Raw genomic sequence first — 55958 nt, forward strand, 5'->3', positions numbered from 1 at the left:
GAGCGCATACAAGGTCTCCAGATCCGACGGCTGCTCGACCTCAACGCGTTCGCACAGCCGCAGCAGGATCGCCTTCCCCTGATCGACCACGTGATCAGGGAAGTACGAGTCGTCGTACATCTGCTGCAGGAACGTGTGTCCCGCTACCTGCTGGTTTGTGATCGGCATGGTGCTTCGCTACCTCCGCGAAAAGTTGACGCGCCGATCATGCACAGCACCACTGACAACGACGCCCCATCGATGCCAGACCTCACGCGACCAGGACTTCCACAACAGGCCCTAGTCCTGGGTGCCTCGCCAATCCAGGCAGACCACGGTGGCGTCGTCGTGCAGGACATCTTGTTGGGCATGTAGGACGGCCTGGGTGAGCGCGTGAACGGTCTGGCGAGGATGCAGATCGCGGGTGGCCTTGATCAGGGCGGGAAGGTCTTCGGCGGCGGCGTTGCGCTCAAGCATGCCATCGGTGACCAGGATGAGGCGGTCACCTGGTTGCAGCTGGAGGGACTGGACGCGGTGCGGGTGCGGCAGGGGGGCGCCGAAGGGCGGATCGATGTCGGGAGTGATGTGATCGAGGCGTCCCCCGCGCAGGCGCCAGGGCCAGGGGTGGCCGGCGTTGACGAAATCGGCGCTTCCCGTCTGCAGGTCGATGCGCAAGAGCTGGCCGGTGACCAATGGGCCGAGGACGCCGTGGTCGAGCAGGGCCTGATGGGCCTGCCGGGCCTGTTCGGCAAGGCCGGCTCCACTGCGCCGGGCACTGCGCAGAGCGCCGACAAGCAGGGTGGCCATGAGAGCGGCACGGACGTTGTGGCCCATGGCGTCGGTGATGGACACATGAAGGGTGTGCCGGTCGAGGGAGTGATCGAAGGTGTCGCCGGCGATCGTCTCGGCCGGGATCAGCTCGCCGGAGACCGTGAACTGCGGTGCTTCGCAGGTGAGGCTGTCGGGAAGGAGAGTGTTCTGGATCTCGGCGGCCAGGTTCACCGGGAGGGTGCGGCGACCCCACTGGTACAGGTCGGTGAAGCGGCGGTTGGCGATGAGGATGTAGGCCAGAGCATGGGCCGCTTCGGAGATTGTCTGCACAGTTGCGGGTTCGGGGGCTTGAGGGAGGAGGACTTCAAGAAGCCCGATGGCATCCCCGCGGTTGGTCACTGGGGCCACGATCTGGACCTGCCTGTCGTTCTCCGGGGCTGGGCGGAGGGCCACCATCTGGTCGCGCAGTACCTGTTCGTAGATGGTGCCGGGCAATTTGATGTGCTCCCGTTCCTCGGCGGCGTCGGTGTTGCTCAGACGCACGACGGCGTTGCCGGTGAAGTCAGTGATCAGGAAGGTCACGGATTGCGCGTCCAGGCTCCTTGCCAACGCGAAAGCGACCGCCTCGGCCGACTCAACAGGCATCCTTGCCTCTGCCACAGCAAGCAGTCCGGCCAGCCCTGCAGAACCCTCGACCATGTCCGGCTCCCTTCGGTGGATCCGCTCAGAGGCCACTCGCGCGATGTGTGCACCCCGGGCTGCACCCGTCATGCGACGCAACACAGCGTTATCCCGCCAGACGGGCCAAACCCCCATTACGCCGCCAGCGGCATGTCACACACCGTCCGCCGCACAGCGCGGGGGTGACGCTCGGGTAGCAGCAGGTCGGTGGAGCGGATTTGGGCGGGAGCTGCCATGGGGCGAGAGATCGGGGCCCGTAAGCTTCCCGCGACTCGGGCAGCCTCTGGATCTGCCCGCAACAGCCCGGCTCCGATCTTCGAGGCTCGCCCATGGTGGCTGCCCAAAGTCGTGGAGCCGACCGCCCCAGCCCCCGCCGGCCCTTCTCTGACTTTTCGTGTCCGCGCCGCGCTTGCGCGGCGCCTTGATCAAGTAGAGACACGCTTACCGCAAGGTCTGCGCCGAGTCTCCGTGCCGCTCCACAAGGAACTCGTCCAGGAGCTCTGGTGCGAATCTGGTGCGCGACGCCTGATCCGGTCTGGACAACAACAAAGCCCCGGGCCGATGGCCCGGGGCTTTCTCGTGGAGCGGGTGACGTGAATCGAACCCGCGCTCTGAGCTTGGGAATCACCGAACGCATCCGTGCCACTAAGCCGTTGAGCAGGGCGGAGGCCTTGGTCGACCACTGCGGCGACGCACTCTGTCGTCACGCGGTTGACCGTGGCTGACCGCCCGTTCTGGCACGCATCTGGCACGGGCGCCGCGGCTGACACCTGCCTTGTAAGTTCGATCCGGGACCGGTCCGGCTGCTGCTGCCGACTGATGCGGCGGCCGGACGAAGACGCTAGTGTGCGCCTCCGTCCGGCTCCGTGTCAGCCGTGGATGTCAGGAGCCTTCCGATGCGTAGCTCTAGCCGGATCGGCCAGCGAGGGGCCATTGCGTCCGCTCCAGGCCCCTAAGGGGCGGTAGCGGACGCACCGCCGTCACCAGTCGCTCCGGCGGGCCCGTGCGGTGTGTTCTGTCACTTGGGGACTTGGATGCTGGCGATCCACCGGACATTGTCGGTGGTCTCGATGTGGAAGCGTCCTTTGCGGCCCTCAGCGAGGTCGAGTTGGTTGACGTTGATGCGGGCCTCGGTGCTCGGGCAGTCGACCGTGAACTCTCCGACTGTGTCGACAACTAGCGTGATCCTGCCGGCATCGGTGTCCGCAACGCAGTTGACGTTCACCCAGGAGATGCCCTTGGTGAGCTGAACCGGGCCGAGGTCCCACGCGCCGTGCCGGGGCCCTCCGGAAGCAATCTGGCGATAGCCGGGTCGGATCTCCGGCGGCGACAGCACCACGGCCGAAGCTGGCGCCGAGGGCGTGCCTGTGCGGGGTGTGGGCTGACCCGAACTTGTACACGCTGTTGCCGTCACCACGGCGGCAGCGACGATGGCCGCGGACGCGGCAGCGCGGGAAAGATTCATCAGGATCGGGTCTCCCAGTAGCGGAATCCGACGGCCTTGTTCACGACCTTAACCCCTCCCGACGTCCGCTGGGACTTCCTGCAATTGGGGAGCTCGTAGTACTTCTCCCACGTGGCGGAGTGTCCCCAGGAGCCGTACTGCGTGTTCCCGTACCTTCCGCTTGTTATGTTCCGCCTGTACTGGTGATCGGTGCCCCAGCTGACCTCCTTGACGGATTCCCTGCTGACTTCCGCCTTCGCCTGGGAGACGGCGAAATCCACCGTCACCCCTGCCGTCCCGGAGATCGACGACCCCACCTTCTCTGCGGTGGTCCTGGTGATCACCATCGTCCCACCGGGACCGTCCTTGTAGACCGGGCCCTTGCCGATGTGGGTGGCCTTGTAGCCGTACACATTGCTGCGCCACCCACCTGAGCAGACGTCGGGGGCGGGGGCGGGGCTGTCGTCCGCGGCGACCGCGGTGACGGGAGTTAAAACGGAAGCTGCGATCGCAGCCGAAGCCATTACAACGGAGATTTTTCGAATGCGTGCCATATCGAGTGCTTTCCCCCTGTTTCGATGCGGAACATTCTGTTCTATCCGTGGTCGCGGACTGGGAGAGTCAAGCAGCGCAGCAGCGCCTTGAGGCCAAACCATCGGGAGTATTTACCCGACCGTGACGACTTGATCTTTATTTGAGGTTTCATGTGGCCTGATCGCGCCACTCTTCCGTAATCGTGACGCGAAGGTATCTTGCGTGGGGTGCCAGAGTCGCTTCACCAATGAGAAATTTGAATAAGGTCCACGCTCATGTCAGCTCTAGCCTAGGTCGTGCCAGGACTGCGGGGTCCTCTCCCACGAGGGCGGTGGAGCGGCTTTGGGCGGGAGCTGCCATGGGGCGAGAGATCATGGCCCCGTAAGCTTCCGGCGCGTCGGGCAGTTTGTGGACTGCCGGGCCGGAGCGGGGCGAAGACAAGCGGTCAACTTCGAGGAGTACGCGACCCTCTGGGTCAAGGAACGGGGGGCGAGAGATCGGGGCCCGTAAGCTTCCCGCGAATCGGGCAGTCTGTGGACCTGCCCGATGTGGGCCCCGATCTTCGAGGCTCGCCCCATGGTGGCTGCGTAAAGCCGTGGAGCCGACCGCCCCGGCCACGGTCCTGTTCTCACCTGTGGTGTCGCACCATCCCCTTGCCCCGGCCTGGTCTTTCGCCCCTTTGTGGGCGCGGGCGGGCGACGACGCGCGGTCCCGGTGGCGGAGACATGGAGGGAGCCGGGCGGCGGCGTCCGGCCGGCGCCGCCGCGCTGTGCGCGGCACCTCTGATCTACGCATGAGACTGCTTGCAGTTCCAGGAGGCAGGGATCATCGGCGAGCGAAGCGAGCGCTTGATCAAGTTGAGAAACTCTTACCGCGCTGCGCCTCAGAGGGCGATCGGACTGTATGCGACGGCTCTATCGACGATGTTCGCCGCGTTCGGCTCCGGGGCGGTGTCCCAGTAGATGTAGTCGCTGATGTGAGGGCACATTAGCCCGCGCCTCAGGGCGTTCAGGATCTCGGAGTGCTCGGCCTCGTCGGCTGTGTCGGCGTCCAGAAGTCGCTGCACGAGCGGGATCGCTTCGTCGCGGCTCATCCTGCGGTAGGGCTTCGTCATCACTGCGCCGCCAGCAGCTGGCGCCCGTCGTGGCTCCGGACGTGGGGCCCGTCTCCGTCCAGTGCATCGAGCAGGCGCACCGCGTAGACCTCGGACATGCGCTCGGCGACTTCCTCTGGAGTGAGCCATGCGACTGCCATCGACTCGTCGGAGGTGCGCTCGGTGCCCCCGGAGGGCTTGCAGCGGAAGACCAGGGCGACGATGCCGCGCGTCGTGTTCTTGTAGACGCCGCTGAGCTGGTCGACTTCGACGTGGATGCCGGTCTCTTCCCAGACTTCGCGGGCCACACCGGCTTCCGGCGTTTCGGGGAGCTCCAGGACTCCGCCCGGCAGCTCCCAAGTCCCGTTGTCTGCCCGGCGGATCGCGAGTAGCCGGCCGTCCTCGCGCATGACCGCCCCCGCCACGGACACGGAGTGCAGTGGCGTTGACTTGTGCTGCTGGGAGCCCGTACTCATGTACAGGAGCATAGGAGGAAGAGAAGGACTATGGGAACCGCGGTAGGAGGTGGCAGGGCCGTACCTCGGTACGTTCAGATCGCCGACGAGATCGTTCAGCAGATCCGGGCTGGTGTCCTGAAGCCTGGTGACATGGTGCCGAGTGAGTCCGAGCTGGTCGAGCGCTACGGCGTCTCCGGCGGGACGATTCGCCAGGCCATGGTGGAGGTCCGGGCCAGCGGCCTGGTGGAGACTCGGCACGGCAAGGGCTCGATCGTGACGGATCGGCCGCCGGTGCGGCTGCGGTCCTCGGACCGGTTCCGGGCCTCGCATCGCCGGGGTGGAAAGGCGGCGTATCTGGCCGAGTCCGAGCAGTCCGGCGCGACTGCCAAGGTGAGCGTCCTCTACATCGGCCCGATGGAGGCTCCCGAGGAGATCGCCGAGCGGCTCGGCGTCGAGGCCGGCGCCCAGGTGCTCGCGCGGCGGCGTCTCTATTTTCGGAACGGCACGCCCGTCGAGACGGCTACCTCGTACCTGCCGTGGGACGTGGTCAAGGACATCCCCGAGCTGTTCGGCGAGAACCCCGGCCCTGGCGGCATCTACGCCCGCCTCGAGGGCGACGGCCACGTCTTCGCTGAGTTCGTCGAGACCCTTCAAGCTCGGTCGGCAAGCAAGGCCGAGTCGTCCGAACTCGCTTTGAGCCCCGGTGCTCCGGTCGTTCACCTCGTGCGCGAGGCCGTGACCGAAGAGGGTCGGGTGGTCGAGGTGTGCGACACCCTCATGGCTGCTGACCAGTTCGTTTTCCAGTACAGGATCCCCGCGGCCGACTGACGCCCGCTCAACTCCCTTCAACCCGCCGCGACTTCTTCGTCTCGGCGGGTTGACTCATGTATAGGAGTCGTGCACTCTTCTTCATGTCACTTATATACATGAGTGACGGAGTCCAACACCTCTAGAGGAGTGATCTCTGTGCGTGTGATCCCCGTGGACATGAGCGGCGTGACCGCGATGGTGGCCCAGCCCCCGCAGCCGAAGATGAAGGACAGGAAGAACGGCGTGATTGCCGTGCGGGCGGCACTGATCTACCAGCACTCCAACCTGGAGCGGCAGAGGGAAGTAGCCGGCGGTATCGACGCCCGCGTTCGCGCCGAGCGGGAGAAGGCCGCTGACGTGCCCGACGAGCACGCATCGGGCACGGAACGGGCACGCGACGTTTGATCCGGCCTGGACAACAACAAAGCCCCGGGCCGATGGCCTGGGGCTTCTGTCTGGAGCGGGTGACGGGAATCGAACCCGCGCTCTGAGCTTGGGAAGCTCATGTTCTACCATTAAACTACACCCGCGAAGCGGCTCGGTTGATCAGTGCCGCAGCGTTGCACACTGTACCTCATGCACGGCCCTCGGTGTATTGCACCAAGGGCCTTTCGTGCATCTCCGGCAGTTCGGGCGTCGGGTGCGGTCGCCGATCGCCGTTCGCGGTCCCCGATTGCCGTTCGCCGTGAGTCGCCAAGAGCCGCCGTGTCGCCGCGGCCCCATGGCTCGTCATGGTCCCCGGTTGCCGTTTGCGTGGCAGCCCCTCCGAGCATCGTCCGGAGCCGGTCCCCGGTGTCCGTGGCGTGCCCGATGCGGCTGCGTCGTGGAGGCGTTGGGGCGTACCTTTGGTGGCGGAGTGCCGCGTGGAGCGCTGTCCTGTTGATCCCCTAATGTGGCTGTCTCGTCCATGCTTGTTGGGGAAGGGACTTGATGCTGCCGATGGACTCGAAGGACTCGATGGATCAAGGCGATTCACTCGCGCGCACCGTCGTCCGCTGTGCCGAAGGGCACGTCTTCACCACCTCGTCGTTCCCGATGCAGCAGCTCGGTACCGGCAGGATCGGACCCGGGCGGCTCATCCGCTGTCCCCGGTGCGCGCGCTTGCGGCAGGCCGTCCCCGTGGTGCTGCAGAACCGCTGAGCTGACCGGCGGGCGACCGGCGTCGCGGAGCGGCGCGAGTGAGTGAGGCGCGCGGGCTCCGCCCGATTGGGGCGGGCCCGCGCGCTCTGCGTATCCTCGGGGCGTGCTTCTCTCAGACAAGGACATCCGGGCCGAGATCGACGCGGGACGGGTGCGCATCGACCCGTTCGACGATTCGATGGTGCAGCCCTCGAGCATCGACGTGCGGCTCGACCGCTACTTCCGGGTGTTCGAGAACCACCGCTACCCCCACATCGACCCCGCCGTCGAGCAGGCCGACCTGACGCGTCTGGTCGAGCCCGAGGGCGACGAGGCGTTCATCCTGCATCCCGGCGAGTTCGTGCTGGCATCGACGTACGAGGTCATCACGCTGCCCGACGACATCGCCTCCCGGTTGGAGGGCAAGAGCTCGCTCGGCAGGCTCGGCCTGGTCACCCACTCCACGGCCGGGTTCATCGATCCCGGTTTCTCCGGCCATGTCACGCTGGAACTGTCGAACCTGGCCACCCTGCCCATCAAGCTGTGGCCGGGCATGAAGATCGGACAGCTGTGCATGTTCCGGCTGAGCACGCCGGCGGAGCACTCGTACGGCTCCGAGAAGTACGGGTCCCGGTACCAGGGGCAGCGAGGGCCGACGGCCTCGCGGTCGTTCATGAATTTCCATCGGACGCAGGTGTGAGGGCCGGAACGCAATGAGTGAGGTACGCGAGAACCTGACGTACGAGAAGTTCGGCGTCGCGGTCCGCGAGCTTGCGCAGACGATCGCGAACGACGGCTTCGAGCCCGACATAGTGCTGTCGATCGCGCGTGGCGGTGTCTTCGTCGCCGGCGGGCTGGCCTACGCGTTGGACTGCAAGAACATCCACCTCGTCAACGTGGAGTTCTACACCGGCGTCGGCACGACGCTCGAGATGCCGGTCATGCTCGCGCCGGTCCCCAACGCGATCGACTTCTCCGACAAGAAGGTCCTGATCGCCGACGACGTCGCGGACACCGGCAAGACCCTGAAGCTCGTCCACGACTTCTGCGTCGACCACGTCGCCGAGGTGCGGTCCGCCGTCATCTACGAGAAGTCGCAGTCGCTGGTGAAGTGCGAGTACGTGTGGAAGCGCACGGACGACTGGATCAACTTCCCCTGGAGCGTGGAGAAGCCCGTCGTGCGACGCAGCGGCCAGGTCTTGGACGCCTGACCCTCCGCGCGGTCGCGCGAAGGGTGAGGACGCGCCGCGCGGGCGCACGGGAGCAAACGAGGGACTGGTCCCGACCGCTGGGGCGTCGAGAAGGCCCCTGCCGAGTACGGCAGAGGCCTTCTTCGTGGTCCGTCCCGTGGGCGGGACCCCGGTCAGATGGTGCCGAGCTTGATGATCGCGAGCAGCGCGATCAGCTGGAGCGCCGAGGCGCCCAGCGCCTTCGGCCACGGCAGATCGTGCGACTTGCTCACCATGGAGGTGAAGAGCGCGGCCGCCGCGAGCCAGGTCGCCCAGCCCACCACCTGCACCAGCATGTTCTCGCCGCCCAGGAAGAGGGCGACGAGCAGCCTCGGGGCGTCCGTGAGCGACATGATCAGCATGGAGAGGCCCACGGTCGGCTGCCACGCCCCGTCGCCGCCGAGTTGCCGGGCCAGGGTGTGGGTGACCGCGCCGAGGATCAGACCGCCGAGGACGAAGCCCACGCCGGTGACGATCACGGACGTGAGCGCGCTGGCGAACGGCGCGTTGATCGCCTCGTCGCGCGTCTGGTCGAATCCGAAGATGGCGAGCAGGCCGTAGAGGAACGTGACGCTCAGCGCCGGGCCCCAGACCGGGTAGTCCCGCATCTGCAGGAAGGTCGGGCCGGGGCGCAGGACGATGCCGCTCAGCAGTTCCTTCCAGTGCAGGCGCGGTCCGGACGGGACGGGTGCGGCGCCGGCGTGGTAGGTCGAGCCGTCGTTGTACGGGTCCTCGCCGACGCTGAATGCCCGGGTGTGGCCGGGGTTGTCGGCGTACGGGTCGGCGCCGTGTCCGCCGCCCTGGTAGCCGCCCTGCTGCTGGTACGGGTCGCCGAAGTACTCGGGCTCGCCGTGCGGAGCCTGGTGCCCGTGCCCGTGCCCGTGCCCGTGTCCATGGCCCTGCCCGCCGTGTCCGCCGCCTCTGCGGGGCCACTGCTGCTGCGGGGGGTACGAGGGCGCCGCCTGGCCTCCTCCGGGGCCGTACGACTGTCCGTACGGCGACGGGGGCGCCTGCTGCGGTTGTTGTTGCGGGGTGCGGTTGTTGTCCCGGCCGCGTCCGATCCTGAATCCAGCCACGCATTCGAACGTACCCGGTCCTGCTGTGTCCGGTGTCCGGGGCCGGGTAACCGGGGGACCTTTGCGGCCGAGCTGTGACATCCCCTAGGGGGACCACGGGGGTTGCCCGACCTGCCGGCCCCTGAGGGATCCCGGGGTCTGCCGGATCCGTCGGAGGTCCTTCGCGGGCTCGGGGGCCATCGGCCGGTGAGGGCCGGGGCGCGGCGGCTCGGCCGCTGACGCCGTGCCGGGTGGCGTCACCGGGTTCCGCCCGGCCAGCGGCAGCGGACGGGTCACGCCACCGCCCCGGGGCCGCGGTGCCGGGTCACGCTCCGGCCCGATCGCGTCTCAGCCGAGGAAGACCGAGGTGCTGAAGGTGATCAGGGGCCGGTCCCGGTCCCCGGCGCCCGGGTGGATCGCGATGACGTCCGCGCTCTCGCCCCGGTGCGTGCGGGTCACGACGTCCGCGCGTCCGTCCCCGTCGAAGTCCGCGCGGCGGAGCAGCTCGGTGACGGGCGAGGTCTCGCCGGCCGGGAGTGGCGGCGCCGGCGGCAGCGGTACGGCCTTGAACGTGTACGGGCCGCCGGGTCGGCCGGGCCCGTCGGGTCCGCCCCGCAGGAGCCTGCCCTTGGCCGCGGTGCCGGGGACGAGAGGGCCGGTGGAGTGGACGAGGTCGTCGTAGCCGTCGCCGTCCGCGTCCGCCCGGGGCGAGGGGGCGGCGAGCACGGGGCCCGACCCGGGGACCGCGGGTCCGGCGGCGCGCGGTGCGCCGGTGCGGCCGAAGGGGCCGCGCAGGAAGCTCACCCGGCCCTCGCTCGCGGTCACCGCGAGGTCCTGGGCGCCGTCGCCGTCGAAGTCGCCGCAGACGGGGTGGTCGGGCCATTCGTTGCCGTGGCGGGCGCGCTCGGGGATCCGCAGGACGACCGCCCTGCCGGTGAGTCCGGACGGGCCGCCGAAGAGCAGTTGCAGCGGGACGGGCGGGCGGCCGGTGCCGTCGTACGGGGGGTCCGTGGCGACGACCAGGTCGCTGAAGCCGTCCTCGTCCAGGTTACACGCGGCGGCGGCGTCGAAGGCGGAGGGCGGGGTGCCGGCGACGGCTGCGCCGTTGGCTCGAGGGGTCAGAAGCTGCCGTACGGCCGGCGAGACGGGGCCCTGGGCGCCGGAGGCGGCCCCGGTACCGGCGGCGGTGCCGTACACGATGCCGATGCCCGCGTCGTCGTCGTGGCCCGCGCCGGGCGCCTTGACCAGGTCGTCGAGGACGAGGTCGCGGTGGCCGTCGCCGTTGAAGTCCTCCGGTACGCGGCTGCCGTCGCCGTGCGGCACCGCAACCGCCCGGGGTGCGGCCTTGCCCGCGAGGGCCTGCGGCGAGGCGGAGCGGGGGGCGGCGGGGCGGTCGGGTGCGGGCCGGGGAGGGGCGGTGGGCCCGCAGCCGGTCAGTGGCGCCAGCAGCAGCGCGGCCGCGCCCGTCAGCGCGGCGTTGCGCAGTAGACGCACCACGACGGCACCACTCCCGTTCGTCCATCCGGTTTCGCCGGGCCGGGTCCGGAACCCGGGCCGCATCATCATGCCCCTGTCAGGTGCATCGGCCAATGGTCAGGCGGCGGGCAGTTCGCCGGACCCGGGAGCGGACCTGCGGCACGACACCCCGAAACGGCAGGAGCGTCACGACATCGGAAGCGGCAGGAGCGCCACGGCGCCCGAAACGGCAGGACGTCACAACGCCCGAAACGGCAGGACGTCACAACGCCCGAAACGGCAGGAGCGCCACCGCACCGTAAGCGGTAGGAGCGTCACGACACCGGAAGCGGCAGGAGCGCCTCGGCACCCGAAACCGCAGAAGCGTCACGCACCCGAACCGACGCGAGCGCCACGGCACCGGAAACGACAGAAGCGGCCGGTCCTGCCCCCGAGGCAGGTCCGGCCGCTTTCTGCTCGTCCTTGCAGACGACTACTTCACGGGTTCCGGTTCCGGGTCCGGCGAGTCCGCCGGCGCCTTGTCGTCCGTGTCGCCGTCGCCGTTGTCACCCGGCTCCGCCGGGGTCTTCACCGAGTCCAGCAGGAGCTGGGCCACGTCCACGACCTGGAGGGACTCCTTGGCCTTGCCCTCGCCCTTCTTGCCGTTGACCGAGTCGGAGAGCATGACCAGGCAGAACGGGCAGGCGGTGGAGACGATGTCCGGGTTGAGGGACAGGGCCTCGTCGACGCGCTCGGTGTTGATGCGCTTGCCGATCCGCTCCTCCATCCACATGCGCGCGCCGCCGGCGCCGCAGCAGAAGCCGCGCTCCTTGTGGCGGTGCATCTCCTGCTGGCGCAGGCCGGGCACCTTGTCCATGATCTCGCGCGGGGGCGTGTAGACCTTGTTGTGGCGGCCCAGATAGCAGGGGTCGTGGTAGGTGATGAGGCCCTCGACCGGGGTCACCGGGATCAGCTTGCCCTCGTCGATGAGGTGCTGGAGCAGCTGGGTGTGGTGGATGACCTCGAACTCGCCGCCGAGCTGCGGGTACTCGTTGGCGATGGTGTTGAAGCAGTGCGGGCAGGTGGCCACGATCTTCTTGGCGGCCTTCGGCTTCTTCGTGGACTCGTCCACCTCCCCGTCCTCGTCGAGGGACTCGCCGAAGGCCATGTTCAGCATGGCCACGTTCTCCTGGCCGAGCTGCTGGAACAGGGGCTCGTTGCCGAGGCGGCGGGCGGAGTCACCGGTGCACTTCTCGTCCCCGCCCATGATCGCGAACTTGACGCCCGCCATGTGCAGCAGCTCCGCGAAGGCCTTGGTGGTCTTCTTGGCCCGGTCCTCCAGGGCGCCGGCGCAGCCGACCCAGTACAGGTAGTCGACCTCGGTGAGGTCCTCGACGTCCTTGCCGACGATCGGGACCTCGAAGTCGACCTCCTTGGTCCACTCGACCCGCTGCTTCTTGGCCAGGCCCCAGGGGTTGCCCTTCTTCTCCAGGTTCTTGAGCATCGTGCCCGCCTCGGACGGGAACGAGGACTCGATCATCACCTGGTAGCGGCGCATGTCGACGATGTGGTCGATGTGCTCGATGTCGACCGGGCACTGCTCGACGCACGCGCCGCAGGTGGTGCAGGACCACAGGACGTCCGGGTCGATGACGCCGTTCTCCTCGGCGGTGCCGATGAGCGGGCGCTCGGCCTCGGCCAGCGCGGCGGCCGGGACGTCCTTCAGCTGCTCCTCGGACGCCTTCTCCTCGCCCTCCATGGTCTTGCCGCCGCCGGCCAGCAGGTAGGGGGCCTTGGCGTGCGCGTGGTCGCGCAGCGACATGATCAGCAGCTTCGGGGAGAGCGGCTTGCCGGTGTTCCAGGCGGGGCACTGCGACTGGCAGCGGCCGCACTCGGTGCAGGTGGAGAAGTCGAGGATGCCCTTCCAGGAGAACTGCTCGACCTGGGAGACGCCGAAGACGTCGTCCTCGCCCGGGTCCTCGAAGTCGATCTCCTTGCCGCCGCTCGTCATCGGCAGCAGGGCGCCCAGCGCGGTCTCGCCGGTGGCGTTGCGCTTGAACCAGATGTTCGGGAAGCCCAGGAAGCGGTGCCAGGCCACACCCATGTTGGTGTTCAGCGACACCGTGATCATCCAGATCAGCGAGGTGCCGATCTTGATCATGGCGGTGAAGTAGATCAGCGTCTGGAGGGTGGGGACGCTCAGTCCGTCGAAGGCCAGGACCAGCGGGTACGAGACGAAGTACGCGGCCTCGTAGTGGTCCACGTGGTGGATCGCGCCCTCCAGTCCGCGCAGGACGAGGATCGCGAGGCCGATCGTCAGGATGATGTACTCGACGAAGTACGCCTGCCAGGCCTTGGAGCCGGCGAAGCGCGATTTGCGGCCCGCGCGGGACGGCAGGTTGAGCAGCCGGATCGCGATCAGCACGAGGATGCCCACGACGGTCATCAGGCCGATGAACTCGATGTACATCTCGAAGGGCAGGAAGCCGCCCAGGATCGGCAGGGTCCAGTCCGCCTTGAACAGCTGGCCGTACGCCTGTGCGAGCGTCGGCGGCAGTGTCAGGAAGCCGATCGCGACGAACCAGTGGGCGAAGCCCACGATCCCCCAGCGGTTCATCCGGGTATGGCCGAGGAACTCCTTGACCAGGGTGACCGTGCGGGCCTTGGGGTCGTCGGTGCGGCTGCCCGCAGGCACGGGCTGACCGAGCTTCACGAACCGGTAGATCTGCGCGACGGCTCGGGCGATGAGCGCAACGCCGACCACGGTCAGGACCAGCGACACGATGATCGCGGCGAGTTGCATTTCGGGGCTCCTCGGGCCTGCGAGGGTGGGGAATCGGCACTTACTAAGCGGTAACTTATCCAGTCCGTGCCGAGCGTACCCACTTATTCCGTCGCACTGTAGCCAGGTAGGCGGTGATCTGCGTCGCTCAGGTGACCCTGAGTGCGAGGCGGGAACAGGGCCGGGAGCGTGCGCACCAGGACGGCCAGATCCAGCCCGATCCAATGGTGCTCCACGTAGTGCTGGTCGAGCAGCTCGGGTTCGTCCCAGGGGAGCGTCGAGTGCCTGCTCAGCTGGGCGGGGCCGGTGAGGCCGGGCCGGACGGTCTGCCGCCAGGGAGCGGCGGCCCGGGGGTCCTCCGGGGCCAGCGCCGCCGGGCCGACCAGGGACATCTCGCCCGTGACGACATGGGGCAGCCTGGAGAGCAGGTCCAGCCGCCAGCGGCGCGTGCGCAGCGAGCGGACGGTGAAGGGGTGGCCGTCCAGTCCCGTCTTCAGCTCGCGCACGACGATCCCGCCGGGTGGGCGTCGCAGGGCGAGGGAGCAGGCCGCGGCGGCCAGCAGCGGGGCGGCGAGGACCAGCAGCAGGGTGCCGAGGGCCATGTCGAGCAGGCGCTTGGGTTCCGCGGGTCGCTCCGAGCGCATCCCCGGTGCCGGCTTCGCCGATCGCACCGGTCCCGCCGACCCCACCGATCGCACCGACTGTACGGGGCGCAAGGCACTCACCTGACCGTTCTGTCGTTTCTCAGTCGATACCTGGTGGTTTCTGTCCAGTCGGACGCGTCTATGAACCTTTCGCGTGCTTTGCAGAACGATGGCACGGTGGGCACGGGGGTGTGTGCAGGCCGCGCCGGGCGGGCAGGCGAAGGGGGGCGCACCATAGTTGAGTCGGGTAGGCTCAGCTCTGTTGACGCCTTGGTGCGGGTGAGGCATCCTTGAGCGAGTTCCACTCAAGTCCACTGGAGGAATCGAAATGGCACGTGCGGTCGGCATCGACCTGGGCACGACTAACTCCGTCGTCAGCGTTCTGGAGGGCGGTGAGCCCACCGTCATCACCAACGCCGAGGGCGCCAGGACCACGCCGTCCGTCGTCGCCTTCGCCAAGAACGGTGAGGTGCTCGTCGGCGAGGTCGCGAAGCGTCAGGCAGTGACCAACGTGGACCGGACGATCCGCTCGGTGAAGCGCCACATGGGCACCGACTGGGCGATCGAGCTGGACGGGAAGAACTTCAACCCGCAGCAGATCTCCGCGTTCATCCTGCAGAAGCTGAAGCGGGACGCCGAGTCGTACCTGGGCGAGAAGGTCACGGACGCGGTCATCACCGTCCCCGCCTACTTCAACGACTCCGAGCGCCAGGCGACCAAGGAGGCCGGCGAGATCGCGGGTCTGAACGTCCTGCGCATCGTCAACGAGCCGACCGCCGCCGCGCTGGCGTACGGCCTCGACAAGGACGACCAGACGATCCTCGTCTTCGACCTCGGTGGCGGCACCTTCGACGTCTCGCTGCTGGAGATCGGCGACGGCGTCGTCGAGGTGAAGGCCACCAACGGTGACAACCACCTCGGTGGTGACGACTGGGACCAGCGCGTCGTCGACTACCTGGTGAAGCAGTTCGCCAACGGTCACGGCGTGGACCTGTCCAAGGACAAGATGGCTCTCCAGCGTCTCCGCGAGGCCGCGGAGAAGGCGAAGATCGAGCTGTCGTCCTCCACCGAGACGACCATCAACCTGCCCTACATCACGGCGTCCGCCGAGGGCCCGCTGCACCTGGACGAGAAGCTCACGCGCGCCCAGTTCCAGCAGCTGACCGCGGACCTGCTGGAGCGCTGCAAGACGCCGTTCCACAACGTGATCAAGGACGCGGGCATCCAGCTCTCCGAGATCGACCACGTGGTCCTCGTCGGCGGCTCGACCCGTATGCCGGCCGTCGCTGAGCTCGTCAAGGAGCTGACCGGTGGCAAGGAGGCCAACAAGGGCGTGAACCCGGACGAGGTCGTGGCGATCGGCGCCACCCTCCAGGCCGGTGTCCTCAAGGGTGAGGTCAAGGACGTCCTGCTCCTCGACGTGACCCCGCTGTCCCTCGGCATCGAGACCAAGGGCGGCATCATGACCAAGCTCATCGAGCGCAACACCACGATCCCGACGAAGCGCTCGGAGATCTTCACGACGGCCGAGGACAACCAGCCGTCGGTGCAGATCCAGGTCTACCAGGGCGAGCGCGAGATCGCGGCGTACAACAAGAAGCTCGGCATGTTCGAGCTGACCGGCCTTCCGCCGGCCCCGCGCGGCGTCCCGCAGATCGAGGTCTCCTTCGACATCGACGCCAACGGCATCATGCACGTGACCGCCAAGGACCTGGGCACGGGCAAGGAGCAGAAGATGACCGTCACCGGCGGCTCCTCGCTGCCGAAGGACGAGGTCGACCGGATGCGCCAGGAGGCCGAGCAGTACGCGGAGGAGGACCACCGCCGCCGCGAGGCCGCCGAGACCCGCAACCAGGCCGAGCAGCTCGTCTACCAGACCGAGAAGTTCCTCAAGGACAACGAGGACAAGGTCCCCGGTGAGATCAAGACCGAGGTCGAGACGGCGGTGACCGAGCTCAAGGAGAAGCTGAAGGGCGAGGACACCGCGGAGATCCGCACCGCCACCGAGAAGGTCGCGGCGGTCTCCCAGAAGCTCGGCCAGGCCATGTACGCCGACGCCCAGGGCCAGCAGGCCGCGGGCGGCGGGGACGCCGGGGCCTCCCAGGCGAAGGCCGACGACGACGTCGTCGACGCCGAGATCGTCGACGACGAGAAGGACCAGAAGGGTGGCGCTGCCTGATGACGGAGGAGACCCCGGGTTTCGAGGAGAAGCCCGACGTCCCCTCCGGCGCCACTCCCGATGACGCGGCGCAGGCCGCCGCCCCCTCCGCGGAGGAGGGGGCGGCCCAGGCCGGGGACGCAGCACAGACGGCCCGTACGGCTGCCGACGCGGGGCTGACGGCCCAGCTGGACCAGGTCCGGACCGCGCTCAACGAGCGCACGCTGGACCTGCAGCGACTGCAGGCCGAGTACCAGAACTACCGCCGTCGGGTGGAGCGGGACCGGATCACGGTCAAGGAGATCGCCGTCGCGCAGCTCCTGACCGAGCTCCTGCCCGTCCTCGACGACATCGGCCGGGCCCGTGAGCACGGCGAACTGGTCGGCGGCTTCAAGTCGGTGGCGGAATCGCTGGAGACCGTCGCCGCCAAGATGGGGCTGCAGCAGTTCGGCAAGGAGGGCGAGCCCTTCGACCCGACGGTCCACGAGGCCCTGATGCACAGCTACGCGCCGGACGTCACCGAGACGACCTGCGTGGCGATCCTGCAGCCGGGCTACCGGATCGGCGAGCGGACCATCCGGCCCGCGCGTGTCGCGGTGGCCGAGCCGCAGCCCGGGGCCCAGCCCAAGGAGCAGGCGGCCGAGACGGACGAGGAGAGCGGTGGCCCGGACGAGGGCTGACGCAGACGGCAGGCACCGGAAGGAGGGACGTCGATGAGCACGAAGGACTTCGTCGAGAAGGACTACTACAAGGTTCTCGGCGTCCCCAAGGACGCCACCGACGCGGAGATCAAGAAGGCGTACCGGAAGCTCGCACGCGAGAACCACCCGGACGCCAACAAGGGCGACGCGAAGGCCGAGGAGCGCTTCAAGGAGATCTCCGAGGCCAACGACGTGCTCGGCGACCCCAAGCGGCGCAAGGAGTACGACGAGGCGCGGGCCCTCTTCGGCAACGGTGGCTTCCGGGCCGGTCCCGGAGCCGGCGGAACGTTCAACTTCGACCTGGGCGACCTCTTCGGGGGCCCCCAGGCCGGGGGCGGCGGCGCCGGCGGTTTCGGCGGCGGACTCGGGGACGTCTTCGGCGGCCTGTTCAACCGCGGGGCCGGCACGGGCCCCCGCACCCAGCCGCGCCGCGGCCAGGACATCGAGTCCGAGGTGACGCTCAGCTTCACCGAGGCGGTGGACGGGGCCACGGTCCCGCTGCGGATGTCCAGCCAGCAGCCCTGCAAGGCCTGTTCGGGCACCGGCGACAAGAACGGCACGCCCCGGGTGTGCCCGACCTGCGTCGGCACCGGGCAGGTCTCGCGCGGCGGCAGCGGGTCCTTCTCGCTGACCGACCCGTGCGTCGACTGCAAGGGCCGCGGGCTGATCGCCGAGAACCCCTGCGAGGTCTGCCACGGCAGCGGCCGCGCCAAGTCGTCCCGGACCATGCAGGTCCGCATCCCCGCCGGGGTGAGCGACGGCCAGCGGATCCGGCTGCGGGGCAAGGGCGCACCGGGCGAGCGCGGTGGACCGGCCGGCGATCTGTACGTGGTGGTCCACGTCGGTGAGCACCCGGTCTTCGGGCGCAAGGGCGACAACCTCACCGTCACGGTGCCGGTCTCCTTCACGGAGGCCGCGCTCGGCGGCGAGGTGAAGGTCCCGACGCTCGGCGGGCCCCCGGTCACCCTGAAACTGCCCGCGGGTACGCCGAACGGCCGTACGATGCGGGCCCGCGGCAAGGGCGCCGTCCGCAAGGACGGCACTCGTGGCGACCTGCTGGTCACCGTGGAGGTCGCGGTGCCCACGGAGCTCGGCGACGAGGCCCGTGAGGCACTGGAGACGTACCGCAAGGCGACTGAGGACGACGACCCGCGGGCAGAACTGTTCCAGGCTGCGAAGGGAGCATGACGCGATGGACGGCCGACGTCGACAGCCCGGATTCGGTGGCAGGGCCTATGAACTGACCGAAGAGACGCCGGTGTACGTCATCTCCGTGGCGGCCCAGCTGTCCGGACTGCACCCGCAGACCCTTCGGCAGTACGACCGCCTCGGTCTCGTCTCCCCGGACCGCACCGCCGGTCGCGGCCGACGTTATTCGGCCCGGGACATCGAACTGCTCCGCCAGGTCCAGTCCCTGTCCCAGGACGAGGGCATCAACCTGGCCGGCATCAAGCGCATCATCGAGCTGGAGAACCAGGTCGCGGCGCTTCAGGCCAAGGTCGCGGAGCTGTCCGCGGCGGTCGAGGGCGCGGCACTGGCGATGCAGCAGCGCGAGGCCCAGGTGCACGCGTCGTACCGGCGCGACCTGGTGCCCTATCAGGACGTCCAGCAGACCAGCGCGTTGGTGGTGTGGCGGCCGAAGCGGGACGGCTGAGCGCTCCCGCCGGACCGCGGCGCGCGGAAGACGCAGAGGGCCGGGAGGTGTGAACCTCCCGGCCTTCGTCATGACCGGACCACGGCCCGCGGCCCGGAGGTGTGCCCCTGCCGTGGGCCCGTCGGCCCGGGCGCCGGCCCCCGGTGCCCGGGGCGTGGTCCGCCGGTCCGTGGCGAACGGGTCAGGGAATCAGTTCGGCCACCGCGTCGAGCGCGGTCGCCCACCAGGGCTGCCCTCCCGTTCCGAAGGCCGCGGCCAGTGCCGTGCCGACGGCGATGTCCCGGGGCTGCGCGCCTGCGTCCGTGAGCCCGTCGGACCCGACGTGCCCGTCGCCCTCGGACGTGAACGTCCCGAGCGGCACGCCGTCCCTGAGGAATCTGCTGGAGTCCAGTGAGCAGGGCACCAGGCGGTAGCGGGTGCTCCCGGCGAAGGCGTCGACCCGGTACGACCCGCGCAGCAGCCGGCCCCTGCCGGGCGCGATCCGTGCGGGTGCGCCGTCGACGGTGAGCGTCAGGAGGGCCCTGTCACGGGTGCCCACGGGGATGTGCGGATGCGGTTCCGTGCCCGGGGAGCGGACGATGCGCACCGGCGGAAGGCCGGATCCGGACACTTCGACGATGCCCATGGGATGGTCGAGGCGGACGACGGGGCCGGAAACTGTCTGATCCATGATCAATGATCATGCTCCAGAATCCCGGACTGGGCGATGAGATAGCCGAGTTGGGCGCGCGAGCCGCTGCCGAGGGCGGAGGCGAGCTTGGCTATGTGGGCGCGGCAGGTGCGGACGTTCATCCCGAGGCGGCGGGCGATCGCCTCGTCCACGTGCCCCTCGACGAGGAGCTTGGCGATGGAGCGCTGGACGCCGCTTATGCCGTCCAGTTCGGGGGCGTAGGCGACGACCTGGTCGTCCCAGGGGACGCCGTGGAGCCAGAACTGCTCGAACACCCCGACGAGATACTGCACCAGACCCTCGTGGCGCAGTTCCAGGGCGACCCTGCGGTCGCTGCGGGCGGGGATGAAGGCCACCTTCCGGTCGACGATGATGAGCCGGTCGATGATCTCCTCGAGGGTGCGGACCTCCGAGCCGTAGGGGGCGACGCGCTCCACGTAGGCCAGGGTGGCCGGATGGTGACGTGCCGTGTGCTGGTAGAGCGTGCGCATCGACACGCCCCGGTCGACGAGCATCGCCACGCGCCGCAGGCCCTCCTGGAGGGTCGCCGGCCGGCGGCCGCTGCCGGGCTGCACCGTCAGCAGTTCCTCCCGGCACTCGGCGATGACCCGGTCCAGCGTCGCGTTGATCAGGTTCAGGCCCTCGAGGACGGTGATCGCATGTGTCGTGGACGGATCGTGTGCGTTCAGCGTCATGAATGGCTCGAACGACTCCGCCAGTGAGATGGTGAGTCGTCTTCGCTCCTGGATCTCCCGCTCTATGGGGTGCATCAACTGGTGCAGGGCGACGGACGGCGGAACCGGACGGAGCCACTCGGTGTCGTCCGGGTCCGGGCGCAGCATTCCCAGATCCATGAGGCACGGGGCGTCGGTCACCTCCGACCGCGCTATGCGGCCACTGCGCAGAGCGGACGCATACAGGTTTTTCCCGGCCTCGCACAGCTCGTCGTGACTGTGCTTATCTCCCCGATCGCCCTGTTTCGTCTCCATTTGCACCCCCCTCAGGGTCCTGAATTACAGGAACATGATGCCTGGCCGCGCTGGTGAAGGCGTTCGGAGTGAGCCATCGTCTTAAACGCGGGGGAGGAGGTAGTGATTAAAGAGGTGGAGATCGGCCATGACCAGGATGGTTCGTGCACTGTGCGCTATAGCCGTTGCGGCTGCTCTCGGCGGTCTCGCGGCGAGCGGTGAGCCGACGTGGGAGTCGGCGCCCACGACGGTGACCGCGACTCCGGGTGAACCCACATGGGAGAGCGCGCCGGCGGACGCGGACGCATGAGCATGCCCCCGGACGATCGCGTCTTCCGGCGGGAGATGGCGACCGCTTACCGATCCGGGTGGCACTTCATCGATCTCGTCACGGCAATCCCCCACCGTGGCGACTCGCTGATGGTCACTCTCTTCGGGGAACCGATCGTCGTCGCCCGGGAGGACGACGAGGACGTCCGCGCGTACCGCTGCCTTCGCCGGCCCCGCGGGGCCCCGCGTCCCGTCCGCTGTGCCATCCGGTACGGCATGATCTTCGTCAATCTCGACCAGCGCGACCACCAGCTGGTCGAACCCGAGACCACCACCGCCACCCCCCGCAGTGCCTGAGCGATTCCCCCGTCGTTCAAGATCGCTCAGGCGCTTCCCCCACACAGCGGCGCCATCGTGGACCTGAAACACGATGGCGCCGCTGTGCTGTGCGCGGACGGCGCGCGTCCGGCTACGCCCGGCCCATCGCGCGGGTCAGGGCGATCTCGATGACCACGCGGTCCGGGTTCGGCGACGGCGTGCGGCCGTAGCGCTCCGCGTAGCGGGCGACCGCGTCGGCGACGGCATCCGGATCCGTGCGGACCGTGGCGCGACCCTCGAGCGTCGCCCAGCGCCCCTTGTCCACCTGGCATACCGCGACCGGAGCCCCCTCGGGCCCGGCGGCCAGGACGTTGGCGACCTTGCGGCTGTTCTTGTTGGTGATCACCCGGGCGACGCCGTTCCCACCGCCCTCGGGGTCGTACGTGACACCGACCGCGACGACGTGCGGAGTGCCGTCGGGGCGGGGTGTGGTGAGCGTGCACATGTGGTACTCGCGCCAGAAGCCGAGATAGGACTCGTGCGGGTGTCCGGGGTCGATGGCCATGCCCCGGAACCTACCCGGGCGAGTGCACGTCGACGAATCCGGGGAAGACGGAGACCGAGATACTTGAGCGGAACCGGCTCAACTTTGTGTACCTTGGATGAGTCATGGTGAATGGAGTCGAGGCGAGGAGGAGAAGCCGCACGTGGACGCCGAGCTGACCAACAGGAGCCGGGACGCGCTGAGCGCCGCGACCACCCGGGCCGTGTCCGAGGGGCACGCCGACCTGACCCCCGCGCATCTGCTGCTGGCGCTGCTCGCGGGCCAGGACAACGAGAACATCACCGATCTGCTGGCGGCCGCCGACGCCGACCAGGTCGCGGTACGGTCGGGAGCGGAGCGGGTCCTCGCGGACCTGCCCAGCGTGACGGGTTCGACGGTCGCGCCGCCGCAGCCCAACCGTGAGCTGCTCGCCGTCATCGCCGACGCCTCGCAGCGCGCCAAGGAGCTCGGGGACGACTACCTCTCCACCGAGCACCTGCTCATCGGCGTCGCCGCCAAGGGCGGGCGGGCCGCCGAGGTGCTCTCCGGGCAGGGCGCCACGGCCCGGAAACTGCAGGAAGCGTTCGAGAAGGCACGAGGAGGGCGCCGGGTGACCACGCCCGACCCCGAGGGTCAGTACAAGGCCCTGGAGAAGTTCGGCACCGACTTCACGGCCGCGGCCAGGGAGGGCAAGCTCGACCCCGTCATCGGCCGCGACCAGGAGATCCGCCGCGTCGTCCAGGTGCTGTCCCGCCGCACCAAGAACAACCCCGTGCTGATCGGCGAGCCCGGCGTCGGCAAGACCGCCGTCGTCGAGGGCCTCGCCCAGCGCATCGTGAAGGGCGACGTCCCGGAGTCCCTCCGCGACAAGCGGCTGGTCGCCCTCGACCTCGGCGCGATGGTCGCCGGGGCCAAGTACCGCGGCGAGTTCGAGGAGCGCCTCAAGACCGTCCTCTCCGAGATCAAGGAGAGCGAGGGCCGGATCATCACCTTCATCGACGAGCTGCACACCGTCGTGGGCGCGGGCGCCGGCGGCGACTCCGCCATGGACGCGGGCAACATGCTGAAGCCGATGCTCGCCCGCGGCGAGCTGCGCATGGTCGGCGCCACGACCCTCGACGAGTACCGCGAGCGGATCGAGAAGGACCCGGCGCTGGAGCGCCGCTTCCAGCAGGTGCTGGTCGCCGAGCCCACCGTCGAGGACACCATCGCCATCCTCCGCGGCCTCAAGGGCCGCTACGAGGCCCACCACAAGGTGCAGATCGCGGACAGCGCCCTGGTGGCCGCAGCGACGCTCTCCGACCGCTACATCACCTCCCGCTTCCTGCCCGACAAGGCCATCGACCTCGTCGACGAGTCCGCCTCCCGGCTGCGGATGGAGATCGACTCCTCCCCGGTCGAGATCGACGAGCTCCAGCGCTCGGTCGACCGGCTGCGCATGGAGGAGCTCGCGCTCTCCAAGGAGACCGACGAGGCGAGCATCCAGCGGCTGGAGAAGCTCCGCCGCGACCTCGCCGACAAGGAGGAGGAGCTGCGCGGGCTGACCGCGCGCTGGGAGAAGGAGAAGGAATCCCTCAACCGCGTGGGTGAGCTCAAGGAGAAGCTCGACGAACTCCGCGGCCAGGCCGAGCGGGCCCAGCGGGACGGCGACTTCGACACCGCGTCCAAGCTGCTGTACGGGGAGATCCCGGCGCTGGAGCGGGAGCTGGAGGCCGCCAGCGAGGCCGAGGCCCGGCAGGAGGCCGCCAGGGACACCATGGTCAAGGAGGAGGTCGGCCCGGACGACATCGCCGACGTCGTCGCCTCCTGGACGGGCATCCCGGCCGGTCGGCTGCTGGAGGGCGAGACGCAGAAGCTGCTGCGGATGGAGCAGGAACTGGGCAGGCGGCTGATCGGCCAGACCGAGGCCGTGCAGGCCGTCTCCGACGCCGTACGCCGCTCACGCGCCGGAGTCGCCGACCCCGACCGGCCCACGGGCTCGTTCCTCTTCCTCGGCCCGACCGGTGTCGGCAAGACCGAGCTGGCGAAAGCCCTCGCGGACTTCCTGTTCGACGACGAGCGGGCCATGGTCCGCATCGACATGTCGGAGTACGGCGAGAAGCACAGCGTGGCGCGGCTCGTCGGGGCCCCGCCCGGGTACGTCGGCTACGAGGAGGGCGGACAGCTCACCGAGGCGGTCCGCCGCCGCCCGTACAGCGTGGTGCTGCTCGACGAGGTGGAGAAGGCCCACCCCGAGGTCTTCGACGTCCTGCTGCAGGTCCTGGACGACGGCCGGCTGACCGACGGACAGGGCCGGACCGTCGACTTCCGCAACACCATCCTGATCCTGACCTCCAACCTCGGCAGCCAGTACCTGGTGGAGCCGCTGACCGGTGCGGAGGAGAAGAAGCAGCAGGTCCTGGAGGTCGTACGGGCCTCGTTCAAGCCGGAGTTCCTGAACCGGCTCGACGACCTCGTCGTCTTCTCGGCCCTGGACAAGGAGGAACTGGCGCACATCGCCGAACTCCAGATCGCCCGGCTCGACCGGCGGCTCGCCGAACGCCGGCTCACTCTCGACGTCACCCCCCAGGCCCTGGAGTGGCTGGCCGACGAGGGCAACGACCCCGCCTACGGCGCCCGGCCGCTGCGCAGGCTGGTCCAGACGGCGATCGGCGACCGGCTCGCCAAGGAGATCCTCGCCGGCGAGGTGAAGGACGGCGACACGGTCCGCGTCGACCGCGTCGACGGCGGCCTGATCGTGGGTCCGGCGCGGTGAGCCACGCCCGGGTGGGGGTTGCCAGCCCCCGCCCGGGATGGGGGAGGATGGCCGCATCCGTACGAAGGGAAACACCCGGTGAGCATCGACCCGTCCTCGATTCCGAATTTCGGGGGCCAGCCCCAGCCTCAGGCTGCGTCAGGACCGGCGGGCCCGGTCGTCCCCGACCAGGACCTGGTCAAGCAACTCCTCGACCAGATGGAGCTGAAGTACGTCGTCGACGACGAGGGTGACCTCGCGGCGCCGTGGGAGGAGTTCCGCACGTACTTCATGTTCCGCGGCGAGAACGAGCAGCAGGTCTTCTCGGTGCGGACGTTCTACGACCGCCCCCACGCGCTCGAGGACAAGGCACAGGTCCTCGACGCCATCGACGACTGGAACCGCCGCACGCTGTGGCCGAAGGTCTACACGCACACCCACGAGGAGGAGGGACAGCCCACGACGGTCCGCCTCATCGGCGAGGCCCAGATGCTGATCGGCACGGGCGTCAGCCTCGAGCACTTCGTCTCGTCGACGGTCAGCTGGGTGCGCGCGGCCATCGAGTTCGACAAGTGGCTGGTGGAGCAGCTCGGCCTCACCCCGGCGGACGAGAAGCCCGCCGACGACGCCTGAGCCGCCCCGCGGTCCGAGCGCCCGGGCGGCCTGCGCACCACCGCGGTGAACGCCGCCGCGCGGCTCACAGCGCCGTCGGGGCGACGGTCAGGTACGTCCCGTAGCAGAACGACAGCCCGGCCAGGGCGGCGATCACCGTGATCGCCGCCCTCGGCCGGGCCCTTGTCAGTGCGGCCGCCAGCGGCAGGAGCAGCGGGAACGCCGGCAGCAGAAAGCGCGGCTTTGACTCGAAGAAGCCGGAGCCGCCGACGGTGATCAGCACCAGCACCCCCGTGTACACCAGCAGCGCGAGCGGCGGCCGGTCCAGCACGAAGAGGGCGAAGAGCAGGACTCCCACGCCCGCGATCACCAGCGCCATCGGGAACCCGAAGAACGTCGGCGCGGTCACCATGCTGCGGATCACCTTCAGCGACCCGAGACCCAGGTCGAACCGCGAGGTCCAGCCGCTCTGCACGGCGAAGTAGCCGCCGAGCACGTCGCCCTTGCGCGCCCCGACCCACAGCACGTAGCCCAGCCAGCCGGCGGGCGCCAGCGCGGCGGCGGCCCAGACGGCCGCCCGGCCGCCCTTGGTGCCCCGCCGCCTCCACAGCTCGCAGCCCGCCACCGCACAGACGGCCGCTGCGACCGCGATCCCGTTGGGGCGGGTCAGCCCGGCGAGGCCGGCCAGCGCCCCGGCCCACAGCCAGCGGCCGGTCACCAGCGCGTACAGCGACCAGGCGGCGAAGGCGGTCAGCAGGGGCTCGGTGTACGCCATGGACAGGACGACCGCGTGCGGCAGCAGCCCCCACAGCAGCACCGTGAGGGTCGCGAGCCGGCGCCCGTGGAGCCGCTCCACGACCGCGTAGACCCCCCATGCCGCGGCGCCCGCCGCGACCCACGACAACACCAGTCCCGCGGTGCCCCCCGTGACCGGCACCACGGACGTGACGGCCCGGATCAGCCCCGGGTAGAGCGGGAAGAAGGCGAGATCGGACTGGACGGCCCCGTCCGGCCAGTACACCGTGCGGCCGTAACCGTTGGCGGCGATGCCGACGTACCACTTGGAGTCCCACGAGGTGGCGAGCAGCGCCCGTGGCGAGCGGCCGATGTGCCAGGCCCAGAGGGCCACCACGACCATGCCGGTGAGCCGGGCGGCGGCGAACAGGGCCAGGGCGGGAGCTGCCCGGTGGAGCGCCGCGCGCGGGCGGGAGACGGACCGGTCGTCGGTGGACGCTGCCTTGTCGAAGGTCTCGGCGAACAGGGGGCACCTCCGTGCACGCGCGTGTGCGGTCACCCCGACCTTCGGCGGTGCGCGCGCTGGGCGCGACCGCTGGGCATCCGCCCGGGTGGATCGCCCGCACCGGCGGGCGGGACACGCGTGTCGCCGTGACAGCCCTGGGCCCGCCCGCTGACGACCGGCGCCGACGGCGCCCGCGGAGCGGTGGGCGCGACGCCGGGGACGGCGCGGGGTCAGGACGCGGCGAGACCCTTCAGCCGTGAGACGGCCTCCTCCAGGACGTCGACGCGCTTGCAGAACGCGAACCGGACGAACGGCGCCCCGGCATCCCGGTGGTCGTAGAAGACGGCGTTGGGGATCGCGACGACGCCGCAGCGCTCCGGCAGGGCGCGGCAGAAGGCGAAGCCGTCCGACTCCCCGAGCGGGCGGATGTCGGTGGTGACGAAGTACGTCCCGGCGGGCCGGTACACCTCGAAGCCGGCCGCCGCGAGCCCGGACCCCAGCAGATCGCGCTTGGCCCTGAGGTCCTCGCGCAGCCCGTCGAAGTAGGAGGGCGGGAGCGCCAGCGCCTCGGCGACCGCGTACTGGAACGGGCCGGACGAGACGTACGTGAGGAACTGCTTGGCCGAGCGCACGGCCGTGACCAGCGGCGCCGCGGCGGTCACCCAGCCGACCTTCCAGCCGGTGAACGAGAACGTCTTGCCCGCCGAGCCGATGGTCACGGTGCGCTCGCGCATCCCCGGGAAGGTCGCGATCGGCGTGTGCTCGCCGTCGAAGACCAGGTGCTCGTACACCTCGTCGGTGACGACCAGCAGATCCCGCTCGACCGCCAGCTCCGCGACGGCCGCGAGCTCCGCGCGGGTGAGGACGGTGCCGGTCGGGTTGTGCGGCGTGTTCAGCAGGATGACGCGGGTGCGGTCGGTGACCGCGTCGCGCAGCTCGTCCAGGTCCAGCACGTAGGCGCCGTCCCGGGGCCGGAGCGTGACGGGGACGCGGGTGCCGCCCGCCATGGCGATGCAGGCCGCGTACGAGTCGTAGTACGGCTCCAGGGCGATCACCTCGTCGCCGGGCTCGACGAGCGCGAGCAGCGAGGCCGCGATCGCCTCGGTGGCCCCCGCCGTGACCAGCACCTCGGTGTCGGGGTCGTGGTCGAGGCCGTACCGGTCCCGCTGGTGGGCGGCGATGGCGGTGCGCAGCTCGGGGACGCCGGGGCCGGGCGGGTACTGGTTGCCGCGGCCGTCGCGCAGCGCGCGCACCGCCGCCTCCCGTACCTCCTCGGGGCCGTCCGTGTCCGGGAAACCCTGGCCGAGGTTGATGGAGCCGGTGCGCACGGCCAGCGCGGACATCTCGGCGAAGATCGTCGTCCCGAACTCGGCGAGGCGGCGGTTGAGCAGCGGCCGGGGGCCCGGTGAACGTCCTGGAGCTGTCATGCGGGCCATCCTGCGCGGAACCTCTGGACTAGCTCAAGTCTGCTTTGGGCCGCGAGGGCCGGGGGCATCCCCCAGGCAGCCGGAAGCAGCCTCGCTTCGGGGGACGAAGGACGGTGAGGTCAATGATCGGAATCGTGATCGGCATCGGGGTGATCGTGGTCATCGGGCTCGCGGTGGCCGCGGCGAGCGGCAGGCGCGGGGGGCGTTCGCGCCGCGGCGGTGGCAACAGCTGGTGGGCCGGCGGAAGCGGCGGTTCCTCCTGCGGCGGGGGCTCGTCCTGCGGCGGAGGGTCCTCGTGCGGCGGCGGCGGCGGTGGCTGCGGAGGCGGCAGCTGACCACCCGTGCGACGGCGGGGCGGCTGACACGGGGCAGCCGGCCCGCCGGGACCGGGGGCGCTCGGACGGAACGAACTTCCGCCGGGCGCCTTCCTGTTGACGGGCGATGCACTTATCCGCCGGTGTTGTGCACTTCCTCCATGGGTTTCTGTTGAACAGTTGAACCGTAAGGCCCCCCAGGGGATGTAATGCACGTCAAGTTGGGTAAAAGCGCTGTGGACGTCGCGCACTTCATGGTTCCCTCGCTGTTGAGAACATCCAGCCCTCGGACCGTCTGTGGACCCGAGTCGGCAGATCCCCCACCCTCCCTGTGCTGCCTCCGGGGCGCCCCGGTCCACCTGTCACGCGTGTTTGCGGAGCCGACCCATGCTCACGACCCTGAAGACCTCCTATACCGACACCCGCGCGGCCGACCTGGCCTGGGCACTGGGTCGGGAGCCGCTGCCCGCGCTCGCCGAGCTCGATCTCGAACTGGCAGGCACAAAACTGCAGTTGAGACTTCTGGGCGCCTCGCACCAGGTGCTGCTCGAAGGGGAGCACGGCACCTGCTCGGAGACGGTCGCGTGCATGCCCGGCCGCAGCACCCCGCTGCCGCTGGGAGTGGCGCGGCGGCTCGGGGACTGGGAGTACGAGTTCGCCGCGCGTGTCGAGACGCTGTCCGAGGGCTCGTTCGCGGGGCGCGCGCAGGAGTTGCTGGCGCTGGTGGCCGACCATCCGCACGGGCTGGCCGGCACGTTCCCCGGCTCGCCGCACGCGTTCACGGCGATGGTGGCGCAGCAGGTGGACGGCCAGATGCGATGGCGCACGTGGCACGCGTACCCGCAGGAGGGCCAGTTGGTCGTGACCCGCACGCACGTCGGCGCGCGCGTGCCCGTCCCGCGCTGATCCCAACCGTCGCCACGGCATTTCGGGGCAGTTGCACCCGTGTGGGTGACGCTTCGGGATGGATGAGTGACGTAGCGTTACGGCATGATCGACCAGCCTGTGTCAGCACCGGTACGGGGCGGGGTGCGGCCGCCGCCCGTCCGTCCGGGCGCGGGCCGGTTCCTCGTCCTCCTCGTGGTGTTCGTCTGCGCCGCCTGCGGTCTGGTGTACGAGCTCGAACTCGTCGCCCTCGCCTCGTACTTGATCGGCGACTCCGTCACCCAGGCGTCCGTCGTGCTCTCCGTCATGGTGTTCGCGATGGGCGTCGGCTCGCTGCTCGCCAAGCGCCTGCGCTGCCACGCCGCCGTCGGCTTCGGCCTGGTGGAGGCGGCGCTCGCGCTGATCGGCGGCTGCTCGGCCCTCGTGCTGTACGCGGCGTTCGCCTGGCTGGGCGAGGCCCGGTACGCGCTGGTGGCCTTCTCGCTCGCGATCGGCGTGCTGATCGGCGCCGAGATCCCGCTGCTGATGAGCCTGATCCAGCGGGCGTCACGGCGCGGCGGCCGCGGCGAGGAGGACGCCGCGGGGACGGTCGCCGACCTCTTCGCCGCGGACTACGTGGGGGCGCTCGTCGGCGGCCTCGCGTTCCCGTTCCTGCTGCTGCCGTGGCTCGGCCAGCTGACCGGTGCCCTGCTCACGGGCGCGGTGAACGCGGTGGCGGGCGGGGCGCTGGTGCTGTGGCTGTTCCGGCGGGACATCTCGCCGCGGGCGCGGTGGTGGCTGCTCGGCGCGAATCTGGCCGTGCTGGCCGTGCTGGCCACCGCGACGGCGCTGGTCGCCGACTTCGAGGCGGCGGCGCGGCGGGCCGTGTACGGCGAGCCGGTGCGGGTGGCCGTGCACACCGGGGTGCAGGAGGTCGTCCTGACCGGCGCGGAGGACGGGCCGGTCGACCTGTTCCTGGACGGCCGGCTGCAGATGAGCGGCGGGGACGGGGACCGTCATCACAGGGCGCTGGTGCACCCCGCGATGCGTCAGGGCCCGCACGCGCGCGTGCTGGTCCTCGGCGGCGGTGACGGGCTGGCGGCGCGCGAGGCGCTCCGCCACCCGGCGGTGCGCTCGGTCACCGTGGTCGAACTCGACCCGGGGATGGTCCGGCTGGCGCGCACGGATCCGGCGCTGTCCGCGCTGAACGGCCATGTGTACCGGGATCCGCGGGTGAAGGTCGTGTACGCGGACGCGTTCCGCTGGCTGCGGGGCGCGACGGCGCCCCGCCACGCGTACGACGTGGTGGTCTCGGACCTGCCCGACCCGGGCGTCACACCCAGCACCAAGCTGTACTCGCAGGAGTTCTACGGGCTCACGGCCGGGGTCCTCGCGGACGGCGGACGGCTCGCCGTGCACGCCGGACCGGTCGGGGCGCGCCCGCACGCGTACTGGACGGTCGAGTCCACGATCCGTGCGGCGGGCTTCGCGACCCGGCCCTACCGCGCGCCCGGACGCCCCGATCGCGGTTTCGTCCTCGCCGTCCCGGAGGCCCGTGGCGTCCCGCCGGCGCCCGGTCCCGGCGTGCTCGGCGTCGAGGAGGAGCGGCCGGGGGACGTGCCGCCGTCGACGCTGCTGCGGCCGCGGTACGCCGACTGAGCGCCGTGGACTGTGCCGGTTCTGCACAGAACGACTCACGTCGGCCCGGGGCTGAGTAGGCTCGGCTTCCATGGAGCATGAGGTGTTCGTTCCGGTACCGGCAGACAGTCTCCGGCGGACGCTGGCCGACCCCGCGCGGGTCGCCCGGTGCGTCCCGGGGCTCCAGCGGGACGCCGACGCGTCGGCGGGCCCGCTCGGGGGGCGCCTGAAGGTCCGCGTGGGCGGTCACACCATCACCTACCGGGGTGCGCTCCGGATCACCGAGACGGACGGCGGCTTCTCGGTCGAGGGCGAGGGCACGGAGGCCCGCGGCCACGGCTCGGCCAAGCTGGCCCTGACCGTCCGGATCACCGAGGCCGAGGGCGGCGCCACGCTCGGCTTCACCGGAACGGCCCACGCGGACGGGCGTCTCGCGGACGCCGCCCCGGGCACTGCGGAACAGGCCGCGAGGCGCCTGCTCGACCGGTTCGCCTCGTCCCTGGAGGCCGCGGCGGGGGAGGAGGGGCGCGCGGCGGCCGGGGACACGGGCTCGGGCGCCGGCCCCGAGGATCCGGGCAGTGGGTCCGCGGCCGGAGCCGCACCCGCGCAGGACTCGGGAGTGGCCGAGCCGACGGACGCGGACACCGGCACGGACAGCGCCAAGGGCGCCGACGCCGACGCGGCGGCGACCGGGGCCGGGACGGCGTCCCGAACCCCGGGCGGTGACGCCTCGGCGGCACCGGCCGACGGGAGCGGCGCGCGGGAGGACGCGGTGGAGGACGACGAGGACGCGTCCCTGTTCGACGTCGACGTGCCGCCGCCGTCGCTGGACCCGCTGGCCGACGAGGTGTTCGGGGAGGACGACGAGCCGCCCGCGGAGGCCGCCCACGCCCGCCGGACGATGATCGGCCGCAGCGCGGAGGAGGTGGACCACGCGCCACCGCGAGGCCGGTACGCCCCCGTCCCCGCACCCCAGCCCGCCACCGCCGGGAGCACCCTGCGCTGGGCCGCCCCCGCCGCCGCGCTCGCCATCGCCTCCGCCGTCGTCGTCGGACGCGCGCTGCGCCGCCGGAGGTAGCGGGCGGGGCCTCGAGCGGCCCACGCGGCAGGGGCATGCCCGGCCGTCCGCCAGTAGGGTCGGGGTGTGAGTAGCGAAGAGAACGTCCGGCTCACCGCCGGCGACGTCGAGTTGACCGTCACTCCGGACAACGGCTGCCGGATCAGCAGCTTCCGCATCGCGGGTACCGAGCTGCTTCGGCAGGGCGAGCGATACGGCTGCTTCCCGATGGTTCCCTGGTGCGGCCGCACCGAGAACGGCCGCTTCCGCAACGGCGGCGTGGAACACCAGCTGCCCGTCAACGATCCGCCGCACGCCATCCACGGCACCGGACGGGACACCGCCTGGCGGACCGCCCGCACCGGCCCCGCCCAGGCCGTCTTCACCTACGAACTCGGCGAACCCTGGCCGTACACGGGGCTCGTCACCCAGACGTTCGAGCTGAGCGAGGACTCGCTGACCCTCCAGCTCGGCATCGAGACGTACGGCGACTCGTTCCCCGCCCAGGCGGGCTGGCACCCGTGGTTCCAGCGTCATGCCTTCCCCGACGGCAAGGGGGCCCGGCTCGACTTCATCCCCGACTGGCAGGAGGAGCGGGGCTCCGACCATCTGCCCACCGGCCGGCGGATCGGGCCCATGCCCGGCCCGTGGGACGACTGCTTCGGCATGGAGGACGGTGTCGATGTCACCCTCACCTGGCCGGAGCAGCTGGAGCTGACCGTGAAGAGCCGGACCGAGTGGGTGGTCGTCTACGACGAGCAGGAGGAGGCGGTCTGCGTCGAGCCGCAGTCAGGGCCCCCGAACGGCCTGAACACGCACCCGCGTCTGGTCACGCCCATCGACCCTCTCGAGATCGCGACGACCTGGTCGTGGCGACGGCTCGCCTAGGCGCTGTCGCACTGCGGTACCGGGCCGGGGCCGGAGGCGGTCCCGGCCCGGGCCGGAGAGCAGGGCATAAGCTCATGGCCATGACTGACGTACGTGCTGAGCTGCTCCAGCAGATCAAGGACAAGGCCGTGGTGCACGGCAAGGTGACCCTCTCCTCGGGTCGTGAGGCCGACTACTACATCGACCTTCGCCGGATCACGCTGGACGGCGAGGCCGCGCCGATGGTCGGCCGGGTCATGCTCGATCTGACCAAGGAGCTGGACTTCGACTGCGTCGGCGGTCTGACGCTCGGCGCCGACCCCGTCGCATCGGCGATGCTGCATGCCTCCGCCGCCCGCGGTGAGCGTCTGGACGCCTTCGTCGTACGGAAGGCCCAGAAGACGCACGGGATGCAGCGCCGGATCGAGGGCGCGGACGTCAAGGGCCGCCGCTGCCTCGTCGTCGAGGACACCTCCACGACCGGCGGTTCGCCGCTGACCGCCGTCGAGGCCGTCCGCGAGGCAGGCGGCGAGGTCGTCGCCGTGGCCACGATCGTGGACCGTGGCGCCGCCGGGGCGATCGCCGAGGCCGGGCTGCCCTATCTGACCGGATTCGAACTGTCGGACCTCGGTCTCGACTGATCCGGACCACCGGATCTGACCTGCGCTTTCCGCAAGGGGCGGGCGTTTCACGTGAAACGTCCCGCCCCTTGTTCTCTGAGCCCCCATGGGCGTCTGGAAAGATAGGTGCGACGATGACGTCGCCCCCAGGTCAGGGTGCCAAGCAACGCAAACCGCACATCACAAGGAGCGGACAGATGCCCATCGCAACCCCCGAGGTCTACAACGAGATGCTCGACCGGGCGAAGGCAGGCAAGTTCGCCTACCCGGCCATCAACGTCACCTCGTCCCAGACCCTGCACGCTGCGCTGCGCGGTTTCGCGGAGGCCGAGAGCGACGGCATCGTCCAGATCTCCACCGGTGGTGCGGAGTTCCTGGGTGGCCAGTACAGCAAGGACATGGTGACGGGCGCCGTCGCCCTCGCCGAGTTCGCGCACGTCGTGGCCGACAAGTACCCGGTCAACATCGCCCTGCACACCGACCACTGCCCGAAGGACAAGCTGGACGGCTACGTCCGCCCGCTGCTGGCCATCTCCGAGCAGCGTGTCGCCCAGGGCCAGAACCCGCTCTTCCAGTCGCACATGTGGGACGGCTCCGCCGAGACCCTCGCCGACAACCTGGCGATCGCCCAGGAGCTGCTGGCCCGCGCAGCCGCCGCCAAGATCATCCTCGAGGTCGAGATCACCCCGACCGGCGGCGAGGAGGACGGCGTCACGCACGAGATCAACGACGAGCTGTACACCACCGTCGAGGACGCCATCCGCACCGCCGAGGCGCTCGGCCTGGGTGAGAAGGGCCGCTACCTGCTGGCCGCGTCCTTCGGCAACGTCCACGGCGTCTACAAGCCGGGCAACGTCGTGCTCCGTCCCGAGCTGCTCAAGGAGCTCCAGGAGGGCGTCGCGGCCAAGTACGGCAAGTCCGAGCCGTTCGACTTCGTCTTCCACGGCGGCTCCGGCTCCACGGCCGAGGAGATCGCGGTCGCGCTGGAGAACGGCGTCGTCAAGATGAACCTCGACACCGACACCCAGTACGCCTTCAGCCGCCCCGTCGCGGACCACATGTTCAAGAACTACGACGGTGTCCTGAAGGTCGACGGCGAGGTCGGCTCCAAGAAGACCTACGACCCGCGCACCTGGGGCAAGGCCGCCGAGGCCGGCATGTCGAAGCGTGTCCTCGAGGCCTGCCAGGTGCTGCGCGCCGCGGGCAACAAGATGAAGTAAGGGCAAGCGGGACGAGACCCAGTCCGACGTGAGGCCCGGTACCGGCGAGCGGTGCCGGGCCTTCGTCCTGTCCGGAGGGATCCGACGTTGACGCACCAGGGCACGTACGACTTCGACACCCCCGTCGACCGGCGCGGCACCGCCAGCGTGCAGTGGGACGGTGTCGCCGACCGGTTCGGCGTGGACGGACTGCTGCCGTTCACCATCTCCGACATGGACTTCGCGTCTCCGCCGGAGGTGCTGGACGCACTGCGCGAGCGTCTCGCCCACGGGGTCTTCGGGTACACCGACTGGCGGCTGGGCGAGTTCCGCGAGGCGATATCCGGCTGGTACGCCGGCAGGCACGACACCGTGCTCGATCCGGAACGGATCGTCTACGGGCCGTCGGTGCTCAACCAGCTGTCCCAACTGCTGCGGATGTGGACGGAACCGGGCGACGGCGTGGTCGTCCACACCCCCACGTACGACGGCTTCCGCAAGGCGGTCACGGGACTCGGGAGGCGGCTCAGGGGGGTCGTGGTGGGCGATGCGGCCGGGCTGGAGCAGGAGCTCGCCCGGCCGGACGCGAAGGTGCTGATCCTCTGTTCGCCCCACAACCCCACCGGGCGGGTGTGGACCGAGGACGAGCTGAAGGGGTTCTCCCTGCTGGCGGAGACGCACCGCGTCGCCGTGATCTCCGACGAGATCCACGCGGACTTCGTGCACGACGGTCACCGGCATCTGCCGTGGACGCGGTTCGCGGACGACCGGGGACGGTGGGCCGTGGTCACATCGGCGTCGAAGGCGTTCAACTTCCCGGCGCTGACCGGCTCGTACGGGATCATCGGCGACCCGGAGGAGCGTGCCGCGTTCATCCGGCGGATGGAGACGGGTGAGGGCCTCGCGTCGCCCGCGGTGCTCTCGCTGACCGCGCACATCGCGGCGTACCGGGACGGCGCCGGATGGCTGGACGCCGCCCGCGCCTACGCGGCGGGGAATCTGGCGATGTTGGAGGAGCGGCTGCGGTCGGCCTTCCCCGTCCTGGGCTGGGAGCCGCCGCAGGCGGGGTATCTGGCGTGGATCGACCTCCGGGCGCTGGGTGTGGACGACGAGGCGCTCCAGCGGGAGTTGGTCGAGCGGGAACGCGTCGCGATCATGCCCGGCGCGGTGTACGGGGCCGAGGGCTTCGTCCGCCTCAATCTGGGCTGCCCGCGTGCCAAGGCGGAGGTGGGCGCGGATGCGCTGGTGCGGGCACTGACCCGGCTGGTCTGACCGTGTCGTCCTGGCCGGGGGCCCGCCCGTGACCGGAGCGGACCGGGCCCCACACCCGTCCCCGTAGCGGCCCGGTCCCACGCCCGTCGCCCGCCCCCCGGCCGCGGGTCCGTGACCCGCGGCCGGGTCGCCGGGAGGCCCGGCGGACGGAATGATTCGCCCTATGGACATCAGGCTCGCGTCGGCCACCGGGCGCTGGATCGTCCTGACGACCGTCCTCGGGTCCGGCATGGCCATGCTCGACTCCACCGTCGTCAACGTCGCCCTGCCCCACATCGGTGAGGACCTCGACGCCGACCTCGCCGAACTCCAGTGGACCGTGAACGCCTACATGCTCACCCTCGCGGGGCTGATCCTGCTCGGCGGGGCGCTGGGGGACCGGTACGGGCGCCGGCGGGTGTTCGTCGTCGGGGTGGTGTGGTTCGCGCTCGCCTCGCTGGCCTGCGGACTCGCGCCGAACGCCCCTGTGCTGATCGTCGCCCGAGCGCTGCAGGGCGTCGGCGGGGCGCTGCTCACCCCGGGGTCGCTCGCGCTGATCCAGGCCAGCTTCCACCCGGACGACCGGGCCAAGGCCGTGGGGCTGTGGTCCGGGTTCGGCGGGGTCGGCGCGGCGATCGGGCCGTTCGTCGGCGGGTGGCTCGTGGACGGCCCGGGCTGGCGGTGGGTGTTCCTGCTGAACGTGCCGCTGGCCGTGCTGTGCGTGCCCGTCGCGCTGCGCCATGTGCCCGAGTCGCGGGACCCCGCGGCGCACGGCCGGTTCGACGTGCTGGGCGCGGTGCTGGGGGCGCTGAGCCTGGCGCTGGTGACGTACGCGCTGATCGACGGCTCGTGGTGGACCGGCGTCGTGGGCGTGCTGACGGGCGCCGCGTTCCTCCGGCTGGAGCGGCGCCGGAAGGATCCGATGCTGCCGGTCTCGATCTTCCGCTCCCGGCTGTTCACCGCGGTCAATCTGGTGACCGTGTGCGTGTACGCGGGGTTCAGCGGCTTCTTCTTCCTCACCGCGCTGCAACTCCAGGTCGTCTCCGGCTACTCGGCCCTCGGCGCGGGGACCGCCCTGCTGCCCACCACCGTGCTGATGCTGCTGCTCTCCGCACAGGCCGGGCAGCTCGGCGAGCGGATCGGCCCGCGCATTCCGCTCACCGTCGGGCCGCTGCTGTGCGCGGCGGGGATGCTGCTGATGCTGCGAGTCGGCCCTGACGCCTCCTACCGCGCAGACGTGCTGCCGGCGCTGCTGGTGCTGGGCCTCGGGATGGTGACGCTGGTGGCCCCGCTGACCGCGACCGTCCTGGCGTCCGTGGACACCGCGCGGGCCGGGATCGCCAGCGGCGTCAACAACGCGGCGGCGCGTGCGGCGGGACTGCTCGCGGTGGCCGCGCTGCCGATGCTGGCCGGGATGGGGCCGGAGACGTACCGGATCCCGGAGCAGTTCGCGGCCGCCTTCGCCCGGGCGATGCCCCTGTGCGCGGCGATCCTCGTGGTGGGCTCGGTGCTCGCCTTCGCCCTGGTGCGGCGGCCGACGGAGGCTCCCTGCCACGCCGCGTGCAGGGTGCACTGCGGTGTCGGAGCCCCACCGCTGGAGCCGATGCCGGAGCCCGAGCCAGGGGACGCCGGGAGCGGCCGGTCCGGCTGAGGAGCAGGATGGCCCGGTCGCCCCCCGCCCGGATGCGGAGCACCGGCTCCGGCCGCCGCCCACGTCACCGCCGGGCCGCCGCTTCGTCGCACGTCAGAGCCTGCGTCCCGCCCCGGCCCGCACCAGGGCGTCGACGCGGCACCCGGCCCCGGTGCGACCGGCACCGGCTCCACGGATTCGCCGGCGACCTGTGACACTGAACCCATGGCCATCCACGAGAACCTGCTGGGGGGACCGCCCCCCACCCACCTGCCCGACGACCCCGAGCCGCGGGAGATGCTCGCGAACGGCACGGCCTCCGCCGACGTCGCCGCGAAGTACCCGACATCCTCGCTCGCCTGGGCCCAGCTCGCCGACGAGGCGTTCGAGGCCGGGCGGGTCGTCGAGTCGTACGCCTACGCGCGTACGGGATACCACCGGGGCCTGGACGCGCTGCGCCGCAGCGGCTGGAAGGGGCACGGCCCGGTGCCGTGGGAGCACGAGCCGAACCGCGGCTTCCTGCGTGCCCTGCACGCCCTCGCCCGCGCCGCGCAGGCGATCGGCGAGCAGGACGAGTACGAGCGCTGCAGCACGTTCCTGCGCGACTCGTCGGAGACGGCGGCCGACACCCTCGGCTGATCCCGCCGAACCGTTCCGCACGAGGGGCGGGTGCCCTGACCGGGCACCCGCCCCTCGCGTCACCGGTGGGAGCCGTGTTTATGATGCGCGCAGGGGACCGGGGCTCCGAGACCACGAACGGAAGGAGCGGACCGCTACCCGGACACATGTGTCAGGAGACGGCGAATGTCGCAATTTCCCGATGCCTCCGGAGCGGGTTCGGTCACCCCGAACCTCGACTTCGCGGGCACTACCCCGTACGAGGACTACGTCCAGGCGGACGTCCTCACCCACCTCCAGCACCCCCTCTCCGACGATCCCGGCGAGATGGTGTTCCTGGTGACCACCCAGGTCATGGAGCTCTGGTTCACCGTCATCGTCCACGAGTGGGAGACCGCCTCCCGGGCCCTGCGCCGCGACGAGGTGCCCGTCGCGATGGACGCGCTGAAGCGCTCCGTGCGGGAGCTGGACGCGCTCAACGCCTCCTGGCGGCCGCTCGCGCAGCTCACCCCCGTGCAGTTCAACGCGTACCGCAGCGCCCTCGGCGAGGGCTCCGGCTTCCAGTCCGCGATGTACCGGCGGATGGAGTTCCTGCTCGGCGAGAAGTCCGCGTCCATGCTGGTGCCGCACCGCGGCGCGCCGCGCGTCCACGCCGAGCTGGAGAAGGCCCTGCACGAGCCGAGCCTCTACGACGAGGTGCTCCGGCTGCTCGCCCGCCGCGGCCTGCCCGTTCCGCAGTCCGTCCTCGACCGCGACCTGTCACAGCGCTACGAGCCGTCGCCCGAGGTCGAGGGCGTGTGGGCGGAGGTGTACGGGAACGAGGACCAGGACGCCGAGCTCGTCCGCCTCGGCGAGGCGCTGACCGACGTCGGTGAGCTGGTGTGGCGCTGGCGCAACGACCACCTCGTCGCCACCCGGCGCGCCATGGGCGCCAAGGCCGGCACGGGCGGCTCCGCCGGTGTCGCCTGGCTGGAGAAGCGGGCGGCCAAGAACGTGTTCCCGGAGCTGTGGACGGCGCGCAGCCATGTCTGAGACGCGACTCACCGAGCGGGCCGCGGAGCTGGACGCGGCGGACGAACTGGCCAAGCGGCGGGAGCTGTTCGCGCTCGACGACGGCACGGTCTACCTGGACGGGAACTCGCTCGGCGCCCTGCCGCGCCACGTCCAGGAGCGGATGGCCGACGTCATCGGCAGGCAGTGGGGCGAACTGCGCATCCGCTCCTGGGGCGAGAGCGGCTGGTGGACGGCGCCCGAGCGGATCGGCGAGCGGATAGCCCCGCTCCTCGGCGCGGCGCCCGGTCAGATCGTCGTCGGCGACTCCACGAGCGTGAACGTCTTCAAGGCCGTGGTCGCGGCGGTGCGGATGGCCCCGGCCGACCGGGACGAGATCGTCGTCGACGCCACGACCTTCCCCACCGACGGGTACATCGCCGAGTCGGCCGCCCGGCTGACCGGCCACCGCACGGTCGTCGTCGACCCCGCCGACGTACCGGACGCGGTGGGCCCGCGCACGGCCGCCGCGCTCGTCAACCACGTCGACTACCGCACCGGCCGCCTCCACGACCTGCCCGGGATCACGGCCGCGCTGCACGCGCGGGGCGCCCTCGCGGTCTGGGACCTGTGCCACAGCGCGGGCGCGCTGCCCGTCGGGCTCGACGAGCACGGGGTGGACCTCGCGGTCGGCTGCACCTACAAGTACCTCAACGGCGGGCCCGGTTCGCCTGCGTACCTGTACGTCGCCGAGCGCCACCAGGGCCGCTTCGACTCGCCGCTGCCGGGCTGGAACTCGCACGCCGACCCGTTCGGAATGACCCCCGGGTACACGCCGGCCGAGGGCGCGGTGCGCGGCCGGGTCGGCACGCCCGACATCCTCTCGATGCTGGCGCTGGAGGCGGCGCTCGACGTGTGGGACGGGGTCACGGTGGAGGCGGTGCGGGCCAAGAGTCTCGCCCTCACCGACTTCTTCCTCGAGTGCGTCGACGCGTACGTGCCGGCCGGCAGGGTCACCTCGCTCACCCCGGCCGCACACGCGGAGCGGGGCAGCCAGGTGGCGCTGGCCTGCCCCGACGCGCCCACGGTCATGGAGGCCCTGATCGCGCGCGGTGTGGTCGGCGATCTGCGCCGCCCCGACGTGCTGCGGTTCGGCTTCACCCCGCTGTACGTCGGCTTCGCGGACGCCGAGCACGCGGCGAGGGTCCTCGCCGAGGTGCTGGCCGGGGTGAACTCCCCGCCGAGCGGCTGATCACGGGGGGCCGGCGGCCTGGTACCGTCCCGGCTGGCCAGGCCGATTCGGCCCCCTCACCGAAAGGTTGGAGCAGCATGCCGGACCCCGCCGCCGCTCGCGACGCCGCCGAGGAGGCTTCGGCCCTGTCGCATCCGGCCGTCGCCCCGGACGCCTCGGCGGCCTACGGCGAACACCCGGACCAGGTCGTCGACTTCTACGCCCCGCGTGACGGCCGGGATTCGGCGCCGCTCGTGGTGCTGTTGCACGGCGGGGCATGGCGGGCGCCGTACGACCGGCAGCACGTGACCCCGTTCGCGGACTTCCTGGCCCGGCGCGGTTTCGCCGTGGCCAACGTGGAGTACCGCAGGGGTGCGTCGCTGCCCCAGCAGCGCGGCGGGGAGGGCGCCGGGCCGGTCGCCGGGCGCTGGCCGGAGACGTTCGACGACGTCGCCGCGGCGATGGACGCACTGCCCGAACTGGCCCGCACGGCGCTGCCGCAGGCCGACCCGAGGCGCACGGTCCTCACCGGCCATTCGGCGGGCGGGCATCTGGCGCTGTGGGCGGCCGCCCGGCACGTACTGCCGGCGGGCTCGCCCTGGCGACTCCCGGCCGAGCCGCAGCTGCGCGGGGTCGTCGCACTGGCGCCGATAGCCGACCTGGCCCGGGCGGCCGAGCTGGACGTCTGCGGCGGCGCGGTGCACCAGCTCCTGGGCGGGGAGCCGGAGTTCGAGGCGCGTGCCGGCTGCGCGGACCCGGCCGTGCTGCTGCCCACCGGGATCGCCACGACCGTCGTCCAGGGCCGCGAGGACACCGTCGTGCCACAGGCCGTCGCCGAGTCGTTCGTCGACGCGGCCGCGAAGGCGGGCGAGACGGTCGGCTTCACCCTGCTCGCGGACATCGGCCACTTCCCGCTGATCGACCCGGCGGCGGACGCCTGTGCGGTGGTGGCAGAGGAGATCGCGCAGCTCGCCTGGTGACGGTTGCGGCCCGGAGGATCCCCCCCCGGGCGCCACCGACGGTGAGATGCGGGTGCGACGGGGAGATGCGGCGCCACCGACGGTGAGATGCGGACAGAAGGTGTCCGCAACGCTTCCTACGGTGAGTCCATGACGAACCCCACCCATCCCCAGAAGATCCTCGTCGCCGGTGCCACCGGGACGGTCGGCCGCCAGGTCGTCGCCGAACTGCTGGAGCGCGGGCACTCGGTCCGCGCCCTGACCCGCGACCCCGGCCGCGCCCGGGCGTCGCTGCCGGCGGGCGCCGAGGCGGTCCGCGGCGACCTCACCGATCCGGTGAGCCTGGCACCGGCTCTGGAAGGCGTCACCGCACTGCACCTCATCACCTTCGGCGGGGAGTACATGGCTCCGCTGGAGACCGGACCGGAGATCGTCGCGCTCGCCCGGGAGGCCGGGGTGCGGCGGATCACCGTGCTGAACGGCGGCGGCGACACCCCGCTCCAGGACGCCGTGCAGAAGAGCGGCCTCGCCTGGACCGTGCTGATGCCGGTCGAGTTCATGGCGAACGCGCTGGAGTGGGCCGAGGGGATCCGCACCGAGGACGCGGTCGGCGAGCCGTTCACGGACCGGCTGAGCGCCATGGTCCACGAGGCCGACATCGGCGCGGTCGGCGCGGTCGCCCTCACCGAGGACGGCCACGACGGGCAGACGTACCTGATCACCGGGCCTGAGGTGCTGAGTCTGCGGGACAAGGTGGACGCGATCGCCGAGGCCCGGGGCAAGGACATCGTGCTGACCGAGCTCACCCCGGACGAGGCGGTCGCCAAATGGCAGGCCGCCGGTCTGCCGCAGGACGTGATCGACTTCCTGATCGACGTGTACGGCAACACCCCGCCCGAGGGCCGGACCGTCGTCGACACCGTGCTCAGGGTCACCGGGCGCCCGGCGCGGACCTTCGCCGAATGGGCCGCCGAGCACGCGCCGGCGTTCCGCGCCTGACCTGGGGGGACGAGGCGACCCCCGAGTAGTACCTGGGACGGACGCGGAAGGATCCGCATCACAGGTGACGACCGCGTCCGTGCCACGGCCGTACCTTTGCTGACGTGACCGACACGCCGACCACGCAGCGCATACCGCGCACCGAAGCCGACAGCCGCAGCCCCGAGTTCCGCCTGGCCATGGGCGCGCTCGGCGGGCTGCGGCAGGACCTCTTCCACGACGCCTTCGCGTACCGGCCGCTGGCGCCGCTGGCGGACGACGGACCGGTGATCCGGCGGCTGCCGGCGCGGATCCGCCGGTACGCCGTCTGGACCCCGCACGCGATCGTCGTGGGCGGCGCCCTGCTCACGTTGCTCATAGGCTCCGCCGTGTCCTACGGGATCCACGGCCTCGCCACCCTCGTCCTCGCGGCGGTGCCCGCGGCGGCGGTGCTGATGACGCTGGTCCGTCCGATGCTGGCGTTCTGGGCCTCGCTCGCCTCGACACCGTTCCTCGCCGTCCTCGGCGACGCCGGCGACGGGTGGCCGTGGGCACCGTCCACCATCGCCTCCCACCTCGTCGTGCTGACCGTCGTCGCGGCACGGACCCGCCCGCGGGCCGCCTTCTGGATGTGGCTGCTGACCGGGGTGTACGGCCTCCTCGCGGAGGACGTCCTCGGCAACGGCTACTCCAACGACACCGCCCCGATGATGTTCGTCGCCGCCGTCTCGCTGCTCGTCGTGGCGCTGGCGCAGGTCCGGCGGGACGCCGAGCGCGAGGTGGCGGCCCAGCAGAGCGTCACCGCCGTCGAGCGGGACCGGCGCACGCTGCTGGAGGAGCGCACCACCATCGCCCGCGAACTGCACGACGTCGTCGCCCACCACATGTCGGTCGTCGCCATCCAGGCGGAGGCCGCGCCCTACCGGGTGGAGAACCCGCCGCCCGAGCTGGAGCAGGCGTTCGCGACGATCAGGGAGAACGCCGTGGCCGCGCTCACCGAACTGCGTCGCGTCCTCGGCGTCGTACGGGCGGAGGACTACGAGGCCCCCGACGCCCCCCAGCCGACCCTCGCCGATCTCGACGGCCTGCTCGGGAACGTCCGGGACGCCGGTCTCGAGGTCGACCTCGCGGTCACCGGAGCGGTCCGGCAGCTCCCCCCGGGCGTCGAGCTCTCCGCGTACCGCATCACCCAGGAGGCCCTCAGCAACGCGCTGCGCCACGCGCCGGGCGCGTCCGCGAAGGTCGAGGTGTCGTACGTCCTCGGCGGACTCGGCGTCCGCATCGTCAACGGTCCGGCCCGTGGTCTGGTGAAGCCCGCCCCGGCCGGCACCGCGCAACGAGGGCTCCGCCCGCCTCTCTCCACCGGAACCGGCCACGGCCTCACGGGCATGCGGGAGCGCGTCTCCATGCTGAACGGCGAGATGACGACCGGCCCGACGGAGGACGGCGGTTACGAGGTCGCCGTGTTCCTCCCCGTCACGAAGGACGAGACCGCATGACCATCCGCGTCCTGATCGTCGACGACCAGGCGATGGTCCGCGAAGGCTTCTCCGTCCTGCTGAACGCCATGCCCGACATCGAGGTGATCGGTGAGGCGGTCAACGGCCGCGAGGCGGTCGCGCAGGTCGAGGCGCTGCGCCCCGACGTGGTCCTGATGGACATCCGCATGCCCGAGCTCAACGGCATCGATGCCACCCGGGAGATCGTCGCGGCCGACGGCGACGCGAAGGTGCTCGTGCTGACGACCTTCGACCTGGACGAGTACGTGTACCAGGCGCTGCGTGCCGGGGCCTCCGGCTTCCTGCTGAAGGACGCCTCCGCCCGCCAGCTCGCCGACGGGGTGCGGGTGGTGGCGGCCGGGGAGGCCCTCCTCGCGCCGACCGTCACCCGCAGGCTGATCACGGAGTTCTCCAGGATCTCGGCCGCGCCCAGGACGCCCGCCCTGGCCCGGGTCGGAGATCTGACCGAACGCGAGACGGAGGTCCTGGTCCTGATCGCGCAGGGTCTGTCGAACGCCGAGATCGCCTCGCACCTCGTCGTCGCCGAGTCCACGATCAAGACCCACGTCAGCCGGATCCTGGTCAAGCTCGGGCTGCGGGACCGGACGCAGGCGGCGGTGTTCGCCTACGAGGCGAGGCTGGTCACCCCGGGCTGACGTCCGTCGCCTGCCCGCACGGGCGGCGGCAGGTGTTGCGCACGGCCGGGCGCGGCAGTTCAGCGCGGCGGGTGGGGCGGCGGTTCCGGCGGTTCCGGCGGTTCCGGCGGCTCCTGCGGGCCCGGCGGCCCCGGTGGGTACGGCGGGTGGGGCGGCGGTTCCGGGGCGTGCGGCGGTGGCCCCGGTGGTACCGGTGGTGCGCCCGGTGGGTGCGCCGGCTCGGGCGGCAGGCTCCCGAGGTCCGGCGCCGGCTCCGGCCACACGAGCAGCACGGGGCAGGGTGCGTGGTCGACGACGAACCGCGCGGCCGGGCCCAGACTGCGCGGCCCGAGGCGCCCGCGGTCCCCGTCCCTGGCGATGACCAGCAGATCGGCGCCCTCGGCCGCGGCGACGACCTCGCGTTCCGCCCGGCCCGTGCGCTCCACTGACGTGCACGGCCGGCCGAACCGCTCGGCCGCCAGGGCGAGCAGCCGTGCGGCCGAGTCGGCCCCGAGGCTCTCCACCCGGTCCCCGGGATCGTCCTCGTGGTGGCCCCGCCCGAGCAGACCGGCGAAGGCCCCGTGGGCGACGCCCGCGGAGGCCGGTTCGCTGACGTGCAGCAGTGTGACCGTCTCGCCCTCGGCCGCACGGGCGTGCGCGGCGTCGACGCACGCGGGCCAGGTGCCCTCGACGATCCAGGCGATCACGGGCATGGGAATCAGCCTCCCGGGCCTTGGAGCACGAGCAGTGACGCCCACAGTGCCACGACCGACAGCACGAGCGCGGCCGGCACGGTGAGCAGACCGAGCCGGGTGAACTCACCGAGGTCCACCTCGTGTTCGTGCTGGTGCAGGATTCTGCGCCACAACAGGGTGGCCAGCGACCCCGCGTAGGTCAGGTTGGGGCCGATGTTCACCCCCAGCAGGACGGCCAGCACCGTGCCGGGGCCGGCGGGGGCGGCCAGGGGGAGCAGCACCAGGACCGCCGGCAGATTGTTGATCAGATTGGCGAGCAGGGCGGCCAGGGCCGCGAGCGCCAGCAGCGCGGGCAGCGACGTACCGGACGGGACGACCTGCCCGAGGGCGTCCGCGAGACCGTTGTCGACGACCGCGCGGACCACGATGCCGAGGCCGAGGACGAACACGAGGAACGGCAGCGAGGCGGCGTTCACGATGCCGCGCACGGAGGTGCGCCGCCGAACGGCCGCGTGGACGCCGAGGACGAGTGCGCCCGCGGCCGCCGCCCAGGCGGGCTCCAGGCCCAGCGCGGGCGCGGCCACGAATCCGGTCAGGGTGCAGCCCACGGTGGCGAGGGCGAAGACCGGCAGCGCGACGGGTTCACCGGCCGTCTGCGCCCCTGCCCCGGTGTTCAGGTCGGCGGCGAAGAACCGGCGCAGGACGACGTACTCGACGGCGATCGCGGCCAGCCACGGCAGCGCCATCAGCCCGGCGAACCGGGTGAAGCTCAGACCGCTGGCCGAGAACGCCAGCAGGTTCGTCAGGTTGGACACGGGCAGCAGCAGCGAGGCCGAGTTCGACAGATGGGTGCAGGCGTAGACGTGGGGCTTCGGCCTGACGCCCATCCGGGCGGCGGTCGCGAAGACCACGGGAGTGAGCAGCACGACCGTCGCGTCCAGGCTGAGCACCGCGGTGATCACCGAGGCGAGTCCGAAGACGGACGCGAGCAGCCGCCCCGGCCGGCCGGCCGACCGCCGCGCCATCCAGGCACCGCAGGCGCGGAACAGCCCCTCGTCGTCGCACAGCCGGGCCAGTACGAGCACCGCGGCGAGGAAGCCGATCACCGGGCCGAGCCGGGCGGCCTCCTCGGCCGCGTGCTCGGGGGAGATCGCGCCGGTCGCGATCAGCACGACGGCCGCCGGCGCGGCCACGGCGGCTTCCGGCAGACCGAAGGGCCTGATCACCGCGCAGGCGAGCACGAGGAGCAGCAGAAGGACGGACAGTGCCTCTGCGAGCGGTGTGGACAGGATCCGTGCCTCCGGGACGGTGTGTGCGGTGGCGGCCCGGAGTCTTCGGGACGGTGGGTGCGCCGCACCTCATCGAACCACCCGGGCACCCCCCTCCCGTCCCGCGCCGCGGGCGGCTAGCGTCCGCGTATGGATGCTCCTGTGTTCGCTCCCTGGTCCCCCGCCTTCACCGCGGACCCGTACCCCGCGTACGCGGAACTCCGGGACCGGGGGCGGGTGCACTGGTTCGAGCCCACGCGGCAGTGGCTCGTGCCGCACCACGCCGACGTGTCCGCCCTCCTGAGGGATCGCCGCCTCGGCCGCACGTATCTGCACCGCTTCACGCACGAGGAGTTCGGGCGCACACCTCCGCCGCCGGAGCACGAGCCCTTCCACACGCTGAACGACAACGGGCTGCTGGACCTCGAGGCGCCGGACCACACACGGATCCGGCGGCTTGTGACCAAGGCCTTCACGCCGCGCACCGTGCAGGCGCTGGAGCCGACCGTGCGCAGGCTGGCCGCCGAACTGGTGGGCGGGCTGGTGAAGAACGGCGGCGGCGATCTTCTCGCCGACGTCGCCGAGCCGCTGCCGGTCGCGGTCATCGCGGAGATGCTCGGGATCCCGGAGTCCGACCGCGGCCTGCTGCGGCCGTGGTCCGCGGCCATCTGCGGGATGTTCGAGCTGAATCCGTCCGAGGAGACCGCGGCGCGGGCGGTCCGGGCATCGGTGGAGTTCTCCGCGTATCTGCGGGAGCTGATCACCGAGCGCCGTGCCGAGCCGGGCGGGGACCTCGTGTCGGCGCTGATCTCCGCGCACGACGAGGGGGAGACGCTCAGCGAGCAGGAGATGGTGTCCACCTGCGTGTTGCTGCTGAACGCGGGGCACGAGGCGACCGTGAACACCACCGCGAACGGCTGGTGGACGCTGTTCCGCCACCCCGGGGAGCTGGCGAGGCTGCGGGCCGACCACTGCCTGCTGTCCACGGCGGTGGAGGAGCTGATGCGGTACGACACCCCGCTCCAGATGTTCGAGCGCTGGGTGCTCGACGACATCGAGATCGGCGGCACGGTCGTCCCGCGTGGCTCCGAGCTGGCGCTGCTCTTCGGCTCGGCCAACCGCGACCCGGCCCGCTTCGAGCGTCCCGCCGAACTCGACCTCGGCCGGGCCGACAACCCGCACGTCACGTTCGGCGCCGGCATCCACTACTGCCTGGGCGCTCCGCTCGCCCGGGTCGAACTGGCCGCGTCCTTCGGCGAACTGCTGAGGCAGGCGCCGACGATGCGGCTCGCGGCGGAGCCGGAGTGGAAGCCGGGATATGTGATCAGGGGGCTGCGGGAGCTGCGCGTGGAGCTGTGAGGCGCGCGCCGTGAAGTCGGGCGGGCACGGTCCTCTCGTGCCGGAGCCGGGTCTCGCGGGCCGACGAGCCTGCCGGGGCCCCGGGCCCTGCCGGGCCTCGCGCCCGCCCGTCGTCGCACCGGCCGGGCGGTGGGACGACGGGTGCGGCGCCCGCGTCAGGTCCGCAGGTCCCGGCGGCGGAAGGCCGCGAGTCCGGCGGCCACCAGGGCCACCGCCAGCACGGTCAGCACCAGCACCGGTGGCCAGTCCATCCGCGGCCCCGGGAGCTTCGGCAGATGGCCGAAGGGCGAGAGGTTCAGGACCGCCTGCGGAACGTCGAGCGCCGGTCCGACCCAGCCGAGCGCGAGGCACAGCCCCGCCACGGCCCAGCCCGCCGTCGCGGCCCCGGGGACCGCTCCGTACAGCAGCAGCGCCACCCCCGCGAGCGTCCACACCGCCGGGACCTGTGCCAGCACTGCGCCCGTGATCGCGGTCAGGTCCCGGCCGTGGCCCAGCGCCAGCCCCGCCCCCGCGAGCAGCATGATCAGTACGGTGCCGCCGAAAGCGACGGCCAGATGACCGGCTGCCCAGGCGGTACGGCCGACCGCGTTCGCGAGGACCGGTTCCGCGCGCTGGGAGGTCTCCTCGCCGTGCATGCGCAGTACGGACCCGACCGCGTACAGGGCGGCGATCAGCCCGAACATGCCGACCATCGCGGCGAGGAAGGCATCGGTCAGCGCCGTCTGCCCGCCCATCCGCTCGAAGATCTCCCTGGCCTGTGCGTTGTCGCCGACCAGGTCCGCCGCGCCGTCGGCCATGCCGCCGAAGACGGCCCCGGCGAGCAGGAAGCCGGCCGCCCAGCCGGACAGGGTGGCGCGCTGGAGCCGCCACGCGAGCCCGCCCGCGGTCGCGATCCTGCCCTCGGCGGGTCCGGGACGGGTGGCCAGGAAGCCCATGCCGACGTCTCTGCGCCCGGCCAGGAAGTACGCCACGGCCCCCTGGAGGCCCGCCGCGGCGAGCATCAGCAGCGGCACCCACCAGCGCTCGTCCGCGTAGGCCCGGACGTTCTCGGCCCAGCCCACGGGGGACAGCCAGGTCAGCGGGGACGATCCCCCGCCGAGGCCGCCCCGGGCCGGATCGCCGGCCGTGCCCGCGTCGCCCGCGGCACGCAGGACGAACGCGAGGCCGAGCACGGCCGCCGTCGCTCCCTTGGCGAGCCGGGCACTCTCCGTGAGCTGGGCCACGATCGCCGCCGCGGTGGCGAACAGCACGCCGGTGCCGCCGACCGCGAGGCCGAGGGCGAGCGCGCCGGCGGAGCCCAGGCCAAAGAGCCCGGCCGTGATCAGCAGGACGACCGCCGCATTGGCGGCGACCGCGGTCAGCAGCGCGGCCGTCAGCGGGGCGCGCCGGCCCACCATGGCCGAGGACAGCAGTTCCTGACGGCCCGTCTCCTCCTCCTCGCGGGTGTGCCGCACCACGACGATCAGGCTCATCACCGCGGCCAGCACGGCCGCGAACGTGCCGAACCGCCAGGCGACCAGCGCCCCGGTGCTGTCGCCGAACACCGGGCCGTAGAGGCTGCGCAGCGAGCCGTTCGTGGCCATCGACGCGGCGAGCCGGGTCCGTTCGGCCTGGGAGTCGTACAGCGTCTGCATCGAGCCGACGCCGCTGACGACCATGCCGGCGATCACCAGTACCCAGACGGGCAGCACGATCCGGTCCCGGCGCAGCGCCAGCCGGAGCAGGGTGCCCGTGCCGGCGAAAGGCCGGCCGCCGGTGCGCGGCGCGTACGCCGCACCGGTCTCGGTCACGGCGGTCATCGCGTCATCGCCCCTTCCGCACGGGCCCCGCGTCCGCCGCCGTCGGATCCGCCGGGGCGCGCGTCGTCGCGCACGTCGTCCTCGTAGTGCCGGAGGAACAGTTCCTCCAGCGTGGGCGGGGTGCTGGTCAGGGACCGCACACCGGCCTCGGTGAGCGAGCGCAGCACCGCGTCCAGCTTGTCGGTGTCGACCTGGAGGCGGACCCGGCACCCCACGCCTTCGGAGGGGACCGCCGAGCCCTGGACGTCGAGGTCGTAAACACCGGGCAGACTCGCGAGCCCGTCGGGCGTGCCCGCGAGATCGGCGCTGACGCTGGTGCGGGTGAGATGCCGCAGCTCGGCGAGCGAGCCGCTCTCCACCGTCCGTCCCTTGCGGATGATGCTGACCCGGTCGCACAGCGCCTCGACCTCGCTGAGCACATGGCTCGACAGCAGGACCGTCCGGCCGCGGTCGCGCTCCTCGGAGACGCAGCTCTGGAAGACCTCCTCCATCAGCGGGTCGAGTCCGCTCGTCGGTTCGTCCAGGATCAGCACGTCGACCTCGGAGGCGAACGCGGCGACGAGGGCCACCTTCTGACGGTTGCCCTTGGAGTACGTACGACCCTTCTTCGTGGGGTCGAGCTCGAACCGCTCGGTCAGCCGGTTCCGGCGTGCCCTGTCGAGTCCGCCGCGCAGCCGGCCGTAGAGGTCGATGACCTCGCCGCCGGACAGGTTGCGCCAGAGCGTCACGTCGCCGGGGACGTACGCGACCCGGCGGTGCAGTTCGACGGCGTCCTTCCAGGGATCCATGCCCAGCAGCCCGGCCGCGCCGGAGTCGGCGCGCAGCAGTCCCAGCAGGATGCGGATGGTGGTGGACTTCCCGGCGCCGTTGGGCCCGAGGAAGCCGTGGACCTCACCGGTCTCGACCGACAGGTCGAGCCCGTCCAGTGCGAGTGCCCGTCCGAACGACTTGTGCAGTCCGGCGACACTGATGGCCTTCGTCATGCTCAGAACGTACGCTTCGTTCAGAAATTTGTGAAGTTAAGGAAGCGTATAAACTCGGACCGGGGGTCCGTGAACAGGGGAGATGATCCGGGGATGACGCCGATGACCGACAAGGCCAGGGACGCAGAGGCGGTCTCGCGCTTCGTGGAACGCTTCGCGGCCCAGCTCGTCGAGGCGGGCATGACGCGCATGCCCGCCAGGGTCTTCGCCGCGCTGCTCTCCTCCGACTCGGGTGCGATGACCTCCGCCGAGCTCGGGGAGCAGCTGCAGGTGAGCCCGGCGGCGGTGTCCGGGGCGGTGCGCTACCTGTCGCAGCAGCACATGGTCTCGCGCGAACGTGAACCCGGTTCGCGGCGCGAGCGCTACCGCGTCCACAGCGACCAGTGGTACGAGGCGCTCACCAACCGCGACGCGATCCTGAAGCGCTGGTCGGACTCCCTGCGCGAGGGGGTGACGAGCCTCGGCGCCGAGACGCCCGCCGGGCGCCGGCTGGCGGAGACCGTCGCGTTCTTCGACTTCATCCAGGACGAGCTCACCGCGATGATGGAGCGCTGGCGGGAGCACCGCGAGCGGACGTTCGGACAGCCCTGACGCGGGCGGGCGGTCGTGCGGGCGGGAGCCGGAAGACGCGGCTGACGCCGATGCGGACGGCGTGCCCGGGGGTCCGGGCACGCCGTCCGGGCCGTCGGCGCTCCGCCGCCCGCCGGGCGCGATCCCGGTACACGGGCAGCGCACCCGGCGGTCCGTGCCGGTTGACCCTCGACCTTGTTCAGGCTCCAGAGTCCCGGATGTGGAGAGCGAGATGCGCAGCATCGGCGAGCTGGCCCGGGACAGCGGCCTGACGGTGAGCGCCCTGAGGTTCTACGACGGCGCGGGGGTCCTGGTTCCCGCCCGGGTGGACCCGCTGACCGGCTACCGGTGGTACGAAACCGCCCAGCTGGACGACGCCCGGCTGCTGGCCCGGTTGCGCCGGGCGGGCATGCCGCTGACCGACGTCCGTCTGGTCCTGGCCGCCTGGGCCGGCGATGACACGGTCCTCGTACGCGAACTGATGGAGGCGCATCTGCGCCGCCTCGAACGAGGGCTGGCCGACGCCCGCGACGCGTTCTCCGCGATCCGAGCGCTGATCGAGCGCTTCGACCGCGTCGAGCACAGGGAGAACCCGACCGTGACCGCTGCTCCGAGCACGCCCGCCGCCCGCACCACCCTCTCCTCCGCGGCACTCGCCGCCGCCCTGGACTCGGTCCGGTTCGCCGCTGGAACCGGCGGCGAGCTGCCGATGCTCGCCGGAGTGCTGTTCGACCTCGACGGGGGCGAACTGCACCTGGTGGCCACGGACCGCTACCGGATGGCGGTGGCGAGGACGGTCGCCGACGGCCATGACGGGCCGGCCGTCCGCATCACCGTGCCGGCCGCCCTCACCGACGCGATGCGTGCGCTGCTCGGCGACGACGGTTCCGCGCGGCTCACCGTGGAGGGGGACGAGGTCACCCTGGAGGCCGGGGGCCGCCGGGCGGGCGGCACCGGGCTCGGCCACGACTTCCCCGACTACCGCCGGCTGACGCGGCTCCCCGCCGGGCTGCGCGTCGCCGTCGACGTCCCGGCACTGCGGGACGCGGTGGAGAACGGCCCGGTCCGGGAGGGGGAGGTACGCGAATCGGACGGCGAGCGGTTCGACCTCACGGTGCTCACCCCCGCCGTCGACGGCACCCTGACCGTCACCGGCGAGACCGCTCCCGGACCCGACCATGTCGCGGTCAACCGCGCGTTCCTCCTCCAGGCCCTCTCCGCCGCGGGACGCGACGGGCTCGTCCTGGAACTCGGCGGCCCGACCTCGCCGCTCGCGGTCCGCCGTCCCGACGACGAGCACACCTTCTCGCTCCTGATGCCGGTGCGCCTGGACGGCTGAGGGGACCCGGCCGCCCCGCAACGCCCGCCGCACACGGCCGGCGGCCGCCGGTGCAACGGCGTCCGTGCGCACAACACCGATGCGCGCAAACGGCGTCCCTGGGCACAACGCCCGCGACGCCCTGCGCGCGGGCCCGTACGGACCACGGCGTCCCCGCGCACAACGCCGCGCGATACCCGTACGCACAACGGCGTCCCTGCGCACCATGCCCGCACGACGGCACGGACACCGCGTCCGCCGCGGGATCCGGCGGCGGACGCCGCGCGGACGGTCCCCGTCACTCCGCGGCGGTCCGCGGTCCCGGCAGTGTCAGCGACCACGCCTTGGGCCGCAGGGTCCAAGTGCGTCGCCGGACCGGTCCGGCGACGAGGGTGTCGGCGCGGTAGCGGAAGTCGGCGCCCGAGACGGTGACGACCTTGGCCAGGGTCCGCACGGGGCCAGGGCCGGATCCGCGGTGCACCGTCACCTCCGCGGCCCCGTCGGCCGCGCGCACGCGTACGTCCTCGACCGGCTCGTCCAGGTCGCTCAGCAGCACTCCGTCCGCCTCCACCCGCAGCCGGTGCGTCCGTACGCCGGTCGGTGCCGGTGGAGCCGGACGGACCAGGGTGCGGACCAGGGAGCGGCAGGTGTGCCACACCGATCCGGCCTGACCCGCTCCCGCCGCGGTACCCGCGGCGGCCGGACCGGCCGGGATGCGCAGACCGGCCAGCACCACACCGTCGCTGTCGTCGGCGAGCAGGTCCAGATGGTGCGCGGCTCCGTCGAGGACCGCCCGGGCGGCCGCCACCGCTCCGGTCGGCACGCCCAGCGACCGGGCCACTTCCACGGACGCGCCGGACCCGACCGGGACCAGCGACAGGGCCTCGTCCGCGAGCTCCCGCGCCCGGTGCAGCAGGCCCGCCGCGCGCAGCAGCGCACGGTCGTCACCGATCACGACAGGGCGCCGGGAACCCCTCCGGGCGAGGGCACGGGAAAATTCCTCGGGCCCGTCGGGCAGGCAGATTTTCGCCGCCGCCCCGGCACACAACACATCCTTCGCGATACGTACGGACTCGCCGTCGATACGGCGGGCGACCGGGTCGATGACCACCAGGAGCTGGTCGGGAGCCGACACCTCGGTCCTTCCTCGGGTAGCATCTTTGTGCAAGAGCCCCTTGCGCTATTGCGCCAGGGGCTTCGTCTATTCCGGGGCACACCGGTTGGCGGCTCAGGCCCCCGACCATGGACATGCCCCGCCCGGAAGGGGTGTACGCCTGTGCCCGCACTTGTGCTGCTCGGTGCTCAGTGGGGTGACGAAGGCAAGGGAAAGGCCACCGACCTCCTCGGTGGATCCGTGGACTATGTGGTGCGTTACCAGGGTGGCAACAACGCCGGCCACACCGTTGTGGTCGGTGACCAGAAGTATGCGCTCCACCTCCTCCCTTCCGGAATCCTCTCGCCGGGATGCACCCCGGTCATCGGCAACGGAGTCGTCGTCGACCCGGCGGTCCTGCTCTCCGAGCTGAGCGGGCTGAACGAACGCGGCGTCGACACGTCCAAGCTCCTGATCAGCGGAAACGCTCATCTGATCACCTCGTACAACGTCACGCTCGACAAGGTGACGGAACGGTTCCTCGGTAAGCGCAAGATCGGCACCACCGGCCGCGGCATCGGCCCGACCTACGCCGACAAGATCAACCGCGTCGGCATCCGGGTCCAGGACCTGTACGACGAGTCGATCCTGACCCAGAAGGTCGAGGCGGCGCTGGAGCAGAAGAACCAGCTGCTGGCCAAGGTCTTCAACCGCCGCGCCATCGAGACGGACCGCGTCGTCGAGGAGATGCTGGACTACGCCGACAAGATCCGGCCGTACGTCGCGGACACCACGCTGATCCTGAACAACGCGCTCGACGACGGCAAGGTCGTCCTCTTCGAGGGCGGCCAGGGCACCCTCCTGGACGTGGACCACGGCACGTACCCCTTCGTCACCTCCTCGAACCCGACGGCGGGCGGCGCCTGCACGGGCGCGGGCGTGGGCCCGACGAAGATCAGCCGGGTCATCGGCATCCTCAAGGCCTACACGACCCGTGTCGGTGCCGGCCCGTTCCCGACGGAGCTGTTCGACGAGGACGGCGAGGCGCTGCGCCGCATCGGCGGCGAGCGCGGTGTCACCACCGGCCGCGACCGCCGCTGCGGCTGGTTCGACGCGGTCATCGCCCGCTACGCGACCCGCGTCAACGGCCTGACCGACTTCTTCCTCACCAAGCTCGACGTGCTGACCGGCTGGGAGCAGATCCCGGTCTGCGTCGCGTACGAGATCGACGGCAGGCGCGTCGAGGAGCTGCCCTACTCGCAGACCGACTTCCACCACGCGAAGCCGGTCTACGAGTACCTGCCGGGCTGGTCCGAGGACATCACCAAGGCCAAGTCCTTCTCCGACCTGCCGAAGAACGCGCAGGACTACGTGAAGGCGCTGGAGGAGATGTCCGGAGCGCCGATCTCCGCGATCGGCGTCGGCCCGGGCCGCACCGAGACGATCGAGATCAACTCGTTCCTGTAGGACTCCGCAGGGCCCTTCCGCCCCGCGGCCCGTGGCCGGTGAGCCGAGCGCTCACCGGCCACGGGCTTCTCGCTGCCGCGGTTCGCGTCCGTCCCCCGGCCGGCGGCTCACGTTCGAGCGGCTCCCCTCCGCGCCCGGCCCGCTCCCGTCCCCGGCTCACTTCCGTGCCCTGCCGAGCGCCACGGCGACCGCGAGGTAGGGCAGGGCGAGCAGCGCGAAGACGGTGCCGTGCGACGCGTGCGCGGACAGCCCCGCGTACGCCCCGTACACCAGCAGCGTGGTGAGTCCCGTGCCGAGCCCCGCGAGGGAGGTCACGGTGGCCCGGCTCGGGCCGCTGATCGCGTCCTGCAGCCGCGCGTCGGCCAGCACATCGGAGAGCTGGAAGACCAGGAAACCGGCCCCCACCAGCAGGAACCCACCGGGTCCACCGCTCAGCGCACCCAGGGCGAGCGCTGTCGCGCCCGCCGCGACGGCGGCCCCCAGCATCCGTCCGGAGAGCCGCTCGCCCGGCCCCACCAGCAGCGAACCGAGCGTCACTCCGACCCAGACCACGAGCACCAGCCACGGGACCGTCGCGGTCGCGACACCGGTGGCGGCGGCCAGCAGAGGTACGTACTCGTCGAGCGCGCCCCAGACGGAGGTGACGACGACGGACAGCAGCAGTGCGTGCCGTACGCGAGTGCTGCCGCGCACCTCGGCGAGACCCGCCCGCAGGGCCGCCGTGTACGCCCCGCGCCGAGCGCGCCGCTCGGCACCTCCGCCTGCCGGCCCGCGGTGTTCGGGCAGCGTCGCGCCCACGGCGGCGCACAGCACACACGAGACGACGCTGGCCACGCCGACCAGCAGCTCGCCGCCCCGGGCGAAGGCGGGTGCCGCCGCTGCGGTGGCCGTGGCCGTCGCGGCCATGCTCACCGCCGCGGCGCGCCCCATGACCCGGCCGTAGCGCGAAGCGGCGCCGAGCCGTTCGAGCTCGTCGTGCACCAGGGCCTCCATGGCCCCGGAGCGCAGCGAACCGCCGACGCCCCACAGCACGAACCCGGCGGCGTACGCGCCGTACGAGGGGAACAGCACCCACAGGGCGAACCCGGTTGCCGTGAGCAGCGGCCCGAGGGCCGTCATCAGCCGGCGGGACACGACGTCGGCCCAGACGCCCGACGGGACCTCGACCAGCAGACCGGTCAGCGACCAGATGGCGAACAGGGACGAGATCTCTGCGGTGCCCAGGCCGTGCCCGGCGAACAGCAGCGCGTAGACGGGATAGAGCAGGACGAGGTCGTCGAGTCCCGCGTAGAGGTAGAGCGTTCGCTCGAGCCGGTGGACACCGGGCAGCAGCGGAGGCGGGCAGGACGAAGGGACGGGCATGGTGGTGGTCCTTCTGCGGAACGGACGGGGACGCCGGGTGCCCATCCGCCGCGGCGGTCCGCGACAGTCCGTTCCAGGACCTGCTGCCGTGCATCAATGTCGTCGGCTCATACGGCCGAGTCTGGCACATGACGACCCGCCGGGGGCCGGGGTTTTCCCGGGCGCCGAAAGGCCCCTTCTCCGGGCGGTCGTGACGCACCACCGGACGGCTCCCGCGCACGCGGGGGCCGTCCGGCGCGTACGCCCGCCAAGACGGCCCGGTGCCGCGACCGGTGGTTCACCGGCCGTCGAGAACCGGGGAACCCTCCGGTCGGGACGGCCCTCAGCGGCGGAAGTACTCCGCG

54 protein-coding genes and 1 tRNA gene (2 of these 55 running past the window's edge) are annotated in these 55958 nt (G+C 71.5%); 32 read left to right on the forward strand and 23 right to left on the reverse strand.

Annotated features, from left to right (window positions below; translation table 11 throughout):
* From BLT82_RS11405 to BLT82_RS11430, 6 genes are all read right to left on the reverse strand, one after another.
* Positions 1-168: the 5' portion of a DUF5713 family protein gene (locus BLT82_RS11405; protein WP_093653795.1), read on the reverse strand. 174 nt of this gene lie to the left of the window's left edge; 168 of the gene's 342 nt are visible here — the first part of the coding sequence; it begins with the start codon at positions 166-168; the stop codon falls past the left edge of the window.
* A gap of 111 nt (positions 169-279) precedes the next feature.
* Complete coding sequence (locus tag BLT82_RS11410) at positions 280-1449, reverse strand: PP2C family protein-serine/threonine phosphatase (protein WP_093653796.1); 1170 nt, start codon at positions 1447-1449, stop codon at positions 280-282.
* Between the two features lie 1000 nt (positions 1450-2449).
* The gene (locus tag BLT82_RS11415) at positions 2450-2896 is read right to left on the reverse strand and encodes a hypothetical protein (RefSeq protein WP_143041487.1); all 447 of its coding nucleotides are present in this window, start codon (positions 2894-2896) and stop codon (positions 2450-2452) included.
* Positions 2896-3399: a hypothetical protein gene (locus tag BLT82_RS11420; protein WP_143041488.1), complete on the reverse strand. Its 504-nt coding sequence runs from the start codon at positions 3397-3399 to the stop codon at positions 2896-2898. Before BLT82_RS11420 ends, BLT82_RS11415 begins: the two co-directional genes overlap by 1 nt.
* Before the next feature lie 893 nt (positions 3400-4292).
* Complete coding sequence (locus BLT82_RS11425) at positions 4293-4523, reverse strand: e9imm peptide (protein ID WP_244291921.1); 231 nt, start codon at positions 4521-4523, stop codon at positions 4293-4295.
* Positions 4523-4990: an NUDIX hydrolase gene (locus BLT82_RS11430; RefSeq protein WP_093653799.1), complete on the reverse strand. Its 468-nt coding sequence runs from the start codon at positions 4988-4990 to the stop codon at positions 4523-4525. The genes BLT82_RS11425 and BLT82_RS11430 overlap by 1 nt, the downstream gene beginning before the upstream one ends.
* Before the next feature lie 18 nt (positions 4991-5008).
* On the opposite strand from BLT82_RS11430, the gene BLT82_RS11435 reads away from it, so the two are divergent.
* Complete coding sequence (locus BLT82_RS11435; protein ID WP_093653800.1) at positions 5009-5788, forward strand: GntR family transcriptional regulator; 780 nt, start codon at positions 5009-5011, stop codon at positions 5786-5788.
* A 138-nt stretch (positions 5789-5926) separates the two neighbouring features.
* The gene (locus BLT82_RS37845) at positions 5927-6175 is read left to right on the forward strand and encodes a hypothetical protein (RefSeq protein ID WP_244291937.1); all 249 of its coding nucleotides are present in this window, start codon (positions 5927-5929) and stop codon (positions 6173-6175) included.
* 51 nt (positions 6176-6226) lie between these two features.
* Here the strand turns inward: BLT82_RS37845 and BLT82_RS11445 are convergent.
* A tRNA-Gly gene (locus BLT82_RS11445) sits at positions 6227-6300 on the reverse strand.
* Between the two features lie 400 nt (positions 6301-6700).
* Between BLT82_RS11445 and BLT82_RS11450 the strand changes: the two genes are divergently transcribed.
* The 3 genes from BLT82_RS11450 to BLT82_RS11460 all read left to right on the forward strand — a co-directional run bounded on the left by BLT82_RS11450 (position 6701) and on the right by BLT82_RS11460 (position 8100).
* On the forward strand, positions 6701-6910 hold the full coding sequence (locus tag BLT82_RS11450; RefSeq protein ID WP_208867844.1) for a hypothetical protein: 210 nt from the start codon (positions 6701-6703) through the stop codon (positions 6908-6910).
* Positions 6911-7013: 103 nt separating this feature from the next.
* Positions 7014-7589, forward strand: coding sequence for a dCTP deaminase (gene dcd / locus BLT82_RS11455; RefSeq protein WP_093653801.1), 576 nt, complete (start codon positions 7014-7016; stop codon positions 7587-7589).
* 13 nt (positions 7590-7602) lie between these two features.
* Positions 7603-8100 carry a phosphoribosyltransferase gene (locus BLT82_RS11460; RefSeq protein ID WP_093653802.1) on the forward strand — a complete coding sequence of 166 codons (498 nt, stop codon included), beginning with the start codon at positions 7603-7605 and terminating at the stop codon, positions 8098-8100.
* 152 nt (positions 8101-8252) lie between these two features.
* On the opposite strand, the gene BLT82_RS11465 is transcribed toward BLT82_RS11460, so the two are convergent.
* From BLT82_RS11465 to BLT82_RS11480, 4 genes are all read right to left on the reverse strand, one after another.
* A complete protein-coding gene (locus tag BLT82_RS11465; protein WP_093653803.1) occupies positions 8253-9194 on the reverse strand; it encodes a Yip1 family protein in 942 nt (313 codons plus the stop codon).
* A 327-nt stretch (positions 9195-9521) separates the two neighbouring features.
* Positions 9522-10667: an FG-GAP repeat domain-containing protein gene (locus tag BLT82_RS11470; protein WP_455431872.1), complete on the reverse strand. Its 1146-nt coding sequence runs from the start codon at positions 10665-10667 to the stop codon at positions 9522-9524.
* A 454-nt stretch (positions 10668-11121) separates the two neighbouring features.
* Entirely contained in the window at positions 11122-13431 is a 2310-nt protein-coding gene (locus BLT82_RS11475; protein ID WP_093653805.1) for a (Fe-S)-binding protein, read from the reverse strand.
* 83 nt (positions 13432-13514) lie between these two features.
* On the reverse strand, positions 13515-14054 hold the full coding sequence (locus tag BLT82_RS11480; protein ID WP_093653806.1) for a sugar transferase: 540 nt from the start codon (positions 14052-14054) through the stop codon (positions 13515-13517).
* A 328-nt stretch (positions 14055-14382) separates the two neighbouring features.
* Here BLT82_RS11480 and dnaK point away from each other — a divergent pair, with 328 nt between their 5' ends.
* The 4 genes from dnaK to BLT82_RS11500 are packed head-to-tail and all read left to right on the forward strand — an operon-like array spanning position 14383 to position 18567.
* Positions 14383-16233, forward strand: a complete 1851-nt coding sequence (gene dnaK, locus BLT82_RS11485) for a molecular chaperone DnaK (protein ID WP_093653807.1) — start codon at positions 14383-14385, stop codon at positions 16231-16233.
* Positions 16233-16892 carry a nucleotide exchange factor GrpE gene (gene grpE / locus BLT82_RS11490; protein WP_093653808.1) on the forward strand — a complete coding sequence of 220 codons (660 nt, stop codon included), beginning with the start codon at positions 16233-16235 and terminating at the stop codon, positions 16890-16892. Before dnaK ends, grpE begins: the two co-directional genes overlap by 1 nt.
* Before the next feature lie 33 nt (positions 16893-16925).
* Entirely contained in the window at positions 16926-18101 is a 1176-nt protein-coding gene (gene dnaJ / locus BLT82_RS11495) for a molecular chaperone DnaJ (RefSeq protein ID WP_093653809.1), read from the forward strand.
* A gap of 4 nt (positions 18102-18105) precedes the next feature.
* Positions 18106-18567: a heat shock protein transcriptional repressor HspR gene (locus BLT82_RS11500; RefSeq protein ID WP_093653810.1), complete on the forward strand. Its 462-nt coding sequence runs from the start codon at positions 18106-18108 to the stop codon at positions 18565-18567.
* 181 nt (positions 18568-18748) lie between these two features.
* Here BLT82_RS11500 and BLT82_RS11505 read toward each other — a convergent pair whose 3' ends face one another.
* A complete protein-coding gene (locus BLT82_RS11505; RefSeq protein ID WP_093653811.1) occupies positions 18749-19237 on the reverse strand; it encodes a hypothetical protein in 489 nt (162 codons plus the stop codon).
* Positions 19238-19239: 2 nt separating this feature from the next.
* On the reverse strand, positions 19240-20226 hold the full coding sequence (locus BLT82_RS11510) for a helix-turn-helix transcriptional regulator (RefSeq protein WP_404203710.1): 987 nt from the start codon (positions 20224-20226) through the stop codon (positions 19240-19242).
* A 285-nt stretch (positions 20227-20511) separates the two neighbouring features.
* Here BLT82_RS11510 and BLT82_RS11515 point away from each other — a divergent pair, with 285 nt between their 5' ends.
* Positions 20512-20832 carry a Rieske (2Fe-2S) protein gene (locus BLT82_RS11515; protein ID WP_017947895.1) on the forward strand — a complete coding sequence of 107 codons (321 nt, stop codon included), beginning with the start codon at positions 20512-20514 and terminating at the stop codon, positions 20830-20832.
* A gap of 112 nt (positions 20833-20944) precedes the next feature.
* On the opposite strand, the gene BLT82_RS11520 is transcribed toward BLT82_RS11515, so the two are convergent.
* The gene (locus BLT82_RS11520) at positions 20945-21358 is read right to left on the reverse strand and encodes a pyridoxamine 5'-phosphate oxidase family protein (RefSeq protein WP_093653813.1); all 414 of its coding nucleotides are present in this window, start codon (positions 21356-21358) and stop codon (positions 20945-20947) included.
* Between the two features lie 142 nt (positions 21359-21500).
* Here BLT82_RS11520 and clpB point away from each other — a divergent pair, with 142 nt between their 5' ends.
* Entirely contained in the window at positions 21501-24092 is a 2592-nt protein-coding gene (clpB, locus tag BLT82_RS11525; protein WP_093653814.1) for an ATP-dependent chaperone ClpB, read from the forward strand.
* A 78-nt stretch (positions 24093-24170) separates the two neighbouring features.
* On the forward strand, positions 24171-24704 hold the full coding sequence (locus BLT82_RS11530; RefSeq protein WP_093653815.1) for a type III secretion system chaperone family protein: 534 nt from the start codon (positions 24171-24173) through the stop codon (positions 24702-24704).
* A 64-nt stretch (positions 24705-24768) separates the two neighbouring features.
* Here BLT82_RS11530 and BLT82_RS11535 read toward each other — a convergent pair whose 3' ends face one another.
* Positions 24769-25977 carry a glycosyltransferase family 39 protein gene (locus tag BLT82_RS11535; RefSeq protein ID WP_244291922.1) on the reverse strand — a complete coding sequence of 403 codons (1209 nt, stop codon included), beginning with the start codon at positions 25975-25977 and terminating at the stop codon, positions 24769-24771.
* 176 nt (positions 25978-26153) lie between these two features.
* Positions 26154-27350 (reverse strand): pyridoxal phosphate-dependent aminotransferase, encoded by a 1197-nt coding sequence (locus BLT82_RS11540; RefSeq protein WP_093653816.1) that lies wholly within the window; start codon positions 27348-27350, stop codon positions 26154-26156.
* A 122-nt stretch (positions 27351-27472) separates the two neighbouring features.
* Here BLT82_RS11540 and BLT82_RS11545 point away from each other — a divergent pair, with 122 nt between their 5' ends.
* The 16 genes from BLT82_RS11545 (at position 27473) to BLT82_RS11620 (ending at position 43721) form a co-directional block, all read left to right on the forward strand.
* Positions 27473-27685 (forward strand): hypothetical protein, encoded by a 213-nt coding sequence (locus BLT82_RS11545; protein WP_093653817.1) that lies wholly within the window; start codon positions 27473-27475, stop codon positions 27683-27685.
* 366 nt (positions 27686-28051) lie between these two features.
* Positions 28052-28570, forward strand: a complete 519-nt coding sequence (locus BLT82_RS11550) for a DUF2617 family protein (protein ID WP_093653818.1) — start codon at positions 28052-28054, stop codon at positions 28568-28570.
* Positions 28571-28654: 84 nt separating this feature from the next.
* Positions 28655-30187, forward strand: a complete 1533-nt coding sequence (locus tag BLT82_RS11555; protein WP_167745996.1) for a polyamine aminopropyltransferase — start codon at positions 28655-28657, stop codon at positions 30185-30187.
* Between the two features lie 70 nt (positions 30188-30257).
* Complete coding sequence (locus tag BLT82_RS11560; protein WP_093653819.1) at positions 30258-31244, forward strand: SRPBCC domain-containing protein; 987 nt, start codon at positions 30258-30260, stop codon at positions 31242-31244.
* 66 nt (positions 31245-31310) lie between these two features.
* Complete coding sequence (locus BLT82_RS11565) at positions 31311-32111, forward strand: aldose epimerase family protein (protein ID WP_093653820.1); 801 nt, start codon at positions 31311-31313, stop codon at positions 32109-32111.
* Between the two features lie 80 nt (positions 32112-32191).
* Entirely contained in the window at positions 32192-32731 is a 540-nt protein-coding gene (gene pyrE / locus BLT82_RS11570; RefSeq protein ID WP_093653929.1) for an orotate phosphoribosyltransferase, read from the forward strand.
* Positions 32732-32907: 176 nt separating this feature from the next.
* Complete coding sequence (gene fbaA, locus BLT82_RS11575) at positions 32908-33930, forward strand: class II fructose-bisphosphate aldolase (RefSeq protein ID WP_093653821.1); 1023 nt, start codon at positions 32908-32910, stop codon at positions 33928-33930.
* An 87-nt stretch (positions 33931-34017) separates the two neighbouring features.
* Positions 34018-35181 (forward strand): MalY/PatB family protein, encoded by a 1164-nt coding sequence (locus BLT82_RS11580; protein WP_093653822.1) that lies wholly within the window; start codon positions 34018-34020, stop codon positions 35179-35181.
* Between the two features lie 163 nt (positions 35182-35344).
* Positions 35345-36811, forward strand: a complete 1467-nt coding sequence (locus tag BLT82_RS11585) for a DHA2 family efflux MFS transporter permease subunit (protein WP_093653823.1) — start codon at positions 35345-35347, stop codon at positions 36809-36811.
* A 204-nt stretch (positions 36812-37015) separates the two neighbouring features.
* Complete coding sequence (locus tag BLT82_RS11590; protein WP_093653824.1) at positions 37016-37429, forward strand: DUF3151 domain-containing protein; 414 nt, start codon at positions 37016-37018, stop codon at positions 37427-37429.
* A 165-nt stretch (positions 37430-37594) separates the two neighbouring features.
* A complete protein-coding gene (locus BLT82_RS11595) occupies positions 37595-38440 on the forward strand; it encodes a tryptophan 2,3-dioxygenase (protein WP_093653825.1) in 846 nt (281 codons plus the stop codon).
* Positions 38433-39650 carry a kynureninase gene (gene kynU / locus BLT82_RS11600; protein ID WP_093653826.1) on the forward strand — a complete coding sequence of 406 codons (1218 nt, stop codon included), beginning with the start codon at positions 38433-38435 and terminating at the stop codon, positions 39648-39650. Before BLT82_RS11595 ends, kynU begins: the two co-directional genes overlap by 8 nt.
* 77 nt (positions 39651-39727) lie before the next feature.
* Positions 39728-40609 carry an alpha/beta hydrolase gene (locus tag BLT82_RS11605; protein WP_093653827.1) on the forward strand — a complete coding sequence of 294 codons (882 nt, stop codon included), beginning with the start codon at positions 39728-39730 and terminating at the stop codon, positions 40607-40609.
* Positions 40610-40738: 129 nt separating this feature from the next.
* Complete coding sequence (locus BLT82_RS11610; protein WP_093653828.1) at positions 40739-41587, forward strand: NAD(P)H-binding protein; 849 nt, start codon at positions 40739-40741, stop codon at positions 41585-41587.
* A gap of 104 nt (positions 41588-41691) precedes the next feature.
* Positions 41692-43065: a sensor histidine kinase gene (locus tag BLT82_RS11615; protein ID WP_404203724.1), complete on the forward strand. Its 1374-nt coding sequence runs from the start codon at positions 41692-41694 to the stop codon at positions 43063-43065.
* Positions 43062-43721: a response regulator gene (locus BLT82_RS11620; protein WP_093653829.1), complete on the forward strand. Its 660-nt coding sequence runs from the start codon at positions 43062-43064 to the stop codon at positions 43719-43721. Before BLT82_RS11615 ends, BLT82_RS11620 begins: the two co-directional genes overlap by 4 nt.
* Before the next feature lie 59 nt (positions 43722-43780).
* Here the strand turns inward: BLT82_RS11620 and BLT82_RS11625 are convergent, their stop codons facing one another.
* Both BLT82_RS11625 and BLT82_RS11630 read right to left on the reverse strand, forming a co-directional pair.
* On the reverse strand, positions 43781-44413 hold the full coding sequence (locus BLT82_RS11625) for a universal stress protein (protein WP_093653830.1): 633 nt from the start codon (positions 44411-44413) through the stop codon (positions 43781-43783).
* A gap of 5 nt (positions 44414-44418) precedes the next feature.
* Entirely contained in the window at positions 44419-45684 is a 1266-nt protein-coding gene (locus tag BLT82_RS11630) for an SLC13 family permease (RefSeq protein ID WP_093653831.1), read from the reverse strand.
* Positions 45685-45813: 129 nt separating this feature from the next.
* Here BLT82_RS11630 and BLT82_RS11635 point away from each other — a divergent pair, with 129 nt between their 5' ends.
* Positions 45814-47022 (forward strand): cytochrome P450, encoded by a 1209-nt coding sequence (locus tag BLT82_RS11635; protein WP_093653832.1) that lies wholly within the window; start codon positions 45814-45816, stop codon positions 47020-47022.
* Positions 47023-47177: 155 nt separating this feature from the next.
* On the opposite strand, the gene BLT82_RS11640 is transcribed toward BLT82_RS11635, so the two are convergent.
* Positions 47178-48821, reverse strand: a complete 1644-nt coding sequence (locus tag BLT82_RS11640) for an ABC transporter permease (RefSeq protein WP_093653833.1) — start codon at positions 48819-48821, stop codon at positions 47178-47180.
* Positions 48818-49804, reverse strand: a complete 987-nt coding sequence (locus tag BLT82_RS11645) for an ABC transporter ATP-binding protein (protein WP_093653834.1) — start codon at positions 49802-49804, stop codon at positions 48818-48820. Before BLT82_RS11645 ends, BLT82_RS11640 begins: the two co-directional genes overlap by 4 nt.
* 93 nt (positions 49805-49897) lie before the next feature.
* Here BLT82_RS11645 and BLT82_RS11650 point away from each other — a divergent pair, with 93 nt between their 5' ends.
* Both BLT82_RS11650 and BLT82_RS11655 read left to right on the forward strand, forming a co-directional pair.
* Entirely contained in the window at positions 49898-50395 is a 498-nt protein-coding gene (locus tag BLT82_RS11650; RefSeq protein ID WP_093653835.1) for a GbsR/MarR family transcriptional regulator, read from the forward strand.
* A 199-nt stretch (positions 50396-50594) separates the two neighbouring features.
* Positions 50595-51713: a DNA polymerase III subunit beta family protein gene (locus BLT82_RS11655; protein ID WP_244291923.1), complete on the forward strand. Its 1119-nt coding sequence runs from the start codon at positions 50595-50597 to the stop codon at positions 51711-51713.
* 277 nt (positions 51714-51990) lie between these two features.
* Here BLT82_RS11655 and BLT82_RS11660 read toward each other — a convergent pair whose 3' ends face one another.
* Entirely contained in the window at positions 51991-52827 is an 837-nt protein-coding gene (locus BLT82_RS11660) for a diacylglycerol kinase (RefSeq protein ID WP_093653837.1), read from the reverse strand.
* Positions 52828-52968: 141 nt separating this feature from the next.
* On the opposite strand from BLT82_RS11660, the gene BLT82_RS11665 reads away from it, so the two are divergent.
* Entirely contained in the window at positions 52969-54252 is a 1284-nt protein-coding gene (locus BLT82_RS11665) for an adenylosuccinate synthase (protein WP_093653838.1), read from the forward strand.
* A 156-nt stretch (positions 54253-54408) separates the two neighbouring features.
* Here the strand turns inward: BLT82_RS11665 and BLT82_RS11670 are convergent, their stop codons facing one another.
* Both BLT82_RS11670 and BLT82_RS11675 read right to left on the reverse strand, forming a co-directional pair.
* Entirely contained in the window at positions 54409-55614 is a 1206-nt protein-coding gene (locus BLT82_RS11670) for an MFS transporter (RefSeq protein WP_093653839.1), read from the reverse strand.
* A 322-nt stretch (positions 55615-55936) separates the two neighbouring features.
* Positions 55937-55958: the end of a serine/threonine-protein kinase gene (locus BLT82_RS11675; protein ID WP_244291924.1), read on the reverse strand. Its footprint extends 1895 nt past the window's final position; only the last 22 of its 1917 coding nucleotides appear in the window; the start codon falls outside the window, past its right edge; its stop codon occupies positions 55937-55939.

Origin of the sequence: Streptomyces wuyuanensis, from assembly GCF_900103455.1 — a bacterium.
GTDB lineage: Bacteria > Actinomycetota > Actinomycetes > Streptomycetales > Streptomycetaceae > Streptomyces > Streptomyces wuyuanensis.

What these genes read in the sequence shown, in the direction of transcription:
- BLT82_RS11410 (WP_093653796.1), bottom strand. Translation starts at nt 1,449, where the DNA reads ATGGTCGAGGGTTCTGCAGGGCTGGCCGGACTGCTTGCTGTGGCAGAG.
- BLT82_RS11415 (WP_143041487.1), bottom strand. Translation starts at nt 2,896, where the DNA reads ATGAATCTTTCCCGCGCTGCCGCGTCCGCGGCCATCGTCGCTGCCGCC.
- BLT82_RS11420 (WP_143041488.1), bottom strand. Translation starts at nt 3,399, where the DNA reads ATGGCTTCGGCTGCGATCGCAGCTTCCGTTTTAACTCCCGTCACCGCG.
- BLT82_RS11425 (WP_244291921.1), bottom strand. Translation starts at nt 4,523, where the DNA reads ATGACGAAGCCCTACCGCAGGATGAGCCGCGACGAAGCGATCCCGCTC.
- BLT82_RS11430 (WP_093653799.1), bottom strand. Translation starts at nt 4,990, where the DNA reads ATGCTCCTGTACATGAGTACGGGCTCCCAGCAGCACAAGTCAACGCCA.
- BLT82_RS11435 (WP_093653800.1), top strand. Translation starts at nt 5,009, where the DNA reads ATGGGAACCGCGGTAGGAGGTGGCAGGGCCGTACCTCGGTACGTTCAG.
- BLT82_RS11450 (WP_208867844.1), top strand. Translation starts at nt 6,701, where the DNA reads ATGCTGCCGATGGACTCGAAGGACTCGATGGATCAAGGCGATTCACTC.
- BLT82_RS11460 (WP_093653802.1), top strand. Translation starts at nt 7,603, where the DNA reads ATGAGTGAGGTACGCGAGAACCTGACGTACGAGAAGTTCGGCGTCGCG.
- BLT82_RS11475 (WP_093653805.1), bottom strand. Translation starts at nt 13,431, where the DNA reads ATGCAACTCGCCGCGATCATCGTGTCGCTGGTCCTGACCGTGGTCGGC.
- BLT82_RS11480 (WP_093653806.1), bottom strand. Translation starts at nt 14,054, where the DNA reads ATGCGCTCGGAGCGACCCGCGGAACCCAAGCGCCTGCTCGACATGGCC.
- dnaK (WP_093653807.1), top strand. Translation starts at nt 14,383, where the DNA reads ATGGCACGTGCGGTCGGCATCGACCTGGGCACGACTAACTCCGTCGTC.
- grpE (WP_093653808.1), top strand. Translation starts at nt 16,233, where the DNA reads ATGACGGAGGAGACCCCGGGTTTCGAGGAGAAGCCCGACGTCCCCTCC.
- dnaJ (WP_093653809.1), top strand. Translation starts at nt 16,926, where the DNA reads ATGAGCACGAAGGACTTCGTCGAGAAGGACTACTACAAGGTTCTCGGC.
- BLT82_RS11500 (WP_093653810.1), top strand. Translation starts at nt 18,106, where the DNA reads ATGGACGGCCGACGTCGACAGCCCGGATTCGGTGGCAGGGCCTATGAA.
- BLT82_RS11505 (WP_093653811.1), bottom strand. Translation starts at nt 19,237, where the DNA reads ATGGATCAGACAGTTTCCGGCCCCGTCGTCCGCCTCGACCATCCCATG.
- BLT82_RS11510 (WP_404203710.1), bottom strand. Translation starts at nt 20,226, where the DNA reads ATGGAGACGAAACAGGGCGATCGGGGAGATAAGCACAGTCACGACGAG.
- BLT82_RS11515 (WP_017947895.1), top strand. Translation starts at nt 20,512, where the DNA reads ATGAGCATGCCCCCGGACGATCGCGTCTTCCGGCGGGAGATGGCGACC.
- BLT82_RS11520 (WP_093653813.1), bottom strand. Translation starts at nt 21,358, where the DNA reads ATGGCCATCGACCCCGGACACCCGCACGAGTCCTATCTCGGCTTCTGG.
- BLT82_RS11540 (WP_093653816.1), bottom strand. Translation starts at nt 27,350, where the DNA reads ATGACAGCTCCAGGACGTTCACCGGGCCCCCGGCCGCTGCTCAACCGC.
- BLT82_RS11545 (WP_093653817.1), top strand. Translation starts at nt 27,473, where the DNA reads ATGATCGGAATCGTGATCGGCATCGGGGTGATCGTGGTCATCGGGCTC.
- BLT82_RS11550 (WP_093653818.1), top strand. Translation starts at nt 28,052, where the DNA reads ATGCTCACGACCCTGAAGACCTCCTATACCGACACCCGCGCGGCCGAC.
- BLT82_RS11555 (WP_167745996.1), top strand. Translation starts at nt 28,655, where the DNA reads ATGATCGACCAGCCTGTGTCAGCACCGGTACGGGGCGGGGTGCGGCCG.
- BLT82_RS11560 (WP_093653819.1), top strand. Translation starts at nt 30,258, where the DNA reads ATGGAGCATGAGGTGTTCGTTCCGGTACCGGCAGACAGTCTCCGGCGG.
- pyrE (WP_093653929.1), top strand. Translation starts at nt 32,192, where the DNA reads ATGACTGACGTACGTGCTGAGCTGCTCCAGCAGATCAAGGACAAGGCC.
- fbaA (WP_093653821.1), top strand. Translation starts at nt 32,908, where the DNA reads ATGCCCATCGCAACCCCCGAGGTCTACAACGAGATGCTCGACCGGGCG.
- BLT82_RS11585 (WP_093653823.1), top strand. Translation starts at nt 35,345, where the DNA reads ATGGACATCAGGCTCGCGTCGGCCACCGGGCGCTGGATCGTCCTGACG.
- BLT82_RS11590 (WP_093653824.1), top strand. Translation starts at nt 37,016, where the DNA reads ATGGCCATCCACGAGAACCTGCTGGGGGGACCGCCCCCCACCCACCTG.
- BLT82_RS11595 (WP_093653825.1), top strand. Translation starts at nt 37,595, where the DNA reads ATGTCGCAATTTCCCGATGCCTCCGGAGCGGGTTCGGTCACCCCGAAC.
- kynU (WP_093653826.1), top strand. Translation starts at nt 38,433, where the DNA reads ATGTCTGAGACGCGACTCACCGAGCGGGCCGCGGAGCTGGACGCGGCG.
- BLT82_RS11605 (WP_093653827.1), top strand. Translation starts at nt 39,728, where the DNA reads ATGCCGGACCCCGCCGCCGCTCGCGACGCCGCCGAGGAGGCTTCGGCC.
- BLT82_RS11610 (WP_093653828.1), top strand. Translation starts at nt 40,739, where the DNA reads ATGACGAACCCCACCCATCCCCAGAAGATCCTCGTCGCCGGTGCCACC.
- BLT82_RS11620 (WP_093653829.1), top strand. Translation starts at nt 43,062, where the DNA reads ATGACCATCCGCGTCCTGATCGTCGACGACCAGGCGATGGTCCGCGAA.
- BLT82_RS11625 (WP_093653830.1), bottom strand. Translation starts at nt 44,413, where the DNA reads ATGCCCGTGATCGCCTGGATCGTCGAGGGCACCTGGCCCGCGTGCGTC.
- BLT82_RS11635 (WP_093653832.1), top strand. Translation starts at nt 45,814, where the DNA reads ATGGATGCTCCTGTGTTCGCTCCCTGGTCCCCCGCCTTCACCGCGGAC.
- BLT82_RS11640 (WP_093653833.1), bottom strand. Translation starts at nt 48,821, where the DNA reads ATGACCGCCGTGACCGAGACCGGTGCGGCGTACGCGCCGCGCACCGGC.
- BLT82_RS11645 (WP_093653834.1), bottom strand. Translation starts at nt 49,804, where the DNA reads ATGACGAAGGCCATCAGTGTCGCCGGACTGCACAAGTCGTTCGGACGG.
- BLT82_RS11650 (WP_093653835.1), top strand. Translation starts at nt 49,898, where the DNA reads ATGACGCCGATGACCGACAAGGCCAGGGACGCAGAGGCGGTCTCGCGC.
- BLT82_RS11670 (WP_093653839.1), bottom strand. Translation starts at nt 55,614, where the DNA reads ATGCCCGTCCCTTCGTCCTGCCCGCCTCCGCTGCTGCCCGGTGTCCAC.